This window comes from Rhodococcus sp. DMU2021, assembly GCF_019641445.1.
Taxonomy (GTDB): Bacteria; Actinomycetota; Actinomycetes; order Mycobacteriales; family Mycobacteriaceae; genus Rhodococcus; species Rhodococcus pyridinivorans.
This window is the reverse complement of record NZ_JAIFKB010000005.1, coordinates 1-57,671: the sequence shown is the minus strand read 5'-3', so window position 1 is coordinate 57,671 and position 57,671 is coordinate 1. Positions and strand designations below refer to the sequence as shown.

Sequence of the window (57,671 nt, the reverse complement as noted above, 5' to 3'; positions counted from 1 at the left end):
GCACGCGGCACTGTCGGTGCTGCTGGCGCGGTTGTCGGGTACCGACGACATCGCGATCGGCACCCCGGTGGCCGGTCGTGGCGACGCGGCGCTCGACGACCTGGTGGGCATGTTCGTCAACACCCTCGTGCTGCGCACCCGGGTCGAGGGCGGCGAGTCGTTCGAGCAGGTGCTCGGACAGGTACGCGGCGCCGACCTCGAGGCGTTCGGGCAGGCCGACCTGCCGTTCGAGCGGCTCGTCGAGATCATCGACCCCGAACGGTCGACGGCACGGCACCCGTTGTTCCAGGTGCTCCTCGCGTTCCAGAACCTCGACGCCGACGCCCTCGAACTGCCCGGCCTGACCGTCTCGGCGCTCGACGTCGACGCGGCACTGGCGAAGTTCGACCTGCAGGTCACCGTCTCGGACGACGCGACCGCCGAGGGGTATCTCGTCGACCTCACCTATGCCACGGATCTGTTCGACGCCCGGACGATGGAGTCCTTCGCCGAGCGCCTGACCCGGATCCTCACCGCGGTCGTGACCGAACCCGCACTTCCGGTCGGTGATGTCGCGCTGCTCGACGATGCCGAGCGCACCGATGTGCTCGGCACGTGGAACGCCACCGAGCACGAACTCGGCGACGCCGGGACTCTCGTCGATCTGTTCGCCGAGCAGGTCCGGCGGTCGCCGGATGCGGTCGCGGTGGAGTTCGAGGGCGAGTCGCTGACCTACGGCGAGTTCTCCGAGCGCGTGAACCGTCTTGCGCGGCACCTGATCTCGCTCGGCGTCGGCCCCGACGCGCGGGTGGGTCTGGCGATGCGTCGCTCGCTCGATCTGCTCGTCGGTATGTACGCGATCGTCTCGGCCGGTGGTGCCTACGTGCCGATCGATCCGGATCAGCCGGACGATCGCAACGGCTACATCCTCGACACCGCCGCTCCCGTGGTGGTGCTGACCACCGAACGCGACGGATTCTCCGTGCCGGCCACGGCATCGGTGCCGTCGCTCGCGATCGACGGCCTCGACCTGTCCGCGACACCGGCCGAGCCGGTCACCGACGCCGACCGCCTCGCGCCGTTGCGGCCGTCGAACACCGCGTACTCGATCTTCACCTCCGGATCGACGGGACGCCCGAAGGGTGTGGCGGTCGCCCATGCCTCGGTCGTCAACCAGATCCGGTGGATCACCACCGAATACGGGATCGGCCCCGACGACGTGGTGCTGCAGAAGACCCCGTTCACCTTCGACGTGTCGGTGTGGGAACTCTTCGGCACCCTCGCCGTCGGTGCGCGCATGGTGATCGCGGTCCCGGACGGTCACCGCGACACCGCCTATCTCGGCACCGTCATCCGCGAGCGCGCGGTGACGGCGACCTCCTTCGTCCCGTCGATGCTCGCGGTGTTCGCCGCGTCGGTGTCGCCCGACGACTGCGCGTCGCTGCGCACCGTGCTCGTCGCAGGTGAGGCCTTCCCGATGTCGGTGGCCGAGCAGTTCTCGCGGATCAGCGACGCCGAGCTCCACAACCTCTACGGCCCCACCGAGGCCACGGTGCACGCCACCGCCCGCCCGGTCGCAGGAACGACGGGTGGCTCCGTCGCGATGGGTGCTCCGGTGTGGAACACCCGCGCCTACGTGCTCGACTCGCGACTGTCGCCGGTTCCCGCCGGTGTCGTGGGTGAGCTGTATCTCGCGGGCGTGCAGGTGGCGCGCGGTTACGTCGGCCGCCCCGATCTGACCGCCGAGCGTTTCGTCGCCTCGCCCTTCGGCGAGGGTGAGCGTCTGTACCGCACGGGCGACCTCGTGCGCTGGAGCAACGACCGCAGCGGTGATCTCGAGTATCTCGGCCGCACCGACTTCCAGGTCAAGCTCCGCGGTCTGCGTATCGAGCTGGGGGAGATCGAGACCGCACTGCTCGACCACACCGGGGTGTCGCAGGCTGCCGCGCAGGTGCGGCACGATCAGCTCGTCGCCTACGTGGTTCCGGCCCCGAACACGACCTTCGACCGCGACGGTGCGCAGGCCGCGCTGGGCGCGGTGCTCCCGGCCTACATGGTGCCGTCGCAGTTCGTGGTCCTCGACGAGATGCCGCTCGGCAGTTCGGGCAAGGTCGACCGGAAGGCGCTGCCCGATCCGGTCTTCGAGGCTCGCGGCTTCCGTGCACCCACGACCCCGGTCGAGGAGGTCGTCGCCGGCGTGTTCGCCGACGTCCTCGGTGTCGACCGTGTCGGGCTCGACGACGACTTCTTCGCCCTCGGCGGTAACTCGCTCATCGCGACGCAGGTCGTCGCGCGCCTCGGCTCCGAACTGGGAACCGTTGTGCCCGTTCGTGTCCTGTTCGAGGCGCCCGGCGTGGCCGCTCTCGCCGCCCGCGTCGAGCAGAGCGAGGCCCAGGGCCGCACGCCGCTCGTCGCACAGGAACGTCCCGAGCGGGTCCCGCTGTCGCTCGCGCAGCAGCGGATGTGGTTCCTCAACCGCTTCGAACCGGAATCGGCCGTCAACAACATCCCCGGCGCGATCCGGTTGACCGGCGCCCTGGACGTCGAGGCGCTGCGCTCCGCGGTGGTCGACGTGCTCGGCCGGCACGAGTCGTTGCGGACGATCTACCCGGACGTCGACGGTGTGGGCTACCAGCAGGTGCTGCCGGTGTCCGAGGTCGAACCCGACCTCACGCCGGTCGACGTCACCGAGACGCAGCTGGTGCAGAGCATCACCGATCTCGTCTCGTCCGGTTTCGACGTCTCTGCCCAGGCACCCTTCCGGGCGCAGCTGTTCGCGGTGTCGGCGACCGAGCACGTGCTCGCGCTGGTCGTGCACCACATCGCCGCCGACGGCTTCTCGATGGGCCCGCTCACCCGCGACATCGTCTCCGCCTACGCGGCCCGCGCCGCCGGCGGAGAGCCGGGCTGGGAACCGCTGCCGGTCCAGTACGCCGACTTCGCGATCTGGCAGCGGGAGGTGCTCGGCTCGGAGGACGATCCGGAGTCGGTCATCTCCTCGCAGGTCGGTTTCTGGCGGGACACGCTCGAGGGTCTGCCCGAGCAGCTCGACCTGCCGGCGGACCGCCCGCGGCCCGCCGTCGCCACCAATCGTGGTGCCCTGCACGAGTTCACCATCGACGAGACGCTGCACGACCGCATCGTCACGCTCGCCCGCGAACGCAACGCGACCCCGTTCATGGTGGTGCACGCCGCGCTGGCGGTGTTGCTGGCGCGTCTGTCGGGCACCGACGACATCGCGATCGGAACTCCGGTGGCCGGTCGTGGCGACGCGGCGCTCGACGATCTGGTGGGCATGTTCGTCAACACCCTCGTGCTGCGCACCCGGGTCGAGGGCGGCGAGTCGTTCGAGCAGGTGCTCGGACAGGTGCGCGGCGCCGACCTCGAAGCGTTCGGCCACGCCGACCTGCCGTTCGAACGACTCGTGGAGGTGCTCAACCCCGAGCGCTCCACCGCACGTCACCCGCTGTTCCAGGTGATGCTGTCGTTCCAGAACCTCGAGACCGGCACGCTCGAACTTCCGCGGTTGACCGTCGAGGCCGTCGACCTCGACATCGCGACCGCCAAGTTCGACCTCCAGTTCGTCGTCACCGAGACGCCGACCGCGACCGGTGCCGCCGAGTACTCGGTGGGCCTGACCTACGCCACCGATCTGTTCGACACCCGCACCGTCGAGCGTGTCGCCGAGCGCTTCGTCCGTCTCCTCGATGCGGTCACCGGCGATCTCTCCGTCGCGATCGGTGATGTCGACCTGCTCGACGACGCCGAACGCGTGCAGGTCCTCGAGCAGTGGAACGACACCGACCGCGCGCTCGACGACACCTCGACCCTCGTCGATCTGTTCGCCGAGCAGGTACGGCGGTCGCCGGATGCGCCGGCGGTGGAGTTCGAGGGCGAGTCGCTGACCTACGGCGAGTTCTCCGAGCGCGTGAATCGTCTTGCACGACACCTGATCTCGCTCGGTGTCGGGCCGGAGTCCTCGGTGGGTCTGGCGATGCGCCGCTCGCTGGATCTGCTCGTCGGTATGTACGCGGTCGTCACGGCCGGTGGTGCCTACGTGCCGATCGATCCGGATCAGCCCGACGATCGCAACGGATACATCCTCGACACCGCCGCGCCCGTGGTGGTGCTGAGCACCGAACGCGACGGATTCCGCGTACCGGGGGAGAGGTCCGTCCCGAGCCTGGTCGTCGACACCCTCGACTTGTCCGCGACGGCGTCCGAGCCGGTCACCGACGCCGAGCGGACGTCTCCGCTGCGGGCGTCGAACACCGCCTACGTCATCTTCACGTCCGGGTCCACCGGGCGCCCGAAGGGCGTGGCGGTGCCGCACGGCGCGATCGTCAACCGCTTGCGCTGGATGCAGCACGAATACCCGCTCACCGCCGCCGACGTGGTGCTGCAGAAGACCCCGTTCACCTTCGACGTGTCGGTGTGGGAGTTCTTCTGGCCCTTGCAGATCGGTGCCCGACTGGTGGTCGCCGTGCCCGACGGTCACCGCGACCCGCGGTACCTGGCCTCGGTGATCGAGCGGCGCGGCGTGACCGTCGTGCACTTCGTGCCGTCGATGCTCGCGGTGTTCGTCGCCGAGGCATCGGCCGACGACCTCACCTCGCTCCGTCACGTCTTCGCCTCCGGTGAGGCACTGCCGCCCGCACTGGCCGCACGCACGCGGGCACTGCTGTCCGACGCCGGCCTGCACAACCTCTACGGCCCCACCGAGGCAGCCGTGGACGTGACCTACCACGAGGCCACCGACGCCGACACGGTCTCCGTGCCGATCGGCGCCCCCGTGTGGAACACCCGCGTCTACGTCCTCGACGAGCGTCTCGCGCCCGTGCCCGTGGGGGTCGCGGGAGAGCTCTATCTCGCGGGAGCTCAGCTCGCCCGCGGGTACATGCAGCGCCCCGACCTCACGGCCGAACGCTTCGTCGCCTCGCCGTTCGGCGACGGTGAGCGGCTGTACCGCACCGGCGACCTCGTGCGCTGGACGGAGGGCGCCGGCGAACTCGACTACATCGGCCGCACCGACTTCCAGGTCAAGCTCCGCGGTCTGCGCATCGAACTCGGCGAGATCGAGACCGCGCTGCTCGCCCTCGACGAGGTCGACCAGGCCGTCGTGCTCGTCCGTCAGGACCAGCTCGTCGCCTACGTCGTCCCGCAGGCCGGTGCGACCTTCGATCAGGTGGCGGCCGGTGCGGCACTGTCCGCGCAGTTGCCGGCCTACATGGTGCCCGCCACCTACGTGCTCCTCGACACCATGCCGCTCGGTGCGTCCGGCAAGCTCGACCGCAAGGCACTGCCCGACCCGGTCTTCGAGGTCAAGGAGTTCCGCGCTCCCACCACCTCCACCGAGCAGGTCGTGGCGTCGATCTACTCCGAGGTCCTCGGTGTCGACCGCGTCGGCCTCGACGACGACTTCTTCGCGCTGGGCGGCAACTCGCTCATCGCCACCCAGGTGGTCTCCCGCATCGGTGCGGCGCTGAACGCCACCGTTCCGCTGCGCCTGCTGTTCGAGGCCTCCACCGTGGAAGAGCTTGCGGCACGCCTCGAACGCGGGGTCTCCGGCGGTCCGCGCCGGCCCCTCGTCGCCACCGAACGACCTGATCGGGTTCCGCTGTCGCTCGCGCAGCAGCGCTACTGGTTCCTCAACCAGTTCGACACGGCGTCCTCCGCGGTCGACAACATCCCGATCGCCGTGCGGCTCGTCGGCACCCTCGACGTCGAGGCGCTCCGTGCGGCAGCACGCGACGTCATCGCGCGGCACGAATCGCTCCGCACCATCTACCCGGACTCGCCGGAGGGCCCGCACCAGGTGGTGCTCCCGCTCGACGGTGCGCTGCCCGAACTCGTCGTGCGCGAGGTCGCGGAGGCCGAACTCGAACCCGAGATCGTCGCCTTCATGTCGACGACCTTCGACGTGACCTCCGAGGTGCCCGTCGCGGTGCGCATCTTCCGCGTCAGCGACGACGAGCACATCCTCGCGCTGGTCGTACACCACGTGTCGGCCGACGGTGCGTCGGTCGGCCCGCTCACCCGCGACCTGATGACGGCCTATGCAGCGCGCTCCCACGGGGACGCCCCGGCATGGGAACCGCTGCCCGTGCAGTACGCCGACTACGCGCTGTGGCAGCGCGAGGTGCTCGGCAGCGAGGACGATCCGGAATCGCTGGCCGCCAAGCAGGTCGAGTACTGGAAGCAGGCCCTCGCCGGCCTGCCCGACCAGCTCGATCTCCCGTCCGACCGCCCGCGTCCGCCGAGCCAGAGCTTCCGCGGTGAATCGTTGCAGGTCACGATCTCGCCCGAACTGCACCGCGGCCTGCAGGAACTCGCGCGGTCGAAGAACGCGACGCTGTTCATGGTCGTCAACGCGGCCTTCGCGACTCTGCTGGCGCGGCTCTCGGGCACCCGCGACATCGCGATCGGCACCCCGATCGCCGGTCGTGGCGAGCGCGAGCTCGACGATCTGATCGGCATGTTCGTCAACACGCTGGTCTTCCGCAGCGACGTCGATCCGGCCCAGTCCTTCGAGCGACTCCTCGAAGGCACCCGTGAGACCGACCTCGGCGCGTTCGCGAACGCCGATGTGCCGTTCGAACGCCTGGTGGAAGTGCTGAACCCGGTGCGCTCGACCGCCCGCAACCCGCTCTTCCAGGTGGGTCTGTCGTTCCAGAATCTGGCGCGCACCCAGCTCGAACTGCCCGGACTGACGGTGAGCTCCACCGATTTCGAACTGCAGCTCGCCAAGACCGACCTGCAGCTCACGGTGTTCGACCATTACGACGACGACGGTGCGCCCGACGTCATCGATGCCACCTTCACGTATGCGACCGATCTGTTCGACGAGTCGACGGTCGCGGGCTTCGCACAGCGCTTCGTGCGTGTCCTCGAAGCGATCGTCACCGACCCGGCCACGGCCGTCGGCGACATCGACATGCTCGACGGATCCGAGCGGGTCGAGATCCTCGAGTCGTGGAACGCCACCGACCGTGCGGTGGAGCAGACGTCGACCCTGGTCGATCTGTTCGACGAGCAGGTTTCGCGGGTGTCGGATGCGACGGCGTTGGTGTTCGAGGGTGAGTCGCTGACCTATGCGGAGTTCGATGCGCGGGTCAATCGTCTTGCGCGCAGGTTGATCTCGGAGGGTGTGGGTCCGGAGTCGACGGTGGCGCTGGCGATGCGTCGCTCGGTCGAGTTGCTGGTCGGTATGTATGCGGTGGCCAAGGCCGGTGGTGCGTATGTGCCGGTGGATCCGGATCAGCCGGACGAGCGCAATGCCTACATCCTCGACGCCGCGGCGCCGGTGGTCGTGCTGTCGACCGAACGCGACGATTTCGTCGTGCCGGGGGAGAGGTCTGTCCCGAGCCTGGCGATCGACACGCTCGATCTCTCGGACGTCTCGGACGCATCCATCGCAGACGGCGAACGGGTCGCGCCGTTGCGTGCGTCGAACACGGCGTATGTGATCTTCACGTCGGGTTCGACGGGCCGGCCGAAGGGTGTGGCGGTGCCGCACGCGGCGATCGTCAACCAGTTGCTGTGGAAGCGTGAGCATTTCGGTCTCGGCAGCGACGATGCGGTGCTGTTGAAGACGGTGGCGACCTTCGACCTGTCGGTGTGGGAGTTCTGGTCGGCTCTCGTGTCCGGTGGGCGTGTGGTGATCGCGTCGGCGGACGGTCATCGCGATCCGGCCTATCTGAACCGGTTGCTGACGGAGCAGTCGGTGACGACGCTGCACGTGGTGCCGTCGATGCTCGAGGCTCTGATGGTCGATGCGGGCGGCATCCTCACACCGTCGTTGCGTCAGGTGCTGGCGATCGGTGAGGCCCTCCCGCCGGCCACCGCGAAGCGGTTAGTCGAGCACAATGCCGCCCGGCTGGTGAACCTGTACGGTCCGACCGAGGCCGCGGTGTCCGTCACCGCCGGTGATGTCACCGACACCTCCGGTGCGTCGGTGCCGATCGGTGTGCCCGAGTGGAACACCCGGGTGTATGTGCTCGACGAGCGTCTGCATCCGGTTCCGGCCGGTGTCGCCGGCGAGTTGTATCTCGCGGGTGCGCAGCTCGCGCGCGGGTATTTCGGGCGTGCGGATCTGAGTGCGGAGCGGTTCGTCGCGTCGCCGTTCGGTGACGGGGAGCGGTTGTACCGTACGGGCGATCTGGTGCGGTGGACCCGTGACGGGAAGTTGGATTACCTGTCGCGCACGGACTTCCAGGTGAAGGTGCGTGGGTTCCGTATCGAGCTCGGTGAGATCGAATCCGCGCTGCGGGCGATGGATGTGCTGCGTGATGTCGCGGTCATCGCCCGGGAGGACGAGCGGGTCGGCACGCAGCTGGTCGCGTATGTCGTGCCCGCCGAGGCGGAGGCTCTCGATGTGGCGACCGTCAGAAGCGACCTGGCGAAGCGGGTGCCGTCGTACATGGTGCCGTCGGCGTTCGTGACGCTCGATGCGTTGCCGCTGAACGTCAACGGCAAGCTCGACCGCAGGGCCCTGCCCGAGCCGGTCTTCGAGACCCGCGAATTCCGGACCTCCGTCACGCCGGCCGAGCAGGCCGTCGCCGCGGTCTTCGCCGAGGTGCTCGGCGTCGAACGGGTCGGTCTCGACGACGACTTCTTCGAACTCGGCGGCAACTCGCTGCTCGCCACCCAGGTGGCCTCCCGGCTCGGAGCCGCACTCGGCGCGAAGGTTCCGGTGCGTGCCCTCTTCGAGAACACCACCGTCGAATCGCTCGCCGGTGCGGTCGAGTCGCAGCGTGGCGAGGACCGCCGGCCTCTCGAAGCCATCGAGCGGCCCGCACGCATCCCGCTGTCGCTCGCGCAGCAGCGCATGTGGTTCCTCAACCGATTCGACACCGAATCGTCGGCCTACAACGTGCCGATCGCGATCCGGCTCACCGGCGATCTCGACGTCGACGCGCTGCAGGCCGCCGTCGGCGACGTCGTGGCCCGTCACGAATCGCTGCGCACCTTCTATCCGGAGACCGAGGACGGTCCCGTCCAGGTCATCGTTCCGGCCGCGCAGACGGTCCCCGACCTCACCCCGGTGGACGTGCCGGAGGAGGACATCGTCGTCGCCGTCCAGGAACTCGCGGCGACGATCTTCGACGTCACCACGACCGTGCCGCTGAGTGCGCGACTGTTCCGGGTCCGCGAATCCGACTACGTCCTCGCCTTCGTGGTCCACCACATCTCCGCCGACGGCTCGTCGATGGGTCCGCTCACGCGCGACCTCATGACGGCCTACGTCGCGCGGTCGCAGGGCGACGCCCCGGCATGGGAGCCGCTGTCGGTGCAGTACGCCGACTTCGCCATCTGGCAGCGCGAGGTGCTCGGCGACGAGGACGACCCGGAAGCGCTGGCCGCCAAGCAGGTCGAGTACTGGAAGCAGGCCCTCGCCGGACTGCCCGACCAGCTCGATCTCCCGAGCGACCGGCCGCGTCCCGCTGTCCAGTCGTTCCGGGGCGGCCGCGTCGACTTCACCGTTGAGGCCGAACTCCACCGACGCCTCGCCGATCTCGGCCGGCGCACGAACACCACGATGTTCATGGTGCTGCACACCGCGCTCGCGGTGTTCCTCGCACGCATGTCCTCGAGCGACGACATCGCGATCGGCACGCCGATGGCCGGTCGTGGCGAGCGCGAACTCGACGACCTGATCGGCATGTTCGTCAACACGCTGGTGTTCCGGACCCACGTCGATTCGGACGCGTCGTTCACCGAACTCCTGGGACGGACCCGTGAGGCCGACCTCGGCGCGTTCGCGAACGCCGACGTGCCGTTCGAGCGGCTCGTCGAGGTGCTCAACCCCGCACGATCCACGGCACGCCACCCGCTGTTCCAGGTGGGTCTGTCGTTCCAGAACCTCGCGCAGGCCGCACTCGAACTCCCCGGTCTCACCATCTCCGGACTCGACACCGACATGGAGATCTCGCAGTTCGACCTGCACCTGATCGTCACCGACCGCTACAGCGACGACGGCACGCCCACTGGCATCACCGGCTACTTCACCTACGCGACCGATCTGTTCGACGAATCGACGGTCGCGGAGTTCGCCGCCCGGTTCATCCGCGTGCTCGACGCCGTGGTCGACGACCCGGCACTGCCGGTCGGCGATCTGACCCTCCTCGACACCGTGGAAACCGCGCGAGTGCTCGAGGCGTGGAACGACACCACACACCCCACCAGGTCGGCGACGTTGGTCGATCTGTTCGACGAGCAGGTCTCGCGGGTGCCGGATGCGCCGGCGTTGGTGTTCGAGGGTGGGTCGCTGACCTATTTGGAGTTCGATGCGCGTGTCAATCGTCTTGCGCGCAGGTTGATTTCGGAGGGTGTGGGTCCGGAGTCGACGGTGGCGCTGGCGATGCGTCGTTCGGTGGAGTTGCTGGTCGGTATGTATGCGGTGGTCAAGGCCGGTGGCGTGTATGTGCCGGTGGATCCGGATCAGCCGGACGATCGCAACGCGTACATTCTCGACACCGCCGCTCCGGTGGTGGTGCTGTCCACCGAACGCGACGAGTTCACGGCACCGGGGGAGAAGTCTGTCCCCATCCTGTTGCTCGACAGCCTGGATCTGTCCGAGCTGTCCGCGGTGCCGGTGACCGACACCGAGCGGATTGCGCCGTTGCGTGCGTCGAACACGGCGTATGTGATCTTCACGTCGGGTTCGACGGGCCGGCCGAAGGGTGTGGCGGTGCCGCATGCGGCGATCGTCAACCAGTTGCTGTGGAAGCGTGAGTATTTCGGTCTCGGTGCCGATGATGCGGTGCTGTTGAAGACGGTGGCGACCTTCGACCTGTCGGTGTGGGAGTTCTGGTCGGCGCTGGTCTCCGGTGGTCGTGTGGTGATCGCGTCGGCCGACGGTCATCGCGATCCGGCCTATCTGAACCGGTTGCTGACCGAGCAGTCGGTGACGACGCTGCATGTGGTGCCGTCGATGCTCGAGGCGTTGATGGTCGACGCCGACGGAGTGCTGGCCTCCTCGCTACGCCACATCCTCGCCATCGGCGAAGCGCTGCCGCCGGCGACCGCCCAGCGGTTCCTGACCCACAACCGTGCGCGGCTCGTGAACCTGTACGGTCCGACCGAGGCCGCGGTGTCGGTCACCGCCGGTGATGTCACCGATGTCTCGGGTGCGTCGGTGCCGATCGGTGTGCCCGAGTGGAACACCCGGGTGTATGTGCTCGACGAGCGTCTGCATCCGGTTCCGGCCGGTGTCGCCGGCGAGCTGTATCTCGCGGGTGCGCAGCTCGCGCGCGGGTATTTCGGGCGTGCGGATCTGAGTGCGGAGCGGTTCGTCGCGTCGCCGTTCGGTGACGGTGAACGTCTGTATCGTACGGGCGATCTGGTGCGCTGGACCCGCGACGGGCAGTTGGATTACTTGTCGCGCACGGACTTCCAGGTGAAGGTGCGTGGGTTCCGTATCGAGCTCGGTGAGATCGAATCCGCTCTGCGGGCGATGGATGCGTTGCGTGATGTCGCGGTGATCGCTCGCGAGGACGAGCGGGTCGGCACCCAGCTGGTCGCGTACATCGTGCCCGTGGACGATGCGCAGGCGGACATCGAGTCGATAAGATCCGCCCTCGGTGCTCAGGTGCCGTCGTACATGGTGCCGTCGGCGTTCGTGACGCTCGATGCGTTGCCGCTGAACGTCAACGGCAAGCTCGACCGCAGGGCCCTGCCCGAGCCGGTCTTCGAGACCCGCGAATTCCGTGCCCCGAGCACCCCGGTCGAGGAGATCGTCGCCGGCGTGTTCGCCGACGTCCTCGGCCTCACCCGCGTGGGTGTGGACGACGACTTCTTCGAACTCGGCGGCAACTCGCTGCTCGCCACCCAGGTCGTCTCGCGGATCGGCGCGGCGCTCGACACCCGCGTCCCCGTTCGCGTGCTGTTCGAAGCCCCCAGTGTCGCGGCGCTCGCCGTCGCGGCCGAGCAGCACACCGATGCGGCGGCACGTCCGCCGCTGGTGCCGCAGCCGCGGCCTGAACGTGTGCCGCTGTCGCTCGCGCAGCAGCGCATGTGGTTCCTCAACCGCTTCGACACCGAGTCGTCGGTCGACAACATCCCAGTGGCGGTCCGGTTGACCGGGGCACTCGACCTCGGTGCGCTGCAGGCAGCGGTCCAAGACCTGCTCACCCGGCACGAGGTGCTCCGCACCATCTATCCCGAGATCGACGGACAGCCCTACCAGCTGATACTCCCGGTCGCGGAGGCCGCACCCGACATCGACGTCGAATCGGCCACTGAGGACGACCTGCTGCAGAAGGTGACGGCGGTCGTCTCCCGCGGGTTCGACGTCACCACCGAGATCCCGCTGCGCGCAAGACTGTTCGAGCTCTCCGAGCGCGATCATGTGCTGGTCTTCGTCGTCCATCACATCAGCGCCGACGGCTGGTCCATCTCGCCGCTGACCCGCGACGTGATGACGGCGTACATGTCCCGCGCCGAGGGTGAAGCCCCCCGCTGGGCGCCGCTGCCGGTGCAGTACGCCGACTTCGCCATCTGGCAGCGCGCGGTCCTCGGCGGAGAGGACGACGCCGAGAGCCTGCTCGCTGCGCAGGCCGAGTACTGGAAGCGCACGCTCGCGGGTCTGCCTGACGAGCTGAATCTCCCCATGGACCGGCCGCGTCCTTCGATCCAGTCCTTCACCGGCGGCAAGATCGAGTTCGTCCTCGGCGCGGACCTGCACCGCGGCCTCGCGGCACTCGCACGCTCCACGGGCACCACGATGTTCATGGTGATGCACACCGCGCTCGCGGTGTTTCTGTCGAGGATCTCCGACAGCGACGACATCGCGATCGGCACGCCCATCGCCGGTCGTGGCGAATCGGAGGTCGACGACCTGGTCGGCATGTTCGTCAACACGCTCGTCCTGCGCACCCGGGTGGACGCGGGCAAGAGCTTCTCGGACCTCCTCTCGCGCGTGCGGGAGGGCGACCTCGAGGCGTTCGCCCACGCCGACATCCCCTTCGAGCGGCTCGTGGAGATCCTCGCCCCCGAGCGGTCGACGGCACGCCACCCGCTGTTCCAGGTGGCACTGTCGTTCGAGAACCTGCCCGAGACGGCGCTGGAACTGCCCGAACTCACGGTGTCCGGAGTGCCCTTCGAGGTCGACACCGTCAAGTTCGACCTGTCGCTGACCCTCCGCGAGCATCGCGGCGGATCGGATGGCCCCGCCGGAATCTCGGCTGAATTCTCCTACGCGAGTGCGTTGTTCGACCGCTCGACGATCGAAGGATTCGCTCGACGGTTCGAGATGCTCGTCGCGGGAGTACTGGGCGATCCGCACCTGCCGGTCGGAGATCTACCGCTTCTCGACACAGACGAGTTCGACCGGCTCACGCACGTCCACGGCGACCGCGTCAGTGCAGGTGGAAGCCTCACCGACATCCTCACTTCGGGCGTCGCGCGGGCCCCCGAGGCCGTCGCGGTGCGGTACGAGGGCCGGTCGGTCACCTACCGGGAACTCGACGAGACCTCGTCGCGCCTGGCCCGCATGCTCATCGAGCGAGGGGTCGGACCGGAGGACATCGTCGCCGTCGCGTACCCGCGTTCGTACGAGATGGTGCTGAGCGTGTGGGCGATCGCGAAGGCCGGTGCCGCCCACCTGCCGGTCGATCCGAACTACCCGATCGACCGCGTGCGCTACATGCTCGCGGATTCCGGAGCGGCCATGGGTATCACTGGGGCCGAATATCGCGAGGCGATGCCGGACGACTCCGACTGGGTCGTGCTCGACGCGCCGGAGACGGCCGCGGAACTGGACGCGCGGTCCGGTGCGCCGGTCACCGACGCCGATCGCGTGCGGCCGATCCGGCTCGAACACCCGGCCTATGTGATCTACACGTCGGGTTCGACGGGTAGGCCCAAGGGCGTCGTGGTCACCCACACCGGTCTCGGTGGCGTCGTCGACACCGCCGTGGACCTCTACCACCTGCGTGCCGGCCACCGGTTCCTGCACATCTGCTCGCCGAGCTTCGACCCGTCGGTGCTCGAGTGGATGGCTGCATTCTCGAGCGGTGCGACGCTGGTGATCGTGCCGGGCCGGATCATCGGCGGCCCGGATCTTGCGGAACTGCTGCAGACCGAACAGGTGACCCACACGATCATCACGCCCGCAGTGCTGGGCACGATGGATCCTGCCGGTATCGACAGCCTCGAGGTGGTGTCGGTGGGCGGCGACGTCACCACACCCGAGTTGCTCGGTCGCTGGGCGCCGGGACGGAAGTACTTCAACGGTTACGGCCCCACCGAGACCACGATCATCTCGTCGTTCGCCCGCCTGCAACCGGGCCGGCCGATCACGATCGGCAACCCGACCCACGGTGTATCCGCGCTCGTCCTCGATGCCCGGCTGAACCCGGTGCCCGAGGGTGTCGCAGGCGAGCTCTACATGGCAGGTGGCGCGCTCGCGCGGGGCTACCACGGGCGCACCGCCCTGACCGCCGAGCGGTTCGTCGCCAATCCCTACACCAGCGACGGCTCGCGCATGTACCGCACGGGCGACGTGGTTCGCTGGCGTTCGATCGAGGGCGGTCCCGTCGAGCTCGAATTCGTCGGCCGCAGCGACTTCCAGGTCAAGGTCCGCGGTTTCCGTATCGAGCTCGGCGAGATCGACGCGGCTCTCGCCGGGCACGACAGTGTGGATTTTGCGGCTACTCTCGGCCGGACCACCGGTTCCGGCGCCACCGTGCTGGTGTCGTACGTGCTGCCGGTGCGGGGCCGAACGGTCGACACGGCGGAGTTGACCGAGTTCGTGGCACGGTCGTTGCCGCCGCACATGGTGCCGTCGGCCATCGTGGTACTCGACGAGGTGCCGCTCACGCCGGTGGGCAAACTCGATCGCGATGCGCTGCCGGAACCGGTGATCGAGGAGCGTGAGTACCGGGCTGCCGAGGGTGAGGTCGAGCAGATCATCTCCGAGGTGTTCGCGGAGGTTCTGCATCTGGACAAGGTGAGCGTCGACGAGTCGTTCTTCGCGCTCGGCGGCGACAGCATCGTGTCGATCCAGTTGGTGTCGCGGGCGAAGGCGCGCGGTGTGGTGTTCACCCCCCGGGACGTCTTCGAGCGTCGGTCGGTCGCCGGTCTCGCCGAGGTCGCGACGCGCTCCGAGGGCGGGACGACACTGCGTCCGGCCGAGCTTCCCGGTGGCGGTGTCGGCGAGGTTCCGCTGACGCCGATCATGCATGAGGTCCTGTCGTGGCCCGGTGGTTTCGATCGGTTCTCGCAGATCGTCGCCGTGACATTGCCGCGCGGGATCGATCAGGACGTGCTCGTTCGTACGATCGGTGCTGTCGTCGATCACCACGATGCCCTGCGTTCGATCCTCGAGCGCGGAACCGATGGGGAGCATGTCCTACGCGTTCGCGCCGCGGGGAGTGTCGATCCGGTGTCGATTCTCGAACGGGTCGAGCTACCCGCCGGAATCAGCGACGCAGATCTGACCGTCGTTGCGGAACGCGAGATCGACGCAGCGCTGGGCCGGCTCGATCCTGGCAGCGGTTCGGTCCTCCGGTTCGTGTGGTTCGATTTCGGCGGTGAGCGTGCGGGCATCCTCGCGGTCGTCGCCCACCATCTGGTCGTGGACGGCGTCTCGTGGCGCATCCTGCTGCCGGACCTCGGCCTGGCCTGGGGGCAGATCGTCTCCGGCCAGGAAGTGTCGCTCGACGCCGTGGGCACGTCCCTGCGGCGATGGGCGCACGGTCTCGTGGCTGCGGCCTCGGAGCGCCGGGCGGAACTTCCTCTGTGGGAGCGCATTCTGGAGGGCCCGGACCCGGCTCTGGGCTCACGTCCGTTCGATCCTGCCGTCGACACCGTTTCCACCGTCCGACGGGTCGAGCTGTCTCTCCCGGCGTCCGAAACCGATGCTCTGCTGACGTCGGTGCCGACATTGTTCCGCGGTGGTGTCGCCGATGGCCTGATGGCTGCGCTCGGCCTGGCACTCGTGCGGTGGCGACGCGATCGAGGCATCGAATCGTCTTCGGCACTGGTCGAATTCGAAGGTCATGGGCGGGAGGAGTCCGTCCTGCCGGGAGCGGACCTGTCGAGGACGGTCGGGTGGTTCACCAGTGCGTACCCGGTCCGGGTCGACCTGACCGGAGTGGACGTCGACGAGGCGTTCGCCGGTGGCGCTGCGATCGGATCGGCCGTGAAGGCGGTCAAGGAACAGCTCCTGGCCATCCCGGACAAGGGTATGGGATTCGGCCTGCTGCGCTATCTGGATCCGGAATCGTCGGCGCGGTTGGCGTCGATCGCCCGAGTGCCGCAGGTGAGCTTCAACTATCTGGGCCGGATGTCGTCGGCGGACGTACCGGAGGGTCTCGCGGAGATCGGCTGGGCACCGACCTCCGCGCTCGGCGAGCTGGATGTTGCTCAGGACGCCGACATGCCCGCCAACGCGAGCGTCGATATCAATGCGATCGTCTCGGACGGCGACGGCGGACCGCAGCTCGGCGCGAGCATCGCCTTCCCGTCGGGGCTGCTGGATTCCGACGACGTGGACGAGCTTGCTCAGCATTGGTCGCAGGCACTGAGCGCTCTCGCCCAGTACGCGGCGTCACCGGATGCGGGTGGCCTGACACCGTCCGACCTGCTGCTCGCCGGTCTCGGACAAAGCGAGATCGAGGAATGGGAGCAGCGCTACCCGGCGCTCTCGGACGTGTGGCCGCTGTCGCCGCTGCAGGCGGGTCTGCTGTTCCACGCGTCGATGGTGACCGAGGAGCACGTCGACGTCTACACCATGCAGGCCGTGCTGGACCTCGAGGGTGAGGTGGATCCGGCGCGCCTGCGTGCGGCCGGACAAGCACTGCTGGACCGATACCCGAATCTCAGGACCGCTTTCGTCACGGACGCGGAGGGACGGTCCCTGCAACTGGTGCTCGACGACGTCGAGCTTCCCTGGCGAGAACTCGATTCGAGCGACACCGAGGACGAGCGACGGATGGCCGCGGTCGCATCGGCATTGGCGGACGAGCAGTCCCGCCGCTTCGACATGGAGTCGGCACCGCTCATTCGGTTCCTGCTCGTGAGATCCGGAACGAACCGGTACCACCTCGGAGTCACGACCCATCACATCCTTCTCGACGGCTGGTCGATGCCGCTGCTCATGCAGGATCTGATGGCCCTGTACGTGCTTCGCGGTGATCCCACGGCACTGCCGCGCGCGCGCTCCTACCGCAGTTTCCTCGCGTGGCTCGCCGAGCAGGACAGGACGGTTTCGCTCGACGCGTGGGCCACCGCGCTCGAAGGGCTCGGAGATCCGACCGCCATCGCTCCGGTTCAGCGCGACCCCGGGAACGACACGATCTCCACGGTCCGCGTCCTGCTCGACACCGAGCGCACCGCCCGGTTGACCGCCCTCGCGGCCGATCTCGGCGTAACCGTGAACACCCTCGTGCAGGCTGCCTGGGGCGTAGTGCTCGGCCGCATCACCGGCAGCTCGGACGTCGTGTTCGGCGCGACCGTGTCGGGTCGTCCCGCCGACCTGCCCGGCGTCGAGTCGATGGTGGGTCTGTTCATCAACACATTGCCGGTGCGCGTAAGGACGAACCGGCACGAATCCGTGTCGCAGATGCTCCGACGTCTGCAGGCGGAGCAGGCGGGGTTGCTCGATCACCACTATGTCGGCCTGTCCGACATCGAACAGCGCATCGGAACGCCGATCGGATTCGACTCCCTGCTGGTGTTCGAGTCGTACCCGATCGATCGGGACGCGTTGTCCGACGCTGCGGGCTCGATCGACGGCATGACGATCACGGGCGTCGGAGTGAAGGACGCCACGCATTACCCGATAACGCTGCTCACCGTCGCCGACAGCGAGATCGAACTGACCTTCAAGTACCTGGAGCGGTTCTTCGACGAGGCCGAGGTCGTTCACCTCTCCCGACGATTCGTGCGTGTGCTGGAGGCGTTCGTCGAGGATTCCGACACGGCGGTTGCCGATATCGAACTCGTCGAGGCCGACGAACTCGCGCGCATCGTGGCCGAATCCGGGCCCTCCGCGGTTGTGGGCGGTACGGGAGCGGGCACCCTCGCCACTGTGCTCGCGGAGGTGGTCGAAATGGACCCCTCGGCGCCCGCACTCGCCGTGCCCGCCGAACCCGAGGCCGACGGGCAGGGTGTGGAGATCTCGTACCGCGAACTCGACGAACGGTCTTCCCGCCTGGCCCGCATGCTCATCGATCGCGGGCTGGGAACAGGCGATGCTGTCGCCGTCTCGATGCCACGATCGGTGGACTCGGTGGTCGCGCAGTGGGCGGTGGCCAAGACCGGCTCGGCACTCGTGATGGTCGACCCGGCTCGCCACGGCGAAGAGCTGCCGGCGGGAGCCGCGGTGGGTCTGACCCTCTCGAAGGCGGCAGGATCCCTGTCGGGCGACTGGATCGTCGTGGACCACGAGAAGGTGCAGACGGACCTGTCGGCTCTCTCGGCCGCTCCCGTGACGTACTCGGACCGGCTGCGTCCGGTGGAACCGTCGGACGCAGCGGCGGTCATCGGGTCGCGGACGTTCACGAACGCCGAACTTCTCGAGCGGATCGACGAGCTGCGCGAGAGGTACGAGCTGACCTACGAGTCGCGGAGCGCAGCCCTGGGCAGCGTCGACGTCGAATCGGTGGCCCTCGAGCCGCTGGCCGTGACCGCGACGGGTGCGGTCGTCGTGGTCGTACCCGAGAAGACGGTGTCGGGGGCCTCCCTGGACGGTGTGCTCTACAACGAGTGGGTCACGCACGTCCACCTGCCGGAAGCCTCGCTGCGCACGCTCGAGCCGGGCAGTCTCGAGGATCTCGCGGTGGTTGTCGTGGTCGACGAGGCGCCCCAGGATCTGCTCGACGAATGGGGCGCGGCGCACCGGGTGCACCGGCTCTCCGATCCGGACTGACCGCAGGTGGGGCCGTCCTCGGACGGCCCCGCCGATGCGCGAGGTGGGACCCCGGAGGTACCGCCCGGTAACGTCGAGGGCGACTCGGGAGATGAACCAGAGAGGTTACTGTCGAGTAAGGTCACGCGATTCGGGTGGATGACTATGCTTGCTCGGTTCGCAGGCGCGACCACTGGTATCGAAAGCGAAGGGTGTGGGCTTTTTCATGCGTTCACGACACGACGGCAGCGCGGACGGAGCCACTCCGGTAAACGCATCGCGATCGAGTGACGCGGACTCGCACGTATCTCCGGCCGATCGCGCTCGTGCCCGGGCGTCGCGTCCCGAACGTGCTCCCCGCCCCGAGCGTGCCGCGCGTTCCGAGCGTGCTGCCCGCCCGGAGCGGCGTGGGCGTGGTCGTCGTGGTGTGTTGTTGCCGCAGTTGTTGGTGTCGGCGGTGGAGTCGGCCGGTGATGCGGTGGCGGTGGTGGAGGGTTCTCGGTCGTTGTCGTATCGGGAGCTCGATGCGGTGTCGTCGCGGTGGGCGCGGTGGTTGATCGGTCGTGGGGTGGGGCCGGGGGATGCGGTGGTGGTGGCGGTGCCGCGGTCGCTCGAGTCGGTGGTGGTGTTGTGGGCGGTGGCGAAGTCGGGGGCGACGTTCGTGCCGGTGGATCCGGGTTATCCGGCCGAGCGGGTGCAGTTCATGGTGGCCGATTCGGGTGCGGTGTTGGCGTTGACGGTGGCGTCGGTGGCGCAGGTGGTGGCCGGGTCGGCGGGGTCGGTGCCGGTGGTGGTGGTCGACGAGGTGTCGGTGGCCGCGCAGGTGCGGGGGTTGTCGTCGCGGCCGGTCTCGTATGCGGATCGGGTGCGTTCACTCGAGCCGTCGGATGCGGCGTGGATGATTTATACCTCGGGGTCGACGGGGCGGCCGAAGGGTGTGGTGGTCTCGCATGCCGGTGTCGGTGGGGTGATTGCGGCCGAGCGTGAGCATTTCGGGGTCGATGGCTCGTCGCGGGTGTTGCATGTGTGTTCGCCGAGTTTCGATGTGTCGTTGCTCGAGTTGGGGGTGGGGTTCTCGGCGGGGGCGACGGTGGTGGTGGCGCCGGCGGGGGTTGGTGGTGGTCCGGATCTGGCGGATGTGATTGCGTCGCAGTCGGTGTCGCATGTGTTCATGACGCCGGGTGCGTTGGGGTCGATGGATCCTGCCGGGTTGGATGCTCTGCGTGTGGTGGTCGTGGCGGGTGAGTCGTTCACCCCGGATCTGGTGCGGCGGTGGTCGGTGCCGGGTCGGCGGCGGTTCTTCAATGCCTATGGTCCGACGGAGACGACGATTCTGGCGACCGCGTCGGCGGAGTTGGTGCCCGATGCGCCGGTGGTGATCGGGTCGGCGATCGCGGGGGTGGGGGCGTTCGTGCTCGATGAGCGGTTGCGTCCGGTGCCCGAGGGTGTGGTCGGTGAGTTGTATGTGGCCGGGGCGCAGGTGGCGCGGGGTTATCACGGTCGGTTCGGGTTGACCGCGGCGCGGTTCGTGGCCGATCCGTTCACTCCGGGTGGTCGGATGTACCGGACGGGGGATCTGGTGCGTCGGGGTGGCGATGGGGTGTTCGAGTATGTGGGGCGCAGTGATTTCCAGGTCAAGATTCGGGGGTTCCGGATCGAGTTGGGGGAGATCGATGCGGTGTTGTCGTCGGTGCCGGGGGTCGGTTTCGCGGTGACGGTGGGGGCGGCGTTGGCGTCGGGGGAGTCGGCGTTGGTGTCGTATGTGGTGCCCGAGGCGGGGGCGGTGCTCGATCCGGCGCAGGTGCGCGCGTCGGTGGGGGAGGTGTTGCCCGGTTATATGGTGCCGTCGTCGGTGACGGTGCTCGACGAGGTGCCGCTGACGCCGGTGGGGAAGGTCGATCGGGCGGCGTTGCCGGCGCCGGTGTTCGAGGTGGCCGAGTATCGGGCGCCGCGGACACCGGTGGAGATCGCGGTGGCCGAGGAGGTCGCGCAGGTTCTGGGGGTCGAGCGGGTCGGGTTGGATGATTCGTTCGTCGATCTGGGGGGTAATTCGTTGGCGGCGACGCGGTTGGTGGCGCGGTTGTCGGCGCGGTTGGGGTATCGGGTGGCGGTGCCGGTGGTGTTCGAGACGTCGTCGGTGCAGGAGTTGGCGGCCCGTGTCGATATCGACACCGCCGGTGCCGGTGCCGGGACTGTGGTGTTGGCGGTGCGGGAGCGTCCGGAGCGGGTGCCGTTGTCGTTGGCGCAGCAACGCATGTGGTTCCTCAACCGGCTCGAACCGCACTCCGCCGTGAACAACATCCCTGTGGCCATTCGCCTTTCGGGACGACTGGACACCAACGCGTTGCAGGCGGCGGTCTCCGACGTGGTGAAACGCCACGAATCGCTTCGCACCGTCTACCCCGAGATCGACGGTGTCGGCTACCAGCAGGTGCTGCCCGCCGCGGACGCGGTCGTCGAGGTCCGCCCCGAGATCGTCGACGCCGACGAGGTCCCGGCCAGGGTCGCCGAAGCGGTCACCACCGGCTTCGATGTGACGCAACAGGTTCCGATCCGAGTGCGCCTGTTCTCCGTGGCCCCGGACGAGCACGTGCTCGTCGTCGTGGTGCACCACATCTCCGCCGACGGCTACTCGATGGGACCGCTGACCCGCGACGTGGTGACGGCCTACGCCGCGCGTGTCGCGGGCGGGGAACCCGGATGGGCACCGCTCGAGGTGCAGTACGCGGACTACACACTCTGGCAGCGCGAGATCCTCGGAGACGAGTCCGACCCCGAGTCGCTCATGGCGCGGGAGACCGATTTCTGGAAGCGGACCCTCGCGGATCTGCCGGAAGAGTCGACGCTGCCGTCCGATCGTCCCCGGCCGGCCGTCGCGAGCTATCGGGGTGCCTCACACCGGCTCACCCTCGACGAGCGCGTCCGCGCAGCGATCGCCGATCTGGCCCGCCGCAGCGGCGCAACGGAATTCATGGTCGTCCACGCCGCGCTCGCTGTACTTCTGGCGCGGCTCGGCGGCAACGACGACATCACGATCGGTACCCCCGTCGCCGGCCGCGGCGACGCCGCGCTCGACGACCTGGTGGGCATGTTCGTCAACACCCTGGTGCTGCGTACACCAGTCGAGTCCGGGGCGTCCTTCGGCGACTTCCTCGACTCGGTGCGCACGGCCGACCTCGAGGCGTTCACGCACGCCGACGTGCCGTTCGAGCGGCTCGTCGAGGTGCTCGATCCGCCTCGTTCGCAGGCACGTCATCCGCTCTTCCAGGTCATGCTCACCTTCCAGAACATGCCGGTCTCGCAGCTGGAACTGCCCGAGCTCACCGTCTCCGGTATCGACTTCGACGCGCAGGTCGCCAAGTTCGACCTGCAGGTCACCGTCGCGGATGTCGTCGACGCCGCCGGCGATCCCTCCGGTCTCGTGGTGGAGTTCAACTACGCCACCGAACTGTTCGATCAGCAGACCGTCGCCGCTGTCGCAGAACGGTTCTCGCGGATCCTCCAGGCGGTCACCACCGATCCGCGCATCGCGGTCGGCGACGTGCCGCTCGTCACCGACGACGAACTCGACCGCATCCTCACCGAGTGGAACACGCTGGGCGAATCCGTCCCGGTCGTCGAACCGGCCACGCTGGCTGCACGTTTCGACGCAGCCGTGTGCGCCCACGCCGCGAATGCCGCGGTGACCCACGGCGAGACGACCCTCACGTACGCCGAGCTCGGTGCCCGCGCGAACCGGATCGCACGCCGGCTCGTCGGCGCCGGCGTCGGACCGGGAACTCTCGTCGCGGTGGCCCTGCCGCGGACCGAGGACCTCGTGGTCGCCCTCACCGCGGTCGTGCTCTCCGGCGGCGCCTACCTGCCGATCGACACCGCTCACCCGCAGGACCGTGTGCGGTACATCCTCGACCAGGCGCGGCCCCGCGTGATCCTCACCTCCGATGCACTCGGAGACGAGCCCGGAGCGGAGGCGTTGCGCGGCAGCGGAATCGAGATGCTCGATGTCGCCGACGCACAGAACGACGACTCGGTCTCGGCCGATCCGCTCACCGACGCCGACCGGATCGCATCGCCGCAACCGGACGATCTCGCGTACGTCATCTTCACCTCCGGTTCGACCGGCCGCCCCAAGGGTGTCGCCGTCACGCACCGGAACGTGCTGACCCTCTTCGCCAACGCCGAGCCCCGCTTCGGCTTCGGCCCGGACGACGTGTGGACGCTGTTCCACTCCTACGCCTTCGACTTCTCGGTGTGGGAACTGTGGGGACCGCTGCTGTACGGGGGCCGGCTCGTCGTCGTCGACTACCTCACCTCCCGGTCACCCGAGCTGTTCGCGCAGCTCGTGCGGCGCGAGGGCGTCACGGTGCTCAACCAGACGCCGTCGGCGTTCTACCAGTTCGACGAGGCCGATCGCACTCTCGCGGCCGACACGGCACCGCTCGCGCTGCGCTACGTCGTCTTCGGCGGCGAGGCACTCGACCCGGCCCGGCTCGCGGGCTGGTTCGATCGTCACCCCGCCGGCCCACAACTGGTGAACATGTACGGCATCACCGAGACCACGGTGCACGTGTCGTACCAGCGCATCGACCGCGCCCTCGCGAAGGCCGGTGCCGCCAGCGCGATCGGACGCTCGCTTCCCGGATTGGACGCCTACGTCCTCGACCGGCGTCTGCATCCCGTGCCCGCCGGCGTGCCGGGGGAGCTGTACATTTCCGGCGACCAGCTCTCCCGCGGATATCTCGGACGCCCCGACCTGACGGTCGCGCGCTTCGTCGCGAACCCCTTCGGTCGCGGTCGTCTCTACCGCACCGGCGACATCGCGCGGTGGAACGGCGAAGGCATCCTCGAATACGCGGGCCGCAGCGACTCGCAGGTCCAGCTCCGCGGCTTCCGTATCGAACTGGGCGAGATCGAGTCGCAGCTGCTGCAGGCTCCGGGGGTCGCACAGGCGGTCGCAATGGTCCGGGACGACGGACTCGGCGAACGTCTCGTCGGTTACGTCGTCGCCCGCACCGGTGAAACCGTCGATCCGGCCGCGGTGCGCGCGCACGCATCCGAATTTCTCACGGGGTACATGGTTCCCGATGTGGTGACCGTGCTCGACGAACTGCCGCTCACGGTGAACGGCAAGCTCGACCGGCGCGCTCTCCCCGTGCCCCGCATCGACATCGACGCCGATCGTTTCCGCGAACCGGCCACCGAATCGGAACGGATCGTCGCGCAGGTCTGGGCCGAGGTGCTGGGTATCGAACGCGTCGGTGCCGACGACTCGTTCTTCGACCTCGGCGGCAACTCCCTCGTCGCGACACGGGTCGTCGCCCGCATCAACGAGGCGACCGGAGCGAGCCTGGCCATCCGGGAACTGTTCGAAGCTCCCACCGTCGCGGGTCTGGCGGCGCGCGTCGATGGCGGCAGTTCCGATCGCGCGGTGCCGGAGCTCGTCGCACGGCCGCGTCCCGATCGCATCCCGCTCTCGCTCGCACAGCAGCGGATGTGGGTGCTCAATCAGCTCGACCCCGGTTCGTCCACCTACAACATCCCCCTGGCGATTCGGCTGCGCGGAAACCTCGACACCGAGGCACTCGCAGCTTCCGTGCGCGATGTGGTCGAGCGCCACGAGACACTGCGTACCGTCTACCCGTACGACGATCACGGTCCGTACCAGCGGATCCGGTCCGTCGACGCGGTCGAGGAACTGACGGTCGTCACCGCGGGTACCGAGGGAGAGGCGTTCGAGGCGGTCGTGGAGGTCGCGTCGCAGGGCTTCGATGTATCCACAGACGTACCCGTGCGGGGCCGGTTGGTCTCGCTCACGCCGGACGACCACGTCCTCGTGCTCGTCGTGCACCACATCTCGGCGGACGGTGCGTCGCTCGCACCGCTCGCCCGCGACCTCGTGTCGGCGTACATCGGGCGCATCTCCGGCAGCTCCGTCGAGCTCCCTCCGCTCGAGGTGCAGTATGCGGACTTCGCGCTGTGGCAGCAGGACGTGTTCGGGGACGCCGACGATCCGGCATCGCCTGCGGGGAAGCAGCTCGACTACTGGCGTGAACGCCTGGCAGGGGTGCCGGACCTGCTGGACCTTCCCGCCGACCGGCCACGACCCGCACAAACCAGCACCCGCGGTGCCACGACCATGATCGATGTGTCCGCGGATACCCGTGCTCGCCTCGACATTCTCGCCTCGGAACATCGTGCCTCGCTGTTCATGGTGGTGCATGCCGCTCTCGCGGTGTTGCTGTCGAGACTGAGCAGTTCGCGCGACGTCGTGATCGGGACGGCAGTGGCCGGGCGCGGTGCTCGGGCACTCGACGACGTGGTCGGCATGTTCGTCAACACGCTGGCACTGCGCAGCGACGTCGACCCGGCCACGGCGTTCGACGCCCTGCTCGACACGGTCCGAGCCGGCGACCTCGAAGCCTTCGCGAATGCGGACGTGCCGTTCGAGCGTGTCGTGGACGAACTGGGGATCGCTCGTTCGAGCTCCCGGCATCCGGTCTTCCAGACGGTGCTGTCCTTCCAGAACCTCGACCCCGTGCGTATGGAACTGCCGGAGCTGACCGTCGAAGCGCTCGACACGGGAGAGCTCTCCGCCAAGTTCGATCTGCAGGTCACGGTGGAGCCTCGGGAGGACTCCGCGAGCGGGCCGGGTGGGATGGCCGTTGCCTTCACCTACGCGACCGATCTGTTCGACGCGGACACCGCGGAGGCCTACGCGCGTCGATTCGTGGCGGTGCTCGACGCGGTGGCCGCCGATCCCGCCGCGGTGGTCGGGGACATCGATATCCGGACCGCTGACGAGGTCGCGGTGGTCACCGGTGCCCCTCGCGCCGTGCCGGAGTCGTCTTCGCAGGTCCCCGATACGACGATCGCCCAGGAACTGCGCGTTGTGGTCGAATCGGATCCGGACGCTCCTGCCGTCGTGTTCGGCGAGACCGAGTCGACCTTCGCGGAGGTCGAGAAACGATCCTCTCGGTGGGCGCGGCATCTGATCTCGCTCGGTGCGGGTCCGGGCGAGACCGTCGCCGTTGATGTCCCCGCCGGAATCGACCTGGTGACCGCGATCTGGGCAACCGTGAAGGCGGGGGCCGCGATCGCGGTGGGGACGTCCTCCGAGGCTCGTTGGATTCTCACGACCTCACAGCGCACCGCCGACGGCTCGGCGGTTCTGCTTCCGATGGACGACCCGGAACTGGTGTCGAGGGTGTCGGTGCAATCGGAGCGCCCCGTCGCCTACACCGAGCGCACGTCCGTCCTCCGTGCCGGGGACCCTGCGCTGAGGCTGCCGCAGGGCGACCTCACTCAGGGAGGTGCGGTGGCTGCTCTTCGCCGCGATCACACCGAGTTCGGTCTCACCTACGATGCTCGGATCCTGGTGTCAGGGCGGGCGGCAGACCCCTGGTCGGTATATGCGGTGCTCGCTGCCGCACTGGCCGGTGCTGTCGTGATCGTTCCCGAAAACCGTGACGATCTCGCCCGTGCTGCGGAAGAGGAATGGGTGACACACGCATTCGTTCCCGGTGATGCGGTGGCCGACCTCGTCGGCTGTGCGGATCTCGAGTTCGTCTCGGTCACGGACGGGATCGGGACGGCGGCTTCCGAATCGGTCGACGCCACCATCTGCGCGAGAACTCACCCGTGGTCGTCCGGTTCATGATCGACTTCTCGGGGTGACACTCAGGACGGATTGTGATCTGTGACGAACACGAGCGCCCGACGGCCCTCCCCGTCGGGCGTGCAGGACACGTGACCGAACGGTAACTTTACCGTGACCGGGGCCGTCGGGGTGCTCCGACGGGAGGAGTTGTCACGTGGCCGAGGCGGGGTCCGAACGAGGAATCGACAGGTTCGGAGGAGCCGCGACACAGTCGCGGAGTGGTCGCCGGTCCGGCGGACCCCGCCCGGAGCGGCGTGGGCGTGGTCGTCGTGGTGTGTTGTTGCCGCAGTTGTTGGTGTCGGCGGTGGAGTCGGCCGGTGATGCGGTGGCGGTGGTGGAGGGTTCTCGGTCGTTGTCGTATCGGGAGCTCGATGCGGTGTCGTCGCGGTGGGCGCGGTGGTTGATCGGTCGTGGGGTGGGGCCGGGGGATGCGGTGGTGGTGGCGGTGCCGCGGTCGCTCGAGTCGGTGGTGGTGTTGTGGGCGGTGGCGAAGTCGGGGGCGACGTTCGTGCCGGTGGATCCGGGTTATCCGGCCGAGCGGGTGCAGTTCATGGTGGCCGATTCGGGTGCGGTGTTGGCGTTGACGGTGGCGTCGGTGGCGCAGGTGGTGGCCGGGTCGGCGGGGTCGGTGCCGGTGGTGGTGGTCGACGAGGTGTCGGTGGCCGCGCAGGTGCGGGGGTTGTCGTCGCGGCCGGTCTCGTATGCGGATCGGGTGCGTTCGCTCGAGCCGTCGGATGCGGCGTGGATGATTTATACCTCGGGGTCGACGGGGCGGCCGAAGGGTGTGGTGGTCTCGCATGCCGGTGTCGGTGGGGTGATTGCGGCCGAGCGTGAGCATTTCGGGGTCGATGGCTCGTCGCGGGTGTTGCATGTGTGTTCGCCGAGTTTCGATGTGTCGTTGCTCGAGTTGGGGGTGGGGTTCTCGGCGGGGGCGACGGTGGTGGTGGCGCCGGCGGGGGTTGGTGGTGGTCCGGATCTGGCGGATGTGATTGCGTCGCAGTCGGTGTCGCATGTGTTCATGACGCCGGGTGCGTTGGGGTCGATGGATCCTGCCGGGTTGGATGCTCTGCGTGTGGTGGTCGTGGCGGGTGAGTCGTTCACCCCGGATCTGGTGCGGCGGTGGTCGGTGCCGGGTCGGCGGCGGTTCTTCAATGCCTATGGTCCGACGGAGACGACGATTCTGGCGACCGCGTCGGCGGAGTTGGTGCCCGATGCGCCGGTGGTGATCGGGTCGGCGATCGCGGGGGTGGGGGCGTTCGTGCTCGATGAGCGGTTGCGTCCGGTGCCCGAGGGTGTGGTCGGTGAGTTGTATGTGGCCGGGGCGCAGGTGGCGCGGGGTTATCACGGTCGGTTCGGGTTGACCGCGGCGCGGTTCGTGGCCGATCCGTTCACTCCGGGTGGTCGGATGTACCGGACGGGGGATCTGGTGCGTCGGGGTGGCGATGGGGTGTTCGAGTATGTGGGGCGCAGTGATTTCCAGGTCAAGATTCGGGGGTTCCGGATCGAGTTGGGGGAGATCGATGCGGTGTTGTCGTCGGTGCCGGGGGTCGGTTTCGCGGTGACGGTGGGGGCGGCGTTGGCGTCGGGGGAGTCGGCGTTGGTGTCGTATGTGGTGCCCGAGGCGGGGGCGGTGCTCGATCCGGCGCAGGTGCGCGCGTCGGTGGGGGAGGTGTTGCCCGGTTATATGGTGCCGTCGTCGGTGACGGTGCTCGACGAGGTGCCGCTGACGCCGGTGGGGAAGGTCGATCGGGCGGCGTTGCCGGCGCCGGTGTTCGAGGTGGCCGAGTATCGGGCGCCGCGGACACCGGTGGAGATCGCGGTGGCCGAGGAGGTCGCGCAGGTTCTGGGGGTCGAGCGGGTCGGGTTGGATGATTCGTTCGTCGATCTGGGGGGTAATTCGTTGGCGGCGACGCGGTTGGTGGCGCGGTTGTCGGCGCGGTTGGGGTATCGGGTGGCGGTGCCGGTGGTGTTCGAGACGTCGTCGGTGCAGGAGTTGGCGGCCCGTGTCGATATCGACACCGCCGGTGCCGGTGCCGGGACTGTGGTGTTGGCGGTGCGGGAGCGTCCGGAGCGGGTGCCGTTGTCGTTGGCGCAGCAACGCATGTGGTTCCTCAACCGTGTCGATTCGTCTGCGGCCTATAACATTCCGGTCGTCGTCCGGTTCACCGGAGCGCTCGACGCAGACGCGCTCGGCCGTGCGATCGATGACGTCGTGGCCAGGCACGAGTCGTTGCGGACGGTCTACCCGGAGGTCGACGGCCGTCCCGTACAGCACATTCTCGGTGCGGACTCGGTGCGGTCCGTGCTCGTCCCGGTCGACATCTCGCCGGATGCGCTGGCCGGCAGGATCGAACGAGTCGTCTGCACTCGATTCGATGTCACACGTGAGGTCCCGTTCCTCGTCGAACTCCTCCGGACGGCGCCGGAGGAGCACGTGCTCGTCGTCGTGGTGCACCACATCTCCGCCGACGGCTACTCGATGGGGCCGCTGACCCGGGATCTTGCGGCTTGCTACGTCGCCCGACTCTCCGGTTCGGAACCGCGGCTCCCCGAATTGTCCGTGCAGTACGCGGACTACACACTCTGGCAGCGCGAGATCCTCGGCGACGAGTCCGATCCCGGCTCGATGTCCTCCCGACAGATGGATTTCTGGCGTCGCGCCCTCGACGGAATCCCCGACCGGATCGACCTTCCCGCCGATCACCCGCGGCCGAAGGTGCAGTCGTATCGTGGTGCAAGCGTGGATGTCTCGATCGGTACGGAGGTCCACACGGCGCTCCAGGCACTTGCGCAGGATCACGGCGCCACGCCGTTCATGGTGGTTCACGCGGCGTTCGCGGTGCTGCTCTCCCGGATGTCCGGCATGCGCGACATCGTGGTCGGCACTCCCGTCGCGGGACGGAACGACCCGGCACTGGACGACCTCGTCGGAATGTTCGTCAACACCATCGTCTTCCGGGCCGAGGTAGATCTCGCGGAGTCGTTCTCCACTCTGCTCTCCCGGGTCCGGAAGGCGGACCTCGCCGCGTTCGCGCACGCCGACGTGCCGTTCGAGCGTCTCGTCGAGGTGCTCGATCCGGTGCGGTCTCTCGCGCACCACCCGTTGTTCCAGGTCGGATTGTCCTTCCAGAACCTGTCGCGCGCGTATCTCGACCTACCGGGTCTCGAGGCCGAAAGTCTCGCAGCGGAAAGGAACGTCTCCCAATTCGATCTGCACCTGATCCTCGCCGAACGCTACGACGGCGAGGGCGTGGTGGACGGGTTGGCCGGTGTGCTCACCTACGCGACAGATCTCTTCGAGGAGTCCACCGCGCAGGCACTCGCGGACATGTTCGTGCGCCTGGTTCGCGACCTCGTGACCGACCCCACGCGGCCGGTGGGCGACGCACAGATGCTCGACCCCGCGCAACGCACCCGCCTCCTGCACATCTCGGGCGGCCGGCGACACCCGGCCGACGCGCAGACGCTACCGGAGCTCTTCCGCAGAAACGTATCCCGTGTCCGGGAGGCCACCGCGGTGGTCCACCCCGGCGGACGAGCGTCGTACCGGGAATTCGCTGCGCGGGTGAACCGTACGGCACGCGCACTCGTCGCAGCAGGTGTCGGACCCGAGACCCGGGTGGGACTTCTGATGCCGAACTCTCTCGAGCTCGTCGTCGCGATGTTCGCCGTCTCGACGGCCGGCGGCGCCTACGTGCCCCTCGATCCTTCTCTGCCGTCCGGCCGGATCGAACAGATCGTGGACACCGCCCGTCCCGCGCTCGTTCTCCGTTCGTCGAAGACGACCGGCGCAACCCGCACGGTCGATACCCGTGACGCGGTTCTGTTCGACATCGACGACCCGGCGTGGGAAGAGTTGCCGGCGGACGATCTCACCGATGCGGACCGGACTTCGCCGCTGTCACCCGACAATGCGGCCTACGTGCTGTTCACCTCGGGCTCCACGGGAACACCGAAGGGAGTGGTCGTCCCGCACCGGGCGGTGGTGAACCAGCTGGAATGGATCCGTTCCCGGTTCGGAGCGGACCACCGTGAAGTGGCAGTGCTGCACACACCGCCGACCTTCGACCTGTCGGTGTGGGAGTTCTGGGGTGCGCTCACTTCCGGTGGATGTCTGGTCGTTCCGCCGCCCGGACGGTATCTCGATCCTGCGGCGATGCTGGCCTTGATGGACCGGGAGGAGGTCACCACCTTCCACTCCGTACCGACCATGCTCGATATGCTCACCGCGGCAGCGACCGGCGAATATCCCGCCTCGTTGCGCCGGGTGCTGTCCATCGGGGAAGCGCTGTCGCCCGCCTCGGCCGAGGGATTCCGGAAGTGCTCGGATGCCGTGCTGACGAATCTCTACGGTCCCACCGAGGCGACCGTCTCGGTCACTGCCCACGAGGTGCGGGAGGACGACCTGCATGTCGTTCCGATCGGTGTGCCCGCATGGAACACGACCGTGCGCGTGCTCGATGGGCGCCTGAACCCGGTTCCGGTGGGGGTCGTGGGCGAGTTGTATCTGGGTGGGGTGCAGCTTGCGCGCGGATACCTCGGCCGTACGGCAGAGACCGCCGCTCGGTTCGTCGCGGACCCGTTCGGCGACGGACGGTTGTACCGCACCGGTGATCTGGTGCGGTGGGTGGAGACATCGGCCGGCACCGAACTCGAGTATGTGGGACGTCGGGACCAGCAGGTGAAGATCCGCGGTTTCCGGGTCGAACTGGCCGAGATCGAGGATGCGCTGCGTTCGTGCCCGGGGGTGATCACCGCCGCTGCGGCGGTGCAGAAAGATGCGGACCGGGGAGACCGGCTGGTGGCCTTCGTCGTGGCGGACGACGACACCGACCTCGACGTGGAAGCGCTACGACCTGCCCTCACCGAGCGGCTGCCGGGATACATGATTCCGACCGCGATCGGCCTGCTCGACCGACTGCCCCGAGGGACCACCGGAAAACTCGACCGCAATGCTCTTCCCGTTCTGCGGGCCGAAGCCGCTCGGTACCGTCCGCCACGGACGGACACCGAAGCAACTGTCGCGTCGGCATTCGCTCGCACGCTCCGGATCGAGCGAGTGGGACGTGACGACGACTTCTTCGCACTCGGCGGAACGTCGTTGCTCGCGATCGCCGTCCACGGCGAGTTGGCGGCTGCGGTGGGGCACACCGTGCCGGTCGAGTGGATCTTCGACAGTCCTGTGGTCGCCGATCTCGCGGAACGGATCGATCGCACCGACCCGACCGGCAAGGACGGACGCAGGGCAGCTTTCGACATCGTGCTACCGCTGCGCACACCGGATGCCGATGGTCCACCGGTGTTCTTCGTGCATCCCGTCGTAGGCCTGGCGTGGAGTTTCGCCGGGCTGGCCGAGTACGTGGAGGACGGACGCCCGGTCTACGGACTGCAGTCACCGGCACTGTCGGGTGACGCGCCGTTACCCGGGACCATCGAGGAATGGGCCGCCGTCTACGTCGAGGCCGTTCGTGAAGTCCGGCCCGCCGGTCCGTATCACCTCGTCGGTTGGTCGATGGGTGGCGTCATCGCTCACGAGATGGCGGTCCGGTTGCAGCGCGCGGGCTCGATCGTCTCGTCGCTGACCCTCCTCGACGCGCACGTACGGATCGTCCTGACCGATCGGGTCGATCCGGCGGAGGTCGCGATGGCAGGCCTGATCGGGGCCGGGCAGGGTGGCGACACACCACCCGCGGGTGTGTTTCGTTTCACAAACAACCCGGCGGACGACAACGGGCCGGCGCTCGGGTCGCTTCCCCTCGACGGGATTCTGCGCGGCATAACCCACTCCTTCGAGGTGCTCGAAGGTCACACACCGGGCCTGTTCGACGGGAACATGTTGTTCGTCGAGGCCGGGAAATCCTCCCGCCGGGAACAGCCTTCGCTTCGGGAATGGGATCCGTTCGTCACCGGTCGCGTGGTGCGGCACATCGTGGACGTCGATCACTGGGGCATCACCTCCGATGAAGGATGCCGTGAGATCGGGCCGATCCTGGCGAAGTTCACCAGCGGTGAGAATGTCCGAATTGCCCAGTCGGGCAACCGGGGAGGCGGAGTCGGTCCGTCCGTTCGAGTGGAGCCCTAGCCCGGCCTGTGCCAGACTCGATCACGATCGGCAGATGTGGACCGGTAGTCGGGGACCAGTCCACACAGATGCTCGATCGATGGGCGCCGCGAACTCTCGCGACGTCTGGTTTTGCGTACCCCCGGCGAGATCGGGGAGGGCATGACCACCAGTGCAATCGGGCCGGAATCGAGTCCGGCGGTGTCCGCAGACGCTCACCGACAGCGCGGTTCTCGCCGGTGGAATCACCGTCTACGCCGCCGTCCCGCGACCGCGCTTCTCCCGCATCTGCTGGCCGCGGCGGTCGAGCGCGATCCTTCCGGTATCGCGATGCTCTCCGAATCGGGATCGACGACCTACGCGGAACTCGACGCCGCTTCGTCACGTCTGGCGCGACTGCTGATCGGCCGTGGTATCGGCCCCGAGGACGTCGTGGCGCTGGCTTTCGTCCGGTCGCCGGAATCGGTGGTCGCCACCTGGGCCGTCGCCAAGACGGGCGCGGCCTTCGTTCCCGTCGACCCCACATACCCGCCCGATCGGGTCGAGCACATGGTGGTCGACTCCGGCGCTGTTACCGGACTGACCCTTTCGGACACCGCTTCCTCGTTGCCGGAGACCGTCGAGTGGCTGCGGATCGATGCACCGGACGTGTCGTCCGAAGCGGAGGCGCTGGCCTCGACCCCGGTGGGCTTCGACGAGCGACGCGGTCCGCTGCGACCGGACAACGCCGCCTACGTCATCTACACGTCCGGTTCGACCGGACGGCCCAAGGGTGTGGTCGTCACCCATACAGGTCTCGCGAACTTCTGTGCGGAGCAGGTCGAACGCTACGGCCTGACGGCCGATTCGCGCACCCTGCACTTCGCATCGCCGAGTTTCGACGCTTCCGTACTCGAACTGCTCCTGGCGGTCGGGGCGTCGTCGACCATGGTCGTGACGCCGCGCTCGGTCTTCGGCGGTGGCGAATTCGCAGAATTCGTTCTGCAACACGGGGTCACCCACGCCTTCGTCACTCCGGCCGCGTTGTCCTCGGTGGACCCGTCCGGGCTCGGCGTGCTGAACACGGTCGTCGTCGGTGGTGAGGCATGCCCGCCCGAACTGGTGACGCGATGGGCTCCCGGACGCCGATTCTTCAACGGCTACGGCCCCACCGAGACGACGATCATGTCGAACATCTCGGACGAACTCGCTCCCGGCGACCGGGTGACGATCGGGCCCCCGATCCGCAACGTGTCGGAGTCCGTGCTGGACTCGCGTCTGCATCCGGTTCCCGCAGGTGTCGTGGGGGAACTGTACGTCTCGGGTCCGGGCGTGGCCCGCGGCTATCACGGACGTCCCGGATTGACGGCGACACGATTCGTCGCGGCTGCCGGAGGCACACGGATGTACCGCACCGGTGACGTCGTCCGTGGACCAGAAAGCGCCGATGCGGGCATCGTCTACGTGGGCCGCAACGACTTCCAGGTGAAGGTGCGCGGTTTCCGCATCGAACTCGGGGAGATCGACGCGGCGCTGTCGTCCTTCCCCGGAGTGGATTTCGCCGTCACCCTCGGCCGTCCGACACCTGCCGGGGAGACACGCCTCGTGGCGTACGTGCACGGTGCCGGTGCGGCGCTCGATGCGGATGTCCTCACCCGCCACGTCGCAGACCTGCTTCCGGCGTACATGGTTCCCGCAGCGGTCGTCGTCCTCGACCGGATTCCCCTCACCCCGTCCGGCAAGGTCGACCGCGCCGCCCTGCCGGAACCCGGGATCACGGCCACCGAGTTCCGTTCCCCCGCGACGGTATCGGAACGGGCGATCGCCGAGGTGTTCGCCGACGTGCTCGGGGTGGACCGGGTCGGGCTCGACGACAACTTCTTCGATCTCGGCGGCAACTCGCTGCTCGCGACCTCCGTCACCGGTCGTCTCCGGACACGGCTCGGAGTCACGGTCGGTGCCGCGGCGCTGTTCGAGGAACCGACCGTCGCGGGACTCGCGTGCCGCCTCGACGCCACCTCGTCCGGCGGAACGGTGCCGCTCGTCGCACGGCTCAGACCCGCACGCCTGCCCCTGTCCTACGCTCAGCAGCGCATGTGGTTCCTCAACCGCCTCGATCCCGAGTCCGCCGTCTACAACATTCCGCTGGCGGTCCGGCTCGCGGGCACCCTCGACATCGACGCGATGCGTACGGCGTTCGCCGACATCGTCGAACGTCACGAGACGCTGCGCACGGTCTACCCGGAGGTCGACGGTACCGGGGAACAGCGCATCCTCGAACCCGGGAGGGTCACGGTCGACGTGCCGGTGGAGCAGGTTCCGGCAGAGGCACTGGTCGAGCGGCTCGCGACCGTCGCCGGACGTGGTTTCGACGTGACCGCGGAGGTGCCGGTCCGCGCGCACCTGTTCGAGACCGGAACCGACGACCACGTGCTCATGCTCGTGATGCACCACATCGCCGGTGACGGCACGTCGCTCGCGCCGCTCGTGCGCGATCTCGTGACCGCGTACACCGCCCGAGCCGAAGGCCGTCCGCCGGCGTGGACGCCGCTGCCGGTGCAGTACGCCGACTACACGCTGTGGCAGCGCGAGGTCCTCGGCAGCGACGACGATCCCGGGTCCGTCGCCGGCCGGCAACTGGCGTACTGGACCGAAGCGCTCGCCGGTATCCCCGACCACCTCGACCTCGCCACCGACCACGTCCGCCCCGCCATCCTCGGCTCGGGTGGCGGCACCGTGCGCACCGAACTCGACGGCGACACCTACGAGTCGATCACCGCGCTGGCACGCCGCACCGGGACGACGCCGTTCATGGTCGTCCACGCCGCGCTCGCGGCGCTGCTGGCGCGACTGTCGAACACCCACGACGTGGTGATCGGGACGCCCGTCGCGGGTCGATCGGCACCCGAGCTCGACGACCTCGTGGGCATGTTCGTCAACATGCTCGCCCTGCGTACCGACGTCGACCTCGGCGCGTCCTTCACCGAACTGCTCGACCAGGCGCGCCGGGTGGACATCGCGGCCTTCGACCACGCCGACGTCCCGTTCGAGCGGCTCGTGGAGGTGCTCGACCCGGTTCGGTCGCCGGCGCGCCATCCCCTCTTTCAAGTGGGCCTGTCGTACCACAATTTCACCCTCGACGCGCTCGAGTTGCCGGGCCTGCGGGTCGAACCGCTCGACGCCTCGTCCTCGTCGGTCCGGTTCGACCTCCACGTCACGATCGTCGACCGCGGCGTGAACGGCGGACCCGGCGGGTTCGACATCGAATTCGGTTACGCCACCGACCTGTTCGACGAGTCGTCCGTCCGCCGCATGGTCGACCGCTATCTGCGGATCCTGTCGGTCGTCGCCGACGACGCGGACGTCGTGGTCGGCGACATCGACCTGCACGATCCCGACCAGCTCGCCGCCATGCTCGAAGCATGGGAGGCCGAGCAGGTCGCGGTGGGCCCCGGCCGGACCCTCGCCGACCTGTTCGCCGACCAGGTCCGCTCAACACCGTCGGCCTGCGCGCTCGTCGATGCGAAGAGCGAACTCACCTACGGTGAATTCGCCACGCGGGTACGCCGTCTCGCACGGATGCTGATCGACCACGGAGTCGGTCCCGAGACGGTCGTCGCCCTCCCCATCCGTCGTTCGATCGATCTCGTCGTCGCGATGTATGCCGTCGTCGAGGCCGGCGGAGCGTACCTGCCGCTCGACCCCGACCATCCCCGCGAGCGGATCGAGTACATCGTGGAGTCGGCCGACCCGGCATGTGTGCTCACCACCGGCCGCGACCGGATCGACCTCCCCGGTGACCGCCCGACGATCGAGGTCGACACGGTCGATCTCGCCGCGTACGACGGTCGCGCCCTGCGGAACTCCGACCGTCTCGCACCCCTGCGCGCCGGGAACGCGGCGTATGTGATCTACACCTCGGGCTCGACCGGCCGTCCGAAGGGAGTCGTCGTCTCGCACGAGGCGATCGTCAATCAGCTGGTCTGGAAGAAGAACGAGTACCGGCTCGGCGAGGGGGACGCGGTCCTCCTCAAGACCGCCGCGACCTTCGACCTGTCGGTGTGGGAGTTCTGGTCGGCGCCGACCTCGGGTGCGAAGCTCGTCATCGCGTCGCCCGACGGACACCGTGACCCCGCCTACCTCAACGACTTGATCCGCCGCGAGAACGTGACGACCCTGCACGTCGTCCCCTCGATGCTCGATGCGCTGCTCGACGACGCAGAAGGAGAACTGCCGGGTTCGCTACGACGCGTCCTGGCGATCGGCGAGGTACTTCCGGTCGACACCGCGGAGCGCACCCTCGAACACTCCGACACGGACCTCGTCAACCTCTACGGTCCGACCGAAGCGGCGGTCTCGGTGACAGCCCACCGAGTCACCGAGACGGCGGAAACATCCGTGCCCATCGGGTCGCCGATCCCCAACACGCAGGTGTTCGTCCTCGACGACCGCCTGCATCCGGTGCCTCCGGGTGTCGCGGGAGAGCTGTATCTCGCCGGTGCCCAGCTCGCTCGCGGTTACCTCGGGCGTCCCGAGCTCACCTCCGAACGGTTCGTGGCGAACCCGTTCGGTGCACCCGGTACGCGTCTTTACCGCACCGGCGACGTCGTGCGCTGGCGGTTCGACGACGACGGGCTGTCGGGCACGCTCGAATACCTCGATCGCGCCGACTTCCAGGTGAAGGTGCGGGGTTTCCGCATCGAACTGGGGGAGATCGAATCGGCGTTGCGTGCGCTTCCGCAGGTTCGTGACGCCGTCGTCACTGTGCAGAACGGCGATCGGATCGTGGCATTCGTGGTTCCCGTCGCCGAATCCCCCGACATCGCGTCGATCCGCGCCGCGCTGACCCGGACACTGCCGTCCTACATGGTCCCCCAGGGCTTCGTCACGCTCGACGTCCTGCCGCTCAACGCCAACGGTAAGCTCGACCGCAAGGCTCTTCCGGAAGCGGAGGTCGCCTCGGCGCCGTATCGCGCCCCGCGCAGCCGCACGGAGACGGTCGTCGCCTCGATCTACGCGGAAGTGCTCGGTACCCGGGACCGCGTGGGTCTCGACGACGACTTCTTCGGAATCGGGGGCAACTCGCTCAGCGCCGTGAAAGTCGCCGCACGCTTGCGGGACGTCCTCGACGCCCACGTCGAATTGCCCTGGCTCTTCCTGTATTCGGGCGTCGAGGAACTCGCCGCCCGGATCGATGCGCACGGTGACTCGGCGCGAGACGCACTCGGCGACGCAGGCCTGGATCTCGTTCTACCCCTGCGTGCCGGTGGGGAGGGTGCGCCGGTGTTCTGCATCCATCCCGTGACGGGACTCGCATGGGGCTTCGCCGGTCTCGTCCCGTATCTGGGCGACCGTCCCGTCTACGGCCTGCAGTCGCCCGCCCTCGGGGCGAGTGGCGCTCTCCCCTCGAGCATCGATGCGTGGGCGGACGAGTACGCCCGGCGTATCCGGGAGATCCACCCGCACGGTCCCTACCATCTCGTCGGCTGGTCGATGGGAGGCATCCTCGCCCAGGCCGTCGCGATACGACTGCGCCGCGCCGGGCAGGAGGTTCCGACCCTCGCGCTGCTCGACGCCTACCCGGAGGCACGAGGCGCTGCGGCTCCGGAGCGGGCGACCGCACCCACCGTCGCCGAGGTCCTCGGTTTCGGCAGGGACGTCCCGGGGGCCTCGGTGCCCTTCACCGAGCTCACCCCCGAGAACGCGCAGAAGATCGTCGAGGGTCTACCGGCCCCGTTCGACGTACTCACCCCGGAGCGGATCGAACGGATCGTCGAGGGTGTGCGTCACTCCTACACCCTCCTCGCGTCACATCGACCCGAGGTCTACGACGGGGACCTGACGGTCTTCGTCGCCGAGGCCGACCGCTCCGCGTCATCCGCAGAGACGTGGTACCCGTTCGTGAACGGACTGGTGACCACGCGCGAGGTCCCCGTCTCCCACTGGGACCTCGCCACCCGGAAGGCTTGGGCCGTGATCGGTCCCGCCCTCGGCCGACGGCTCGATTCGGGGCGCTGACCGGCAAGAACTCGATATCTCTGCCGCATGGGGCGAACCGCCGAGGGTCGCCCCATGCGGGCGTGCCCGAGGCTCGTCGTAACATGACGCCTTGCCCCGCGATGCTCTAATGGGGCAACTGACCACCCGGTCACAACGGGTGGTCGCGGCCGAAACGGGACGTTCGAGGGAATCGGTACCAGTGGTGAGTGAGTTCTCGCGCGAGGTCGGCGGGCAGCAGGGGGACGAGGCTCGGACGAACCTCGACGACGTCCGGAACGCCGATCCGGCACGGACGGACCGCGGCAGCCGGCCCCGTCGGCGCCCTGCCCGGAGGCGCGGACCGCGTGCCGTGCTCCTTCCGCAGTTGCTGGCGGCTGCCGTGGAACGAGACCCGGCGGCCACGGCCGTGGTCTTCGGCGACCGTTCCCTGACCTACGCCGAACTCGACGCCGCGTCGTCGCGAACGGCTCGTCTCCTGATCGACCGGGGGGTCGGCCCGGAGGACGTGGTCGCGGTATCGCTCGCCCGTTCGATCGAGTCCGTGCTCGCGGTGTGGTCGGTCGCCAAGTCGGGCGCGGCATTCGTTCCCGTCGACCCGAACTATCCGGCAGACCGCATCGAGTTCATGATCGACGACTCCGGTGCACGCCTGGGTCTGACCCGGTCGGCCTCGGTGGCCGCGCTGCCCGAGACCGTCGAGTGGATCGCGCTCGACGATCCGCAGACGATCACCGATGCCGACGCTCTGCCGTCCGCTCCCGTGAGCTTCGACGAGCGGGTGCTGCCGCTGCGGGCCGAGAACCCGGCCTATGTCATCTACACCTCGGGTTCGACGGGCCGGCCGAAGGGCGTCCCCGTCACCCACACGGGCCTCGACGACCTCGCGCAGGAAGTCGCGGCACGCTTCGATCTGACACCGCAGTCGCGCGTGCTGCACGTGGCGTCGCCGAGCTTCGACGCGTCGGTCTTCGAATGGTTGATGACGATCTCCGTCGGCGCGACCATGGTCGTCGCACCGCCCACCGTGTTCGGCGGGGACGAGCTCGCCGAACTGCTACGCCGCGAGCGCGTGACGCACGCCGTGATCACCCCGGCCGTGCTGACCTCGATCGACCCGAGCACTCTGACCGATCTGGAGATGGTGCTCTCCGCTGGTGAGGCATGTCCGCCGGATGTCGTGGAGCGCTGGGCACCCGGGCGCCGATTCTTCAACGGTTACGGACCGACCGAGTCGACGATCATGACGCACTGCAGCGGGCCGCTCGAACCGGGACGGCCCGTGACGATCGGTACGCCGGTTCGCAATCTGAGCGCGTCCGTCCTCGACGCCCGCCTGAATCCGGTCGCTCCCGGCGTGGCCGGTGAACTGTACGTGTCCGGGACGGCTCTGGCCAGAGGCTATCGGGGACGCCCCGGTCTGACCGCAGAACGATTCGTCGCAGGGCCGGGCGGTACCAGGCTCTACCGTACCGGCGATCTCGTCCGTACCTCCCGCGGCACGAACGGCGAATTGATCTACCTGGGACGCAACGACTTCCAGGTCAAGATCCGCGGTTTCCGAGTCGAACTCGGTGAGATAGACGCAGCGCTCGCCGCCTGTGACGGAGTCGATTTCGCGATGACGGTGGGTCGCGAGACGCCGGCGGGTCAAGCGCAGTTGGTGTCCTACCTGCACTCCTCGGAGGGGGTGGGGATCGACACCCGCGTGGTTACCGAAGAGATATCGAACGTTCTTCCGTCGCATATGGTTCCGTCGGTGATCGTCGTACTGGACGAGATCCCGCTGACGCCGTCCGGCAAGGTCGATCGCGCGGCGCTGCCGGACCCCGATCCGGTGACCGTCGAGTTCCGCCCGCCTGTCACGGATACCGAGATCGCTGTCGCCGAGGAGTTCGCGACGCTGCTCGGCCTGGAACGGGTGGGTCTCGACGGCGACTTCTTCGATCTCGGCGGCAACTCGCTCGTGGCGACCCGGGTGGCGGCCCGGCTCGGTGAACGCCTCGACACCCGTGTGCCGGCCCGACTGTTGTTCGAGGGCTCGACCGTGGCTGCGCTCGCCGCGCTGATCGAACCCCTCGGCACCGGCGGCCGTATCCCGCTCACCGCCGGTACGCGGCCCGAGACGATTCCGCTGTCGCTCGCCCAGCAACGGATGTGGTTCCTCAGCCGGTTCGACACCGGCTCGGCAGCGAACAACATTCCCGTCGCGCTCCGGCTGCGCGGGGCGCTCGACGTCGACGCACTCCGCGCGGCGATCGCCGACCTCGTGGATCGGCACGAAACGCTCCGCACCGTCTACCCCGATCGCGACGGGGTGGGCAGTCAGGTGATCCTTCCCCCGTCGGCGGCCACCCCGACTGTGCGTGTCGAGGACGTCCCGGTCTCCGACGTGGAGAACCGCGTCCTGCGCACCGTGTCGGCCGGTTTCGACGTGACGACAGAGGTGCCGCTGCGGCTCGAACTCCTGCGGGTCGCGCCCGACGAGCACGTCCTGGTCATCGTCGTCCACCACATCGCCGCAGACGGGGCGTCCACCGAACCGTTCGTACGCGACCTCGTCACCGCCTACCTCGCCCGCACCGCCGGAGCGGTCCCCGGCTGGCAACCGCTCGCCGTGCAGTACGCCGACTACACCCTGTGGCAGCGTGCGGTGCTCGGCTCCGAGGACGATCCTGATTCTCCGGTGGCGAAGGAGATCGCGTACTGGACGTCCGTTCTCGCCGACCTACCGGACCGGCTCGAACTCCCTACGGACCGGCCCCGGCCGGTCGAGGCGTCGGGCCGCGGCGCCACCGTCGATTTCGAGATCGATCCGGCACTGCACGCGGCCGTCGCCGAACTCGGCCGGGCAGCGGGATGTTCGCCGTTCATGGTCGTCCACGCAGCCTTCGCGGTGTTGTTGTCGAGGATCTCGGGCGCACGCGACATCGCGATCGGCACACCCGTCGCCGGGCGTGGCGAGCAGGCCCTCGACGACCTCATCGGCATGTTCGTCAACACCCTTGTGCTGCGGACCGACATCACGCCCGACCTGACCTGCGCCGAGCTCCTGCACCGGGTCCGCGATACCGACATCGACGCATTCGCGCACGCCGATCTGCCGTTCGAGCGGCTCGTGGAGATCCTCGATCCGGTCCGCTCCGCGGGGCACCACCCGCTCTTCCAGGTCGCCCTGTTCTTCCAGAACATGGCGCAGCCCGAACTCGCGCTGCACGATCTCGAGCTCGTACCTGTGGATCTCGGCGGAAGCATCGCCAAGTTCGATCTCCAGCTCACGGTGACCCCCCGGGAGGTGGACGGGCACCCCGCCGGAATCGGAGCCCAGTTCACCTACGCCACCGATCTTTTCGACGACTCGACCGTTCGCGCCCTGGCGGATCGCTTGGTGTCGGTGCTCGGAGCCTTCGCGAGCGACGCCGACATCCCGGTCGGGGAGATCGACCTGCTGACCCCGCACGAGCGTCATGCACTCACCGTCGGGGTCAACGCGACCGACCATCCGACGGACACGGGGACACTGCTGTCACGTTATCGAGCCCAGGTCGACCGCGTCCCGGGAGCGACCGCGGTCCTCTTCGGCGACGAGTCGCTCACCTATGCCGAGTTCGACGCACGCGTCAACCGACTCGCGCGGCACCTGATCTCGTCCGGGGTCGGACCCGAATCGCTCGTGGCCCTGGGGATCCGGAGGTCGATCGATCTCGTGGTCGCCATGTACGCGGTCGTCACCGCCGGCGGCGCCTACGTGCCGCTCGATCCCGACCATCCGGCCGATCGGATCGGTCACATCCTCGACACCGCCCGACCGGTGTGTGTGCTCAGCACGAGCGCGGACGCCGGCGACCTCCCCGAGGGAATCGCCCCGATCCTCCTCGACACCCTGGAGGCGGATGTGTACGACGCGCATCCTGTCCGGGAGGACGAACTGCGCGGCACCGTACAGCCCGCATCACCGGCCTACGTGATCTTCACGTCGGGTTCGACGGGACGGCCGAAGGGTGTGTCCGTCCCCCACGAAGCGATCGTCAACCAGCTCGAGTGGATGGCTGCCGAGTACGACATCGCCGGGAGCGATGTGTACCTGCAGAAGACCGCCACGACCTTCGACGTCTCGCTCTGGGGCTACTTCCTGCCACTGCGCACCGGGGGCACCCTCGTCGTGGCGCCGCACGACGCCCATCGCGACCCGGCCTGGGTGGCGGATGCCGTCACACGCCACCGCGTCACCCTCACCGATTTCGTCCCGTCGATGCTCACCGTCTTCGCCGCACAGGCACCCGCCGGCAGCTGCGCGAGCCTGCGGCACGTGTTCGTCATCGGAGAGGCACTGCCGCCGGAAACGGTGTCGGCCTTCCGCCGGCTCGGCGATGCGGCGCTCCACAATCTCTACGGCCCGACCGAGGCGGCGGTCTCGGCGACCTACTGGCCGGCCGACGGCGACGGTCACTCCGTGCCGATCGGTGTGCCCGAATGGAACGTGCAGGTCTACGTCCTCGACTCGCGTCTGGCTCCCACACCCGTCGGGACGCCGGGTGAGCTGTATCTCGGCGGGGTTCAACTCGCTCGGGGTTACGAGAAGCGCCCCGACCTGTCCTCCGACAGGTTCGTCGCGAGTCCGCTCGGACGACCGGGGAGCCGGATGTACCGCACCGGCGACCTCGTGCGGTGGCGTCGTACCGTTGCGGGAGAGCTCGTCCTGGACTATCTGGGTCGCACCGACTTCCAGGTCAAGTTCCGCGGCCAGCGCATCGAGCTCGGCGAGATCGAGACGGCTCTGCTCGGCTGTGCCGAGGTATCGCAGGCAGTCGCGCTCGTCGTGCCCACATCCACCGGTGAGCAACTGGTCGCGTACGTCGTGCCGGCACCGGGACACACCGTCGACCGGGCGGCGCTGCTCGATGCGGTGAAGAAGACGTTGCCTTCCTACATGGTGCCCTCGGCCGTCGTCGCGCTCGACGAGTTCCCCTTGAACACCAGCGGAAAGCTCGACCGCAAGGCCCTGCCCGCACCGGTCTTCGAAGCACGCGAGTTCCGTGCGGCCCGTACCCCGATCGAGGAGATCGTGGCAGGTGTCTACGCCGACGTGCTCGGCGTGGCCCGGGTGGGTGCCGACGACGACTTCTTCGAACTCGGCGGCAACTCGCTCGTCGCGACGCGCGTCGCATCACGGATCTCCGACGCACTCGGCACGAGGGTCCCGGTTCGGGAACTGTTCGAATCGCCCACGGTCGCGGCGCTGGCCGTGCGCCTCGAATCACACGGAACAGGTGAGGACCGGCCCCGTCTCGAGGCCCGGCCCCGTCCCGAGCGCGTGCCACTGTCGCTCGCACAGCAGCGCATGTGGTTCCTCAACCGATTCGATCCGGAATCGCCGGCCTACAACCTGCCGGTGGCGCTCCGGATCACGGGATCTCTCGACGCCCGGGCTCTCGAAGCCGCGGTCGCCGACGTGATCGATCGGCACGAAATCCTGCGCACCGTCTACCCGGAGTCCGAGGACGGTCCGGTGCAGGTCGTGCTGCCGGCGGCCGGGTCCGTTCCCGATCTGACACCGGTCGAGATCGTCCCCGGTGATCTCGAGACCGCCGTCACCGCGCTGGCCGTCGCCGGATTCGACGTCACAACCGATGCCCCGCTTCGTGCCAGGCTGTTCCGCCTGGATGCCGACGACCACGTGCTCGCGTTCGTCGTCCACCACATCAGTGCCGACGCGTCGTCGATGGCGCCGCTCACCCGCGACCTGATGACCGCGTACATGTCGCGACTCGCAGGTGAACGTCCGTCGTGGACGCCGCTGCCGGTGCAGTACGCCGACTACAGCCTGTGGCAACGCGAGGTGCTCGGCTCCGAATCCGATGCGGATTCCGTCGCGGCAGCGCAGATCCGGTACTGGGTCGAGACCCTCGACGGTCTTCCCGACCAGCTGGAACTGCCGATCGACCGTCCCCGCCCACCGGTGCAGTCCCTGCGGGGCCGCCGCGTTCCGTTGCGGATCCCGGCGGACGTGCACTCCGCGCTGTCGTCTCTCTCGCGCGAGCGCGGGGCGTCGCTGTTCATGACGTTCCATGCAGCGCTCGCGGTCCTCCTGTCACGATTGAGCGCGAGTTCCGACGTCGCGGTCGGCACGCCGATCGCGGGTCGCGGCGAGGCCCGGCTCGACGACGTCATCGGCATGTTCGTCAACACGCTCGTGTTCCGCACCCGAGTGGACGACGACGCGCGATTCGGCGAGCTCCTCGACCGCGTGCGGGAGATCGATCTCGACGCCTACGCCAATGCGGACCTGCCGTTCGAGAGGATCGTCGAGATCCTCAACCCCACCAGATCGCAGGCGCGGCACCCCCTGTTCCAGGTAGGCCTGTCGTTCCAGAACGTCGAGCGGTCGAGCCTCGAACTGCCGGGCCTGACGGTCACGGGTCTCGACATCGAGACCGAGATCTCCCAATTCGATCTGCACTTCATCGTCGCGGACCATTACGCCGAGGACGGATCGCCCCTCGGTGTCGGCGGTTTCGTCACCTACGCCACCGACCTGTTCGACGAGTCCACGGTCGTGCGGTTCACCGAACTGCTCGAGACGGTCCTGCGCGCGGTGACCGCCGACCCGGACGTCGTGGTGGGCGACATCGATCTGCTCGGGGAGGCCGATCGGCAACGGCTCGCCGAGCTCGACGACACCGACCGGACCACGGACGGTTCCGCCACATTGGCGACCCTGTTCGACGAGCAGGTCGCACGCCGACCGGACGCGGTGGCTCTCGTATCGGGTGACAGGCACTGGACCTATGCGGAGCTCGACACCGAGGTCAACCGGCTCGCGCACATGCTGCTCGAGTGGGGTGTCGGTACGGAGGATCGTGTCGCGCTCCTCCTGCCGCGTTGTGCGGAGCTCCCCATCGCGATGTACGCGGTCGCGAAGACGGGTGCGGCATACGTACCGATCGATCCCGCGATGCCCGTGGCCCGCGTCGAGTACATCCTGGAGACGAGCGCCCCCACGGTCGTCCTCACGAACGGCGACGCTCGCCGGACCTGCGCCCTCGATCTGCCGAAGATCGTCGACCTCGACGAGATCGACACGGCCCGGTATCCGTCCGGTCCGGTACTCGACGCGCACCGGAGCTCACCGCTGCGGCCCGACGATCTCGCATACGTGATCTTCACGTCCGGGTCGACCGGCCGGCCGAAGGGCGTCGCGGTCAGCCACCGCGCCGTCACCAACCAGTTGCTCTGGAAGGCCGAGGAATTCGATCTCGGCCCCGACGACGTCGTGCTCCTCAAGACCGCCTCGACGTTCGATCTGTCGGTGTGGGAGTTCTGGTCGGCGCCCACCACAGGCGGCCGGTTGGTCGTGGCACGACCGGACGGTCATCAGGACCCGGACTATCTGCTTGCCACGATGCAGGAGCAAGGTGTCACCGTCGTGCACCTGGTGCCCTCGATGCTCGAGATGCTCATGACCGCCTCGGAGGGGTCGCTCCCCGAATCCGTGCGCGTCGTCCTCGCGATCGGTGAAGCGCTGCCGGCCACGACCGCTCGCGCGTTCCGCCGCACCCACCGTGCAGCACTGTTCAACCTCTACGGCCCGACCGAAGCCGCCGTGTCGGTCACCTCGCACGAGGTCGACGACGCGGACGAGCACGTCGTGCCCATCGGCACACCCGAATGGAACACCCGCGTCCACATCCTCGATCGGCGCCTCCATCCGGTGCCTGCCGGGGTGATCGGGGAGCTCTACCTCGCCGGTATCCAGCTCGCCCGCGGCTACCAGGATCGACCGGCACTGACGGCGGACCGTTTCGTCGCCGACCCGTTCGGACCGGCCGGGACGCGCATGTACCGCACCGGTGATCTCGCGGTGCTCCGCACCGACGGCGAGATCGAGTACCGGGGCCGCTCCGACTTCCAGGTGAAGATCCGCGGTTTCCGCATCGAACTCGAGGAGATCGAATCGGCACTCCGTCGCCTCGACGATATCGCTGCGGCCGTCGTGACCGCGCACCACGATGCGCGTCTCGGTGATCGGCTCGTCGCGTACCTGGTTCCCGCTGCCGGTGCGGTCGTCGACACCGGCCGGGTTGCCGAGGCTCTCGCCCGGGAACTGCCCGGATACATGATCCCCGGGGCGTTCGTCGTTCTGACCGAGCTTCCGCTGACCGCCAACGGAAAGCTCCACCGCGCAGCACTTCCCGCGCCCGTCTTCGAGTCCACGGAGTTCCGCGCCCCGACCACGACGATCGAGCAGACCGTGGCCGGTGTGTTCGCAGATGTGCTCGGCGTCGACCGCATCGGTCTGGACGACGACTTCTTCGATCTCGGCGGCAACTCGTTGCTCGCCACCCAGGTCGTCGCGCGTCTCGGTAAGATGTCGGGACTGCGCGTTCCCGTCCGCGCACTGTTCGAGGCCCCCGGTGTGGGTGCGCTCGCTGCCCGCCTCGAGCAGTTCTCCGCGGTCGAACACCACGAACCTCTCGTCCCAGTGATTCGCCCGGTAGAGATACCCCTCTCGCTCGCGCAGCAGCGGATGTGGTTCGTCAACCAGTTCGACACGTCCTCGCCCGCCTACAACGTCGCTGCGGCGGTGCGGCTGTCCGGATCGCTCGACGCCGAGGCCCTGCAGCACGCCGTCGACGACATCGTGGCGCGACACGAGACCCTCCGTACGCGATATCCGCGCGGGACGGAAGGTCCGATCCAGCAGATCCTCCCGGCAGTGGAGGCCACCGTTCGCCTCGAACCCGTCGACGTGACCGAGACCGACCTGCCGGCCCGGGTACACGACATCGTCGCGCGCGGCTTCGATGTCACCACCGAGATCCCGGTCCGGCTCGCGCTGTTCCGTCTCGCCGCGACCGAGCACGTCCTCGTGACGGTGGTGCACCACATCAGCGCCGACGGCTGGTCGGTCGGGCCGCTCACGCGAGACCTCGTGGTCGCCTACAGTGCACGCTCGGCGGGCGCGGTGCCCGCTTGGGCGGCACTCCCGATCCAGTACGCCGACTTCGCTCTGTGGCAGCGACGGATGCTCGGTGCGGAGGACGATCCCGCCTCGGTTCTCGCCGGACAGGCGGCCTACTGGAAGAACGCTCTCACCGGGATCGCCGACGAGATCGCCCTGCCCACCGATCGTCCGCGCCCGCCCGTGCAGTCGATGCGAGGTGGCAAGGTGCGCTTCGTCGTCGACCCGTCGACCCATCACGGGCTCACCGAGGTCGCCCGCACGCACAACGCGACCCTGTTCATGGTGCTGCACGCCGCACTCGCCGGCTTCCTGCACCGCATCACCGGTGACGTCGACATCGCGATCGGTACGCCCGTCGCCGGCCGCGGACACGAGGAACTCGACGACCTGATCGGTATGTTCGTCAACACTCTCGTGCTGCGGACCGCGCCGCGTGGCGACCGGTCGTTCGCCGACCTGCTCGCCGAGGCACGTGAGACGGATCTCGATGCGTTCGCACACGCCGATATCCCGTTCGAGAGTCTGGTCGAGATCCTGGCGCCGGAACGGTCCACCGCGCGGCAGCCACTGTTCCAGGTCGCACTCTCCTTCGAGAACCTGGGCCGGACCGGTTTCGATCTGCCGGGCCTGAGTTTCGGAATCGTGGATTCCGATATCGACGTCGCCAAATTCGACCTGTCGCTCACCCTCGCCGAACAATTCGATCAGGCCGGCGAACCGGCCGGTATGGCGGCCGAGTTCTCGTATGCACGAGACCTGTTCGACGAGAACACGATCGACGGCTTCGCGCGTCGCTTCGTGCGTTTCCTCGACGGTGTCCTCACCGACACCGACCGGGCGATCGGCGACGTGGACATCCTCGACGCCGAGGAGCGTGCACGTCTCGCGGGAGTGCGCGGCGCCGAATCGGTCGAGCCGCAGACCCTGTCACGGCTCCTGTCGCTCGCTGTGGCGGGGGGACCGGACCGCACCGCCGTGCGTTGCGGCGACGAGGCACTGACCTATCGCGAGCTGGACGAGCAGACGAACCGTCTCGCCCGGGTGCTCCTCGACCACGGTGCAGGTCCGGAGACGTTCGTCGGCCTCGCCTTCCCACGCTCGATCGACATGATCCGGGCGGTATGGGCGGTCGCCAAGACGGGGGCGGCCTATGTGCCCATCGACCCCGACTATCCGGCCGACCGTATCGCCTACATGCTGGAGGATTCGGGAGCAGGTCTCGGCGTCACCTCCTCGGCTCACGCCGGCAGGCTCCCCGACGCCGAGTGGCTCGTGCTCGACGACGACGAGTTCCGGGACAGATGCGACCGGATGTCGTCCGAACCGATCGAGGCGACGGAACTGCACGGCGCGATCCGCGTCGGCAACGCGGCCTACGTCATCTACACTTCCGGCTCCACCGGCCGGCCGAAGGGTGTCGTCTCGACCCATGCGGGTCTGGCGAATCTTGCACGCGCGCAATGCGAGACCTTCCGAATCACAGCCGACGCACGCACCCTGCAGTTCGCTTCACCGAGCTTCGATGCGTCCGTGCTCGAGATGCTGCTCGCGGTCGGAGCGGGAGCGACGATGGTGATCGTGCCGCCCGCGATCTACGGCGGCGAGGAACTTGCGGCCGTCCTGCGGCGCGAGGCCGTCACGCACGCCTTCGTCACTCCGGCCGCGCTGGCCACCGTCGATCCGTCCGGCCTCGGTGAACTCGAGGCGGTGATGGTCGGCGGCGAGGCGTACTCCTCCGATCTGGTGACCCGGTGGGGAAGCGACCGTCGGTTCTACAACGTGTACGGCCCGACCGAGACCACGTGTATCACCACCAGCTCCGAACCGCTCGTGCCGGGAGGCGCGATGCCTATCGGTCATCCGTTGCGCGGTGTGGGTGTGCACGTGCTCGATGCCCGACTGCATCCCGTCCCGCTCGGCGTCACCGGCGAACTCTACCTCTCGGGACCGGCGCTGACCCGCGGATATCACCGCCGGGCCGGGCTCACCTCGGAACGGTTCGTCGCATCCCCGTTCGGCGACGGGCAACGCCTGTACCGCACGGGCGATCTCGTCCGCTGGGCCGCAGGCGGAGAACTCGAGTACGTCGGACGTGCCGACCAGCAGGTCAAGATCCGCGGGTTCCGGATCGAACTGGGGGAGGTCGACGCGACCTTCGTCGCACATCCGGACGTCGACTTCGCGGCTACTCTCGGGCACGAGACCGCAGCCGGCGCCGTAGTTCTCGTGACCTACGTCAAGCCGTGCGAAGCGCGGACCGTCGACACCGACGAACTGCTCGCGTTCGTGGCCAGGTCGCTGCCCGACTACATGGTGCCCACGACCGTCGTCGTCATCGACCGGGTGCCGTTGACCCCGGTGGGCAAGCTCGACAAGAAGGCCCTGCCGGAACCGGTGTTCGCTTCCGCGGAGCGTCGCGCACCGTCGACTCCGGCGGAGACCGCGATCGCCGGGATCTTCGTCGAGATCCTCGGTGTCGACGAGATCGGCGCCGACGACTCGTTCTTCGCCCTCGGCGGCGACAGTATCGTGTCCATCCAGTTCGTCGCCCGAGCCCGGGCGCTCGGATTCGAACTGAGCCCGCGCGACGTCTTCGAACGGAAGACGGTCGCGGCACTCGCCGAACTCGTCGATGCCGGGGCTGCCACGGAGGCGGGGGAGGCGGAGGCGGATCCTGCAGCCGAGGACACCGCTCCTCGGACACCCGAGATCGCGCGTGTTCGCGCAGGCGGGCACCACGGTGTCACGAGTGTCGTCATCGAGATGCCGGGCGGAGTCGACGACGACGGTCCGGCCGAGTGCCTGACCGCTGTACTTGCGGCGCATCCGCTGCTGCGTCTGGTCGTGCCGCGCGAGGTCGACGAGCCCCCGCGGGTCGTTGCCGCGTCGGCCCTCGATATCTCGAAGGTGTTGCGGCACAAGGTAGTCGAAGGCCCCCTTGCGCTCGAGGTGATCGTCGACGGCGTCGTGCGGGAGGCCGCAGACCGGCTGGACCCGGCTGCCGGCATCGTCGTGCAATTCGTCCGGGTGTCCGCCGGTGACTCCGATCTGCTCGTGGCCGTCGGCGACGCGGTCGCCGTCGACGGAGTGTCGTGGCAGGTGCTCGCCGACGATCTGGCCGCCGCCTGGACCGCCCGTGCCGCCGGTCGCGCCCCCACCGTGGCGGCCGAGAAGGTCTCGGCGCGGGCATGGTCGAACACGTTCGCGATGCCTCCTGCCGCGCCGGTGACGAGAGTCGCGACTGCGGATTCGGACGAGCGGGCCCCCCTCGGGGCCATCGTCCGTCATTCGGCCTCGGACACCGCATCCGTCTTCGCCGATCTTGCTGCGGCTTTCCGCGCCGAACCGATCGACGTGCTCGTCGCGGTCGCTGCGGTCGCGGTCACCGGCACCCGCGGGTCGACACAGGTCGATCTCGTGGTGGGCGCCGACGGGCGACGACTCGCATCTGCGGCCGGTACGTCCCGGACGGTCGGCGGTCTGCAGGTGCAGTATCCGGCGCACATCGACCTGGAGTGGGTCGGGGAACTCACCGGGCCCGAAGGGGCAGCCCCACTCGTCAAGGCCGTCAAGGAACAACTCCGTGCGGCGCTACGCCGGTCGCCCGACGACGCGGTGACGGCTGGTCCCGACACGATGGTGACCCTGCACGGCGAACCACGCGCCGGGGACATGCGCGAGGCCTGGCGATTGTCCGCCGAGCACGGGATCCGGCCCGTCTTCCGTACCGCACCGGAACATCGGCTCGAAATCCACGCCTCGTCGGTCGCGGGGGAACTCGCCGTGACCCTCACCGCCGATCCCGCGCGCGTCCACGAAGACGAACTCGCCGACGTGATCCGGACATGGACCGCGACGGTGGACGCACTCGCCCGGTACGCGGCACAACCCGGTATCGGCGGACTCACCCCCTCCGACCTACCCCTCGTCGACGCGGATGCCGACGACATCGAGATATGGGAGCAGCGGTACCCGGGCCTCGAGGACGTGTGGCCGCTCACCCCGCTACAGCAGGGCATGTTGTTCCACGCCCTGCTCGCGAGCGACGGCGTCGACGTGTACACGACCCAGTTCGTGCTCCGTCTCCGCGGTGATCTCGACACCGCCCGCTTGCACCGGGCCGCACAGACCCTGCTCGACCGTTACCCCAACCTGTGCGCGGCGTTCACCACGACGCGCAGCGGTGTGCCGGTGCAGGTCGTGCAGCGCGGGATCGAGGTTCCGTGGCGTGAGGTGGACGTCACCGAGGCCGGCGACCCGGACGCGATCGACGCGCGCATCGAGCAGGCGAAAGCAGAGGATCTCGCAACGCATTTCGTGATGGACCGCGCCCCGCTGCTCCGGTTCACCCTGTTCCGTGCCGCCTCGGACCGTGTCGATCTGCTCGTCACGAGCCATCACATCCTCATCGACGGCTGGTCGATGCCGCTGCTGATGCGCGACATGCTCGTGCTGTACGCAGCCGACGCGGATCCGGCCGTGCTGCCGCCCGTCGCTCCCTATCGGGACTATCTCGAGTGGCTGCACGCACGGGATCACGCCGAATCGCGGGAGGCATGGAAGCGCTCGCTCGACGGCCTGGACGGTCCCACGACGATCACCACGCTCGACACCGCTCGCGGGATCGAGGCGGGCATCGGCGAAGCCGGTTTCGAACTCACGCCGGACACCACGGCGAAGCTGTCCGCGACGGCGCGTCGACTCGGCGTCACCCTCAACAGCATGGTGCAGACGGCATGGGGGCTGTTGCTCTCCCGGATGACCGACCGCGACGACGTCGTCTTCGGCGCCACCGTATCCGGACGTCCGCCACAGCTACCCGGTATCGAGTCGATGGTCGGCCTGTTCCTCAACGCCGTCCCCGTCCGGGTGCGCATCGACCCGGACGAGACCGTCGCGAACCTGGCTTCGACGGTGCAACGCGAACAGGGTGAGCTCCTCGATCACCACTATCTCGGGTTGGCCGAGATCCAGGAGTCGGCCGGTGCGGACGCACTGTTCGACTCGCTCGTGGTTTTCGAATCGTTCCCGGTGGACGCGGCCGCCCTGTCGGAGGCGCGCTCCGGCATCGGTCTCGACGTCGCCGCCGTGGACGCGGCCAGCGGCACACACTATCCGCTGACACTCATGGTGGTCGCCGACGACCGGGTTCGGGTGACGGTGAAGTATCTGGAAGACGTGATCGGCGGGACCTTCGCGCGCGACGTGGCCGGCCGGCTGGAGGTCGTGCTCGACGCGTTCGCCGAGTCGGTCGACCGGCGGATCGGGCAGCTCGACGTGTCGACCGGACACGATCGGGCGCGTCTCGACCGATGGAATGCGACGGACGTCCCCGAACTGCTCGACGAGGCGACGCTGGTGTCATTGTTCGAGGAGCAGGCGGCCCGCACCCCACAGGTTCCGGCACTCGTGTTCGAGGACACCGAGTGGGACTACGCGACCTTCGACGCGGAAGCCAACCGGCTCGCCCGGCACCTCGTCGCACTGGGCGTGGGGCCGGAGACGCTCGTCGCGGTGGCGATGCGGCGCTCGCTCGAACTGCCGCTCGCGATCTACGCGATCGTCAAGGCCGGTGGTGGGTACGTACCCATCGACCCGGATCATCCCGCCGATCGCACCGCGCTCGTACTCGATGGGGCGCGTCCCGCATGCGTCCTCACCACGAGCCGTGAGGGTGTCGACGTCGCGACGACCGTTCCGGTGATCGACGTGGATCGCCTCGACCTCGGTCACCTGCCCTCTCACCCTCTCGACGACTGCGAACGGCTCGGCTCCCTGAGGCCTGACAACACGGCCTACGTGATCTACACGTCGGGGTCGACGGGCCGTCCCAAGGGTGTCCAGATCACCCACCGGCAGGTCGCCAACCAGTTCCGCTGGGCGCAGCGCACATTCCCGCATTCTGTGGGGGATGTGGTCCTGCACAAGACTCCCGTCACCTTCGACATCTCCACATGGGAATTGTTCTGGCCGTTGCAGACCGGGGCGACGGTCGTGGTGGCCCGGCCCGACGGGCACCGCGACCCGCAGTATCTCGCCGAGACGATCCGTCGCCGGTCGGTGAGCTCGGTGCATTTCGTGCCGTCCATGCTCGATGTCTTCTGCGAGTCCGCGGATTCCGGCGACCTCGCATCGCTGAAGTACGTCTTCGCGGCCGGGGAGGAACTGACCGCCGACACCGTCGACGCCTACCGGGCGATCGGCACGGCGGCACTCGTCAACTGGTACGGCCCTGCGGAAGCAACCGTGGTCACCAGTGTGGACACGGCCCGAGTGCACGGCCGGCCGGTGCCGATCGGTGCACCGGTCGCCAACACGACGGTGCACGTACTCGACAGTCGGCTCCGGCCGGTGCCGGTCGGAAGCGTCGGCGAACTGTACGTCGGGGGAGTGCAACTCTCCCGCGGATACGCCCACGCAGCGGTTCTCACGGCGGAGCGTTTCGTCGCCGATCCCCGCAACACCGGAGCGCGGTTGTACCGCACCGGAGACCTCGTCCGGTGGAGAGAGGACGGCAGACTCGACTACCTCGGCCGGTCCGATTTCCAGGTCAAACTGCGCGGGCAGCGCATCGAGCTCGGTGAGATCGAAGCAGTGCTCGTATCGCGACCCGAGGTGGCGCGCGCCGTGGTCACCGTCGTCGCGGGACCGGACGGAGGCGACCGTCTCGCGGCCTATGTCGTCGCTGCCGAAGGAGTGTCGCTGGATGTCGGCGAACTCGCCGTGCATGCGCGGCATTCGCTGCCGTCGTACATGGTGCCTGCGGTCCTCGTGCCCTTGCACGAACTGCCGCTCAACGCCAACGGCAAGCTCGACCGGAAGGCGCTTCCCACCCCGGTGATCGACACCGTCGCGTACACGGCGCCGCGTACTCCGCTCGAGGAGCTCGTCGCAGGCGTCGTCGAGGAGGTCCTCGGCGTCGAGAAGGTCGGTGTGGACGACGACTTCTTCGCGCTCGGCGGCAACTCGTTGAATGCGACGCAGGTCGCGAGCCGGCTCCGCGACAGCGTGGGCGCCGACGTCCGCGTCCAGTGGTTGTTCACCGACCCCACCGTCGCTGCACTGGCAGGACGCATCTCGGCCGAACGCGACGCCAGCGAGGAGTTCGATCCCTTCGCCGACAGTGCGATGCAGGTGCTGCTCCCGCTCCGGGCACGCGGTTCCCGGGCACCACTGTTCTGTGTCCATCCGATGTACGGACTCGCGTGGACGTACTCGGGCCTGACCCGCTTCGTGCACGATCGGCCGATCTACGGCATCCAGTCGAAGGCGCTGTCGGAGGACGGATACCTGCCGGAGTCCCTGGCCGGGATGGCGGCGCGATACGTCGAGGAGATCCGGACGGTGCAGCCACACGGTCCGTACAACCTCATGGGCTGGTCGCTCGGTGGTGTGCTCGCGCACGAGATGGCCGTGCAACTGCAGGCGGCGGGGGAGAGCGTCGACTGCCTCGCCATGCTCGACAGCCATCTGAATCTCGATGTCGGCGACTTCCGGGGAGCGATCCGCGACGAGCTCGAACAGATCGGCGTCGTCCTCGACGACTCGGCCGACGTGACGAGCCTGTCGGACGAGCATCTCCAGCGCGTGATGGAGACCGTTCCGCAGGAGATGGTCACGCTCACCGCGGAGCGTTTCCGCAATCTGTACGAGAGTGCGCTGCGATCGGCGGAACTCATCGCGTCGCACACCCCCGGGGTGTTCGAAGGAGACCTGATGTACTTCAGCGCGGCCGATCATCCGCCCGCCCAGGACGGTGCCGCGGGACGCTGGTCGCACCTGGTGACCGGAACCATCTCGGACGTTCCGATCGACTGTGTGCACGGCGCGATGACCACACCCGAGTCGCTGGCAGCGATCGGGCCGGTGCTCGAGGAACACCTCCACAGGGAGTGGATGTAACGAGTTGCTCCCGGACGACGACGCATGTAACTGTACGTAGGCCGCCATCGGGTAGGTTCCGTTCGAGCATCGGACCGCACCGCGCCCGACGCCGACCACCACTGCCTATTCGAAAAGGTGAGAGAACCGTATGAGGCATCCGATGCGAGGATCCGGACGACTTCGCGTACTGACCGTCGGCGCGGCATGCGCAGTTTTCTCGGCTGCGTTGTCTGTGGCTCCGGCAATTGCCCAGCCGGCAGACCCTGTGGCCGAGAACCAACAGCCGCTCCAGTCGGTGACCAGCGAAAACGGCTCGAAGATCACCCGTATCGAAAACTACGGCGAGCAGCAGCTGCTCGTCTACGTCTACTCCGCCTCGATGGACAAGGAGATCCTGCTCGACGTCTGGCGTCCCGCCGACACCAGCGAGCCGCGCCCGACGCTGTATCTCCTCAACGGAGCCGGTGGTGGCGAGGACAGCGCGACCTGGCGCTTCCGCACCGACGCGATCGAGTTCATGAAGGACAAGAACGTCAACGTCGTCTCCCCGGTCGGTGGCAAATGGAGTTATTACACCGACTGGAAGGAAGAGGACCCGGTTCTCGGTGTCAACAAGTGGGAGACCTTCCTGACGAAGGAGATCCCGCCGCTGATCGACGCGGCGCTCGGTACGAACGGGATCAACGCGATCGCGGGTCTGTCGTCCTCGGGTACGTCGGTCCTGCAGCTGCCCATCGCTGCACCCGGCCTGTACCAGGGCGTCGCGGCGTACAGCGGCTGCGCCCAGACTTCCGACCCGATCGGGCAGCAGTTCGTCAAGCTCGTCGTCGAGACCTGGGGTGGCGGCGACACCCGCAACATGTGGGGTGAGTTGAACGATCCGGCCTGGGCAGAGAACGATCCCTACGTGCACGCCGAGGAGCTGCGCGGTCTCGATCTCTACATCTCCAACGGCACGGGCCTGCCGGGGCGCTACGACACCCTGAACGGTCCGGAGATCGACGGCCAGGTCGACGTGCTCGCCAACCAGATCGTGGTCGGCGGCGTCATCGAAGCGGCGACCAACTACTGCACGCACAACCTCCGTACCCGCCTCGACGAGCTGGACATCCCCGCCACCTACAACTTCCGCGACTCCGGCACCCATTCGTGGGGTTACTGGCAGGACGATCTGAAGGACTCGTGGCCGGTGCTGCAGAAGGCCCTCGGCCTCTGACCGTCCTCGTCGGTCGGTTCGTGTGACCGACCGGAAAGGCCCCTACCGCTTGGCGGGTTCTAACGGTGGTCGCAACACCCCGAGTTTCGGGAGGTTGCGACCACCGTGTCTTTTTCGGAGACGACCACGTCGTTGAAAGTCCGTTTCCTGGCGTTGATGGATGAGGTCGGGAGCGTGGCTGAGGTCGCGCGTCGGCTCGATGTCGATCGGAACACCGCGTATGGATGGGCTCGGCAGGCCGGGTTGTCGTCGCACCGGTTGGGGCATCCATGCAGGGGCCGAGTATCTGCAACTGCGCGGGCTGGGGATGACGCGGCGAGAGGCCGTGGAGCGTGTCGAGGTCGATGAGCGAACTGCGCGTGGCGCACGGGCACGCCCGAAACCGGCGCTGCTCGCCTGAGCTTGGCACGAGCCGGTAGGCGCTGTGCAACCGAGCGGAGGTGAAAGACCTGCGCCGTTGTGCTGTCGCAGCAGCATAACGAAGCTGTGGGCAGCCTGAACCGGGAGACGCCGGCGAGGGGTGGCAAGCAGCCCCGACAACGACGGGACAGGCCAGCACTACCGGATGGTCTGGGTCCGGCAAGCATGAGCATTCCTGGGGCAGGTGCGAGAGCAGGTGAAGTCTCGGACCTTTGCTCCTCTTCCGGTGCGGGAGAGAATGATGCCCAAGCCGGGGAGCGGCAAGCTCAGGCGGCTCGGTATCCCCACGGCGATGGACCGCACGGTGCAAGCGTCGCTGTTGTGCTGGTGTTGGAGCCGATCTTCGAGGCGGATTTCACACCGGTCAGCTACGATTTCCGTCCGAGGCGTCGCGCTCAGGACGCGATCGCCGAGATGCATGCTTGGGGGACCCGAAATCATCATTGGGTGTTCGAGGCCGATATCGCGGCGTGTTTCGACGAATTGGACCATTCCGCGATCGTGGAACAGGTCCGTACGCGAATTGTCGACAAGCGTGTTCGGTCAAGTCCCGTGAGGTGGTGTACGACGTCGTCGCGTGATTCCTCGTCGGTGGATCAGGCGGTCAAGGCCGGTGTCACCTCCTCGGTGCCCTCGGTGACACTGTCGGCGGGCTTGTCG

Annotated in this window: 7 protein-coding genes and 1 pseudogene (1 of these 8 running past the window's edge); all 8 read left to right on the top strand. The window is 68.3% G+C overall.

Going from position 1 to position 57,671, the window contains the following annotated elements; translation table 11 throughout:
* Positions 1–18,853, top strand: partial view of a non-ribosomal peptide synthase/polyketide synthase gene (locus tag K3M35_RS10410; RefSeq protein WP_220666389.1) — the 3' portion only. Its footprint begins 2,882 nt before the window's first position; 18,853 of the gene's 21,735 nt are visible here — the last part of the coding sequence; its start codon lies beyond the left edge, outside the window; its stop codon occupies positions 18,851–18,853.
* Between the two features lie 205 nt (positions 18,854–19,058).
* The gene (locus K3M35_RS10405) at positions 19,059–26,489 is read left to right on the top strand and encodes a non-ribosomal peptide synthetase (RefSeq protein WP_220666388.1); all 7,431 of its coding nucleotides are present in this window, start codon (positions 19,059–19,061) and stop codon (positions 26,487–26,489) included.
* Positions 26,490–26,763: 274 nt separating this feature from the next.
* The gene (locus tag K3M35_RS10400; protein WP_220666387.1) at positions 26,764–32,571 is read left to right on the top strand and encodes a non-ribosomal peptide synthetase; all 5,808 of its coding nucleotides are present in this window, start codon (positions 26,764–26,766) and stop codon (positions 32,569–32,571) included.
* Between the two features lie 141 nt (positions 32,572–32,712).
* Complete coding sequence (locus tag K3M35_RS10395) at positions 32,713–38,547, top strand: non-ribosomal peptide synthetase (protein WP_220666386.1); 5,835 nt, start codon at positions 32,713–32,715, stop codon at positions 38,545–38,547.
* 184 nt (positions 38,548–38,731) lie between these two features.
* Positions 38,732–55,393 carry an amino acid adenylation domain-containing protein gene (locus tag K3M35_RS10390; protein WP_374107759.1) on the top strand — a complete coding sequence of 5,554 codons (16,662 nt, stop codon included), beginning with the start codon at positions 38,732–38,734 and terminating at the stop codon, positions 55,391–55,393.
* A gap of 142 nt (positions 55,394–55,535) precedes the next feature.
* Positions 55,536–56,591: an alpha/beta hydrolase family protein gene (locus K3M35_RS10385; protein WP_115311488.1), complete on the top strand. Its 1,056-nt coding sequence runs from the start codon at positions 55,536–55,538 to the stop codon at positions 56,589–56,591.
* A 156-nt stretch (positions 56,592–56,747) separates the two neighbouring features.
* The gene (locus tag K3M35_RS26880; protein WP_367889067.1) at positions 56,748–56,939 is read left to right on the top strand and encodes a helix-turn-helix domain-containing protein; all 192 of its coding nucleotides are present in this window, start codon (positions 56,748–56,750) and stop codon (positions 56,937–56,939) included.
* A 244-nt stretch (positions 56,940–57,183) separates the two neighbouring features.
* Positions 57,184–57,551, top strand: a pseudogene (locus K3M35_RS26125) (reverse transcriptase domain-containing protein); the annotation flags it as partial.
* Positions 57,552–57,671: the final 120 nt, after the last annotated feature.

What these genes read in the sequence shown, in the direction of transcription:
- K3M35_RS10385 (WP_115311488.1), top strand. Translation starts at nt 55,536, where the DNA reads ATGCGAGGATCCGGACGACTTCGCGTACTGACCGTCGGCGCGGCATGC.
- K3M35_RS10395 (WP_220666386.1), top strand. Translation starts at nt 32,713, where the DNA reads ATGACCACCAGTGCAATCGGGCCGGAATCGAGTCCGGCGGTGTCCGCA.
- K3M35_RS10405 (WP_220666388.1), top strand. Translation starts at nt 19,059, where the DNA reads ATGCGTTCACGACACGACGGCAGCGCGGACGGAGCCACTCCGGTAAAC.
- K3M35_RS26880 (WP_367889067.1), top strand. Translation starts at nt 56,748, where the DNA reads ATGGATGAGGTCGGGAGCGTGGCTGAGGTCGCGCGTCGGCTCGATGTC.